General features: G+C 60.2%; 50 protein-coding genes, 2 tRNA genes and 9 pseudogenes (1 of these 61 running past the window's edge). 39 read left to right on the forward strand and 22 right to left on the reverse strand.

Going from position 1 to position 57,113, the window contains the following annotated elements; all coding sequences use genetic code 11:
• Positions 1-883: 883 nt before the first annotated feature.
• From FAZ69_RS33810 to FAZ69_RS07700, 3 genes and pseudogenes are all read right to left on the reverse strand, one after another.
• Positions 884-1,065, reverse strand: a pseudogene (locus FAZ69_RS33810) (efflux transporter outer membrane subunit); the annotation flags it as partial.
• 379 nt (positions 1,066-1,444) lie between these two features.
• A complete protein-coding gene (locus FAZ69_RS07695) occupies positions 1,445-1,813 on the reverse strand; it encodes a BON domain-containing protein (RefSeq protein ID WP_136893369.1) in 369 nt (122 codons plus the stop codon).
• Between the two features lie 33 nt (positions 1,814-1,846).
• Positions 1,847-3,271 (reverse strand): MFS transporter, encoded by a 1,425-nt coding sequence (locus FAZ69_RS07700; RefSeq protein WP_136893370.1) that lies wholly within the window; start codon positions 3,269-3,271, stop codon positions 1,847-1,849.
• Between the two features lie 409 nt (positions 3,272-3,680).
• Between FAZ69_RS07700 and FAZ69_RS07705 the strand changes: the two genes are divergently transcribed.
• The 12 genes and pseudogenes from FAZ69_RS07705 (at position 3,681) to FAZ69_RS07760 (ending at position 14,070) form a co-directional block, all read left to right on the forward strand.
• Entirely contained in the window at positions 3,681-4,643 is a 963-nt protein-coding gene (locus FAZ69_RS07705) for a PDR/VanB family oxidoreductase (RefSeq protein WP_206171177.1), read from the forward strand.
• A 140-nt stretch (positions 4,644-4,783) separates the two neighbouring features.
• Positions 4,784-5,185, forward strand: coding sequence for a RidA family protein (locus tag FAZ69_RS07710; RefSeq protein WP_136893371.1), 402 nt, complete (start codon positions 4,784-4,786; stop codon positions 5,183-5,185).
• Positions 5,182-5,850, forward strand: coding sequence for an RraA family protein (locus tag FAZ69_RS07715; RefSeq protein WP_136893372.1), 669 nt, complete (start codon positions 5,182-5,184; stop codon positions 5,848-5,850). The genes FAZ69_RS07710 and FAZ69_RS07715 overlap by 4 nt, the downstream gene beginning before the upstream one ends.
• Entirely contained in the window at positions 5,851-6,507 is a 657-nt protein-coding gene (locus FAZ69_RS07720; RefSeq protein WP_136893373.1) for an RraA family protein, read from the forward strand.
• The gene (locus FAZ69_RS07725; RefSeq protein WP_136893374.1) at positions 6,507-7,178 is read left to right on the forward strand and encodes an RraA family protein; all 672 of its coding nucleotides are present in this window, start codon (positions 6,507-6,509) and stop codon (positions 7,176-7,178) included. Before FAZ69_RS07720 ends, FAZ69_RS07725 begins: the two co-directional genes overlap by 1 nt.
• 38 nt (positions 7,179-7,216) lie before the next feature.
• Positions 7,217-8,212 (forward strand): amidohydrolase family protein, encoded by a 996-nt coding sequence (locus FAZ69_RS07730; protein ID WP_136893375.1) that lies wholly within the window; start codon positions 7,217-7,219, stop codon positions 8,210-8,212.
• Positions 8,213-8,232: 20 nt separating this feature from the next.
• Complete coding sequence (locus FAZ69_RS07735) at positions 8,233-9,222, forward strand: DODA-type extradiol aromatic ring-opening family dioxygenase (protein ID WP_136893376.1); 990 nt, start codon at positions 8,233-8,235, stop codon at positions 9,220-9,222.
• Positions 9,223-9,241: 19 nt separating this feature from the next.
• Complete coding sequence (locus FAZ69_RS07740; protein WP_136893377.1) at positions 9,242-10,522, forward strand: aromatic ring-hydroxylating oxygenase subunit alpha; 1,281 nt, start codon at positions 9,242-9,244, stop codon at positions 10,520-10,522.
• A 146-nt stretch (positions 10,523-10,668) separates the two neighbouring features.
• Positions 10,669-11,229, forward strand: a complete 561-nt coding sequence (locus FAZ69_RS07745) for a cytochrome b (protein WP_136893378.1) — start codon at positions 10,669-10,671, stop codon at positions 11,227-11,229.
• Between the two features lie 105 nt (positions 11,230-11,334).
• Positions 11,335-11,898 (forward strand): annotated as a pseudogene (locus FAZ69_RS07750) (YceI family protein).
• 66 nt (positions 11,899-11,964) lie between these two features.
• Positions 11,965-12,543, forward strand: coding sequence for a YceI family protein (locus FAZ69_RS07755; protein WP_136893379.1), 579 nt, complete (start codon positions 11,965-11,967; stop codon positions 12,541-12,543).
• Positions 12,544-12,597: 54 nt separating this feature from the next.
• The gene (locus FAZ69_RS07760) at positions 12,598-14,070 is read left to right on the forward strand and encodes a benzaldehyde dehydrogenase (RefSeq protein ID WP_136893380.1); all 1,473 of its coding nucleotides are present in this window, start codon (positions 12,598-12,600) and stop codon (positions 14,068-14,070) included.
• A 485-nt stretch (positions 14,071-14,555) separates the two neighbouring features.
• Here the strand turns inward: FAZ69_RS07760 and FAZ69_RS07765 are convergent, their stop codons facing one another.
• Positions 14,556-14,771, reverse strand: a complete 216-nt coding sequence (locus tag FAZ69_RS07765; RefSeq protein ID WP_136893381.1) for a hypothetical protein — start codon at positions 14,769-14,771, stop codon at positions 14,556-14,558.
• A gap of 468 nt (positions 14,772-15,239) precedes the next feature.
• Between FAZ69_RS07765 and FAZ69_RS07770 the strand changes: the two genes are divergently transcribed.
• Together FAZ69_RS07770 and FAZ69_RS07775 are read left to right on the forward strand one after the other, a co-directional pair.
• Positions 15,240-15,875 (forward strand): GntR family transcriptional regulator, encoded by a 636-nt coding sequence (locus FAZ69_RS07770; RefSeq protein WP_136893382.1) that lies wholly within the window; start codon positions 15,240-15,242, stop codon positions 15,873-15,875.
• A gap of 81 nt (positions 15,876-15,956) precedes the next feature.
• A pseudogene (locus FAZ69_RS07775) lies at positions 15,957-16,429 on the forward strand (transposase); the annotation flags it as partial.
• 170 nt (positions 16,430-16,599) lie between these two features.
• Here FAZ69_RS07775 and FAZ69_RS07780 read toward each other — a convergent pair.
• Complete coding sequence (locus tag FAZ69_RS07780; RefSeq protein ID WP_136893383.1) at positions 16,600-17,688, reverse strand: porin; 1,089 nt, start codon at positions 17,686-17,688, stop codon at positions 16,600-16,602.
• Between the two features lie 979 nt (positions 17,689-18,667).
• Between FAZ69_RS07780 and FAZ69_RS07785 the strand changes: the two genes are divergently transcribed.
• From FAZ69_RS07785 to FAZ69_RS07800, 4 genes are all read left to right on the forward strand, one after another.
• Positions 18,668-19,477: an SDR family oxidoreductase gene (locus FAZ69_RS07785; protein WP_136893384.1), complete on the forward strand. Its 810-nt coding sequence runs from the start codon at positions 18,668-18,670 to the stop codon at positions 19,475-19,477.
• Positions 19,478-19,486: 9 nt separating this feature from the next.
• On the forward strand, positions 19,487-19,696 hold the full coding sequence (locus FAZ69_RS34425; protein ID WP_136893385.1) for an enoyl-CoA hydratase-related protein: 210 nt from the start codon (positions 19,487-19,489) through the stop codon (positions 19,694-19,696).
• Positions 19,672-19,920 carry an enoyl-CoA hydratase/isomerase family protein gene (locus tag FAZ69_RS07795; protein ID WP_206171178.1) on the forward strand — a complete coding sequence of 83 codons (249 nt, stop codon included), beginning with the start codon at positions 19,672-19,674 and terminating at the stop codon, positions 19,918-19,920. The genes FAZ69_RS34425 and FAZ69_RS07795 overlap by 25 nt, the downstream gene beginning before the upstream one ends.
• A 98-nt stretch (positions 19,921-20,018) precedes the next feature.
• The gene (locus tag FAZ69_RS07800) at positions 20,019-21,167 is read left to right on the forward strand and encodes an acyl-CoA dehydrogenase family protein (protein WP_136893386.1); all 1,149 of its coding nucleotides are present in this window, start codon (positions 20,019-20,021) and stop codon (positions 21,165-21,167) included.
• A gap of 67 nt (positions 21,168-21,234) precedes the next feature.
• Here FAZ69_RS07800 and FAZ69_RS07805 read toward each other — a convergent pair whose 3' ends face one another.
• Positions 21,235-23,955, reverse strand: coding sequence for a winged helix-turn-helix domain-containing protein (locus tag FAZ69_RS07805; protein WP_136893387.1), 2,721 nt, complete (start codon positions 23,953-23,955; stop codon positions 21,235-21,237).
• 308 nt (positions 23,956-24,263) lie between these two features.
• On the opposite strand from FAZ69_RS07805, the gene fadB reads away from it, so the two are divergent.
• From fadB to FAZ69_RS07850, 9 genes are all read left to right on the forward strand, one after another.
• Positions 24,264-26,417 (forward strand): fatty acid oxidation complex subunit alpha FadB, encoded by a 2,154-nt coding sequence (gene fadB, locus FAZ69_RS07810; RefSeq protein ID WP_136893388.1) that lies wholly within the window; start codon positions 24,264-24,266, stop codon positions 26,415-26,417.
• A 27-nt stretch (positions 26,418-26,444) separates the two neighbouring features.
• Entirely contained in the window at positions 26,445-27,227 is a 783-nt protein-coding gene (locus FAZ69_RS07815; protein ID WP_136893389.1) for an SDR family NAD(P)-dependent oxidoreductase, read from the forward strand.
• 9 nt (positions 27,228-27,236) lie between these two features.
• On the forward strand, positions 27,237-28,034 hold the full coding sequence (locus tag FAZ69_RS07820; protein WP_136893390.1) for an enoyl-CoA hydratase-related protein: 798 nt from the start codon (positions 27,237-27,239) through the stop codon (positions 28,032-28,034).
• On the forward strand, positions 28,031-28,234 hold the full coding sequence (locus FAZ69_RS07825; RefSeq protein ID WP_136893391.1) for a hypothetical protein: 204 nt from the start codon (positions 28,031-28,033) through the stop codon (positions 28,232-28,234). The genes FAZ69_RS07820 and FAZ69_RS07825 overlap by 4 nt, the downstream gene beginning before the upstream one ends.
• A 105-nt stretch (positions 28,235-28,339) precedes the next feature.
• Positions 28,340-29,521 (forward strand): acetyl-CoA C-acetyltransferase, encoded by a 1,182-nt coding sequence (locus tag FAZ69_RS07830; protein ID WP_136893392.1) that lies wholly within the window; start codon positions 28,340-28,342, stop codon positions 29,519-29,521.
• A 229-nt stretch (positions 29,522-29,750) separates the two neighbouring features.
• Complete coding sequence (locus FAZ69_RS07835; protein ID WP_136893393.1) at positions 29,751-31,322, forward strand: long-chain-fatty-acid--CoA ligase; 1,572 nt, start codon at positions 29,751-29,753, stop codon at positions 31,320-31,322.
• A 360-nt stretch (positions 31,323-31,682) separates the two neighbouring features.
• Entirely contained in the window at positions 31,683-32,084 is a 402-nt protein-coding gene (locus FAZ69_RS07840; protein ID WP_136893394.1) for an acyl-CoA dehydrogenase family protein, read from the forward strand.
• 96 nt (positions 32,085-32,180) lie between these two features.
• Complete coding sequence (locus FAZ69_RS07845) at positions 32,181-32,972, forward strand: enoyl-CoA hydratase/isomerase family protein (protein WP_136893395.1); 792 nt, start codon at positions 32,181-32,183, stop codon at positions 32,970-32,972.
• Between the two features lie 283 nt (positions 32,973-33,255).
• Positions 33,256-34,416, forward strand: coding sequence for a methyl-accepting chemotaxis protein (locus FAZ69_RS07850; RefSeq protein WP_136893396.1), 1,161 nt, complete (start codon positions 33,256-33,258; stop codon positions 34,414-34,416).
• A gap of 313 nt (positions 34,417-34,729) precedes the next feature.
• Here the strand turns inward: FAZ69_RS07850 and FAZ69_RS07855 are convergent.
• The 4 genes and pseudogenes from FAZ69_RS07855 to FAZ69_RS07870 all read right to left on the reverse strand — a co-directional run.
• Positions 34,730-35,482: pseudogene (locus FAZ69_RS07855) on the reverse strand (IS630 family transposase); the annotation flags it as partial.
• Between the two features lie 3 nt (positions 35,483-35,485).
• Positions 35,486-36,380: pseudogene (locus tag FAZ69_RS07860) on the reverse strand (IS5 family transposase).
• A gap of 162 nt (positions 36,381-36,542) precedes the next feature.
• Positions 36,543-37,379: a DODA-type extradiol aromatic ring-opening family dioxygenase gene (locus FAZ69_RS07865; protein ID WP_136893397.1), complete on the reverse strand. Its 837-nt coding sequence runs from the start codon at positions 37,377-37,379 to the stop codon at positions 36,543-36,545.
• A 48-nt stretch (positions 37,380-37,427) separates the two neighbouring features.
• Positions 37,428-37,853 (reverse strand): DoxX family protein, encoded by a 426-nt coding sequence (locus FAZ69_RS07870; protein ID WP_136893398.1) that lies wholly within the window; start codon positions 37,851-37,853, stop codon positions 37,428-37,430.
• A gap of 138 nt (positions 37,854-37,991) precedes the next feature.
• On the opposite strand from FAZ69_RS07870, the gene FAZ69_RS07875 reads away from it, so the two are divergent.
• On the forward strand, positions 37,992-38,891 hold the full coding sequence (locus FAZ69_RS07875) for a LysR family transcriptional regulator (RefSeq protein ID WP_136893399.1): 900 nt from the start codon (positions 37,992-37,994) through the stop codon (positions 38,889-38,891).
• A 159-nt stretch (positions 38,892-39,050) separates the two neighbouring features.
• Here FAZ69_RS07875 and pqqA read toward each other — a convergent pair whose 3' ends face one another.
• From pqqA to FAZ69_RS07900, 5 genes and pseudogenes are all read right to left on the reverse strand, one after another.
• Positions 39,051-39,125 carry a pyrroloquinoline quinone precursor peptide PqqA gene (gene pqqA / locus FAZ69_RS07880; RefSeq protein ID WP_136893669.1) on the reverse strand — a complete coding sequence of 25 codons (75 nt, stop codon included), beginning with the start codon at positions 39,123-39,125 and terminating at the stop codon, positions 39,051-39,053.
• 359 nt (positions 39,126-39,484) lie between these two features.
• Positions 39,485-41,104, reverse strand: a complete 1,620-nt coding sequence (locus tag FAZ69_RS07885) for an outer membrane protein assembly factor BamB family protein (RefSeq protein ID WP_136893400.1) — start codon at positions 41,102-41,104, stop codon at positions 39,485-39,487.
• Positions 41,105-41,150: 46 nt separating this feature from the next.
• Positions 41,151-41,345, reverse strand: a pseudogene (locus tag FAZ69_RS07890) (IS5/IS1182 family transposase); the annotation flags it as partial.
• A gap of 162 nt (positions 41,346-41,507) precedes the next feature.
• Entirely contained in the window at positions 41,508-41,921 is a 414-nt protein-coding gene (locus FAZ69_RS07895; RefSeq protein WP_136893401.1) for a DoxX family protein, read from the reverse strand.
• A gap of 186 nt (positions 41,922-42,107) precedes the next feature.
• Entirely contained in the window at positions 42,108-42,473 is a 366-nt protein-coding gene (locus FAZ69_RS07900; RefSeq protein ID WP_136893402.1) for a class III extradiol ring-cleavage dioxygenase family protein, read from the reverse strand.
• Positions 42,474-42,918: 445 nt separating this feature from the next.
• Between FAZ69_RS07900 and FAZ69_RS34330 the strand changes: the two are divergent.
• From FAZ69_RS34330 to FAZ69_RS07915, 3 pseudogenes are all read left to right on the forward strand, one after another.
• Positions 42,919-43,347: pseudogene (locus tag FAZ69_RS34330) on the forward strand (SOS response-associated peptidase family protein); the annotation flags it as partial.
• A gap of 44 nt (positions 43,348-43,391) precedes the next feature.
• Positions 43,392-43,706: pseudogene (locus FAZ69_RS07910) on the forward strand (transposase); the annotation flags it as partial.
• A pseudogene (locus tag FAZ69_RS07915) lies at positions 43,687-43,944 on the forward strand (DUF6429 family protein). The pseudogenes FAZ69_RS07910 and FAZ69_RS07915, both read left to right, overlap by 20 nt.
• A gap of 17 nt (positions 43,945-43,961) precedes the next feature.
• On the opposite strand, the gene FAZ69_RS34430 reads toward FAZ69_RS07915, so the two are convergent.
• From FAZ69_RS34430 to FAZ69_RS07930, 3 genes are all read right to left on the reverse strand, one after another.
• Positions 43,962-44,360, reverse strand: a complete 399-nt coding sequence (locus tag FAZ69_RS34430) for an integrase arm-type DNA-binding domain-containing protein (RefSeq protein ID WP_136893403.1) — start codon at positions 44,358-44,360, stop codon at positions 43,962-43,964.
• A gap of 79 nt (positions 44,361-44,439) precedes the next feature.
• Positions 44,440-44,524, reverse strand: a tRNA-Leu gene (locus FAZ69_RS07925).
• A gap of 152 nt (positions 44,525-44,676) precedes the next feature.
• Positions 44,677-44,761, reverse strand: a tRNA-Leu gene (locus tag FAZ69_RS07930).
• Positions 44,762-44,901: 140 nt separating this feature from the next.
• On the opposite strand from FAZ69_RS07930, the gene rnr reads away from it, so the two are divergent.
• From rnr to FAZ69_RS07950, 4 genes are all read left to right on the forward strand, one after another.
• Positions 44,902-47,418 carry a ribonuclease R gene (gene rnr, locus FAZ69_RS07935; RefSeq protein WP_136893404.1) on the forward strand — a complete coding sequence of 839 codons (2,517 nt, stop codon included), beginning with the start codon at positions 44,902-44,904 and terminating at the stop codon, positions 47,416-47,418.
• Positions 47,419-47,562: 144 nt separating this feature from the next.
• Complete coding sequence (rlmB, locus tag FAZ69_RS07940; RefSeq protein ID WP_136893405.1) at positions 47,563-48,312, forward strand: 23S rRNA (guanosine(2251)-2'-O)-methyltransferase RlmB; 750 nt, start codon at positions 47,563-47,565, stop codon at positions 48,310-48,312.
• Between the two features lie 63 nt (positions 48,313-48,375).
• A complete protein-coding gene (gene rpiA, locus FAZ69_RS07945; RefSeq protein ID WP_136893406.1) occupies positions 48,376-49,071 on the forward strand; it encodes a ribose-5-phosphate isomerase RpiA in 696 nt (231 codons plus the stop codon).
• Between the two features lie 238 nt (positions 49,072-49,309).
• Complete coding sequence (locus tag FAZ69_RS07950; RefSeq protein WP_136893407.1) at positions 49,310-49,546, forward strand: hypothetical protein; 237 nt, start codon at positions 49,310-49,312, stop codon at positions 49,544-49,546.
• A 32-nt stretch (positions 49,547-49,578) separates the two neighbouring features.
• Here FAZ69_RS07950 and FAZ69_RS07955 read toward each other — a convergent pair whose 3' ends face one another.
• A complete protein-coding gene (locus FAZ69_RS07955; protein ID WP_136893408.1) occupies positions 49,579-50,313 on the reverse strand; it encodes a Crp/Fnr family transcriptional regulator in 735 nt (244 codons plus the stop codon).
• A 905-nt stretch (positions 50,314-51,218) separates the two neighbouring features.
• Here FAZ69_RS07955 and FAZ69_RS07960 point away from each other — a divergent pair.
• The 4 genes from FAZ69_RS07960 (at position 51,219) to lepB (ending at position 54,898) form a co-directional block, all read left to right on the forward strand.
• Entirely contained in the window at positions 51,219-51,755 is a 537-nt protein-coding gene (locus FAZ69_RS07960) for a GNAT family N-acetyltransferase (protein WP_136893409.1), read from the forward strand.
• 358 nt (positions 51,756-52,113) lie between these two features.
• Complete coding sequence (locus tag FAZ69_RS07965; RefSeq protein ID WP_136893670.1) at positions 52,114-52,830, forward strand: FadR/GntR family transcriptional regulator; 717 nt, start codon at positions 52,114-52,116, stop codon at positions 52,828-52,830.
• A 230-nt stretch (positions 52,831-53,060) separates the two neighbouring features.
• Complete coding sequence (locus FAZ69_RS07970) at positions 53,061-54,053, forward strand: Gfo/Idh/MocA family protein (RefSeq protein ID WP_136893410.1); 993 nt, start codon at positions 53,061-53,063, stop codon at positions 54,051-54,053.
• 146 nt (positions 54,054-54,199) lie between these two features.
• Positions 54,200-54,898, forward strand: coding sequence for a signal peptidase I (gene lepB / locus FAZ69_RS07975; RefSeq protein WP_136893411.1), 699 nt, complete (start codon positions 54,200-54,202; stop codon positions 54,896-54,898).
• A 61-nt stretch (positions 54,899-54,959) separates the two neighbouring features.
• On the opposite strand, the gene FAZ69_RS07980 is transcribed toward lepB, so the two are convergent.
• The 3 genes from FAZ69_RS07980 to FAZ69_RS07990 form a co-directional block, all read right to left on the reverse strand.
• Positions 54,960-55,619 (reverse strand): amino acid ABC transporter permease, encoded by a 660-nt coding sequence (locus FAZ69_RS07980; RefSeq protein WP_136893412.1) that lies wholly within the window; start codon positions 55,617-55,619, stop codon positions 54,960-54,962.
• A 134-nt stretch (positions 55,620-55,753) separates the two neighbouring features.
• Entirely contained in the window at positions 55,754-56,524 is a 771-nt protein-coding gene (locus tag FAZ69_RS07985) for a transporter substrate-binding domain-containing protein (protein ID WP_136893413.1), read from the reverse strand.
• 201 nt (positions 56,525-56,725) lie between these two features.
• Positions 56,726-57,113 carry the end of a quinone-dependent dihydroorotate dehydrogenase gene (locus FAZ69_RS07990; RefSeq protein WP_136893414.1) on the reverse strand. Its footprint extends 647 nt past the window's final position, so the window shows 388 of its 1,035 coding nt (coding positions 648-1,035); the start codon falls outside the window, past its right edge; it ends in the stop codon at positions 56,726-56,728.

Consider the following 57,113-nt stretch of genomic DNA (forward strand, 5'->3'; position numbering starts at 1 on the left):
AAGACCGGAGTGCCGTCCTCGCCTGCTACTGCGGCACCGTTAATGAAATGACTAATCTGCCTCATCGTCTCTGCTCCTTCCATACCGACCGGACCGCAGCCTCGCCCAATCGGCGAATGTTGAACACGTGGCTCGCCTCTGTGATGACAAGTTATACATTGCTATACTGTGTGTCAACTATGATGTACTATGTTATTTTAAGAGCCGAAGCGGTCCCGCTTGTCTATGGCGGAACGGCACGATTCAAGGAGGTTGGCAATTGAGGGCGAAGGAATGGGAACTGCGGCGGGCAGTCGAGGCGGCACTGGAGAAGCGACCCAAATAAGTGTGGGCAGCTGAACGGTTCGGCGTGACGTTGCGGCGAATCAACCGGCTGGTTTGGGTCTATCGGCAAGGGCGCGTGATTGGGCCGGCCTCGAAACCGCGCGAGCAACCGAGCAACCCGCGCATTGACCCCGTTGAGCGCGAAGCAGCTATTGCTTGCATGTGCGAGCGCGACACGCCGCAGTCACCGGTCATGGCAGTCCATATCGGAAACTGAGGGTCTCGATCAGGAATCGCTTGCACGAACTACTTATGGCTCGACGGCCTGCTCGCGGACAAGAAGAATTGGCTCGGCGCTAGGTTCAGCGTCGCTGAGGCATACCTCTTCACGTAGACGTACTGGGAATTGGGTGTCTCACGCGAAGGTGGAACTCGGCGGATTCGACGCCATCGCCTGTTATATGCAGCGTGTTCGCGCGCGACTTGCCGTGCACGCGGCATTGAAGGCCGAAGGCATTCCTGCCAGAGTTTCAGTTCGTGCGCGGCGTCCACCAAGCCACGGTTGCGGGCTTTGCCGCCCCGACCGGCTCACGCGGAGTCGCAACCGGCGTCGGCGGCCGACCCGTCCGCCTGCCTTCCAGTCGCCGCCAAGCGAACGATCGGGCGCGACGGCCGCAAGTGCATGCTCGCGCTTCGCCTCATTGAGCGATTCCGAATTGCGCAGATACTCGTCCTGCCCCGCAAGCACACGTCGAGGAAGTTCGACGCGCCGCCCCGATAGAGCTCGTGGGAAAGTTGCATATCAGGCTGTGTAAAAACGTCCAGCGCGGCCGATCAGTTCAGCCCAGCCTCTGTGAATTAGCTTCGGGACGAAAGGGCGTCGTCCAAAGAGCGCTTACCAAATACCCGCGCTTCGGCGCTGAATTCGCGCCCACGTTTGCGCATAGAGTTTCGCAACGATCTCAGGGGGCGTGTTGGTTTCGGACGCGATTGCCTTAATGACATCCTCAATGTCAGGCTGAGCCATGTGCTCACCTGGCGCTGAAAGAGAAGCGGGTGGCATGCATTCCGCACGCGGGCAAGACACGATACCTGCGAAAAGCCGCACAGGCGATCCGGCCAGCGGAGTGGCCGTGCGGCTTCGACCCTGGCCCAATGGGCATTGGCATACCGGCCCCGATCAATTTCCGGTCGGGCGCATGATCAGCGCGTTGCTCACCGACGTCACGCCGGCAACGCCATTGGCGACTGCGGTCGCGCGGTCGATCTGCGACTGTTCTGGAACCGTCCCCTGCAGGGTCACCGCGCCGCCTTTGGCACGCACGGTAATGTTGGAGACGTTGATGTTCTTGTCCTTTGCGAGCGCCGCACGCACCTTGCGGGAAAGCGCGCGGTTGGCGGCTTTCGCCGCCTTTTGCTGCTGCTTGGTGACAGCGGTCGCGTCGCTTGCGGCTGCGACGGGCGCGGATGCATCCTGCGCGTACGCCTGAAGCGAGGTGGCGATCAGTATTGTGCTGGCGGCCAGTTTGAGTACCTGAATTGCCTTCATGCAGTTTCTCCTGTTGTCAAAGTCTTCTTGAGTTCAACGCGCCGATGACGATGCTGACTGTGTAACTTGGCCAGTTGCCTGCTCAGACGTCGGCAGTTCAAAAATCTGAAAGCTACCTAACGTTCGTCGCATGAAGCCGGTCAGCGCGATTGTCGCTACGAGGCTGAGCGCGAGAGGTACGATGGGCGCAAGTAGGATCTGCTTGAGTGGTAAGAAATTCAGCAAGACACTTCCGGCGAGTGGACCGATAACGGAGCCTAGTCGTCCGACGCCCGCAGCCCAGCCGGCGCCCTTCGCTCGGATCGGAGTTGCATAGATAAGTCCCGAGACCACGAGAAGGCCTGTTTGGCAGCCTACGAGCGAAAAACCAAGAAGTGCACACCAGATCGCAGACGCGGACAAATTGGTCTGGGTCGATCCGATCGCAGCGATTGCGGGCATAGCCGTTAGTATCAGCGTACCTACCAGCACCGTTCCCCATCGGACCATCAACGCGCTAATCAAAACACTGCCCAGAATGCCGCCGATAGGCATGACGGAAATTAGGTAACCTGTCTGTTCGCCGGAAAATCCCAATGCGCGAAAGATTGTTGGCGCCCAGCTGAAAACGTAGTAGACGACGCCATAGTTGATAAAACAAAGGCACCACAGCATGACGGTCGCGAAGCGATATCCCGGCTGCAGAAGCGGCGTGGGCGAGATGCCTGCTTTCGTTGACTCCTCGGTGGCGACCGGAGCAATACTGGTCGGGACGTTGTCTTCTCCATATATCCTCCGGACCAGCTTCTTGATCCGGTCCTCGTTGGTGGGACGGAGTGCGAGGTACTTGATGGATTCCGGAAGCAACCACAAAAGAGCGAACCCGAGCGCGACAGCGACGCAACCGCCCCCTAGAAGCAGGCTTCGCCAACCATAGATCTGCTGAACGAGCGCACTGCACCATGCTGCGACGACGCCTCCGAAGGGAACGCCCACTAGCACGAAGCCAACAAAAAAGCTGCGCACGCGTTTCGGAGCATATTCCGCGTTGAGCGAAACGAGGTTCGGAAGAATGCCAGCCAGACCTATGCCGGTGAGAAAACGTAGAAGCGCGAGTGTCTGGAGATTGGTCGCAAAGGCGGAGGCGAAAGTGAACGCGCCGAAGACGAACGTGCCAGCAACGACGCCAGCTTTCCGACCAAAGCGATCTCCGATAAACGCGAAGATGATCGCCCCGAGAACCATACCCGCGAGCCCGGCACTGAAAAGGAATCCGAGCGCGGCTGCCGGGACCGTAAATTCCTTTACCAGGCTTGGTGCTATGAGGCCGGCGACAGAAAGATCATAGCCATCTGCCAGCGCGACGATAAACGAAATGATCGCGAGCTGAAGATGAAAGAGGTTCGCCCGCTGCTGCTCGACCAGTCCTGCCACATCGACAGTGCCCGAATAAATTTGAGGTCCAGACTGATTGTCCATGGCTGTGTGCCGTCCTTACTTGTACCGAGGCCTTTCATCATTCGGGGCTTCGCCTGACGCGGGGCGGAGGGGAGAGTCTCAGCGATCTGCTTGCGACCGTAATGAATATTTTCGTGAATTCAATAATGAATAACAATCTGGTGGATACCCTGGTCATAAATGAACGGCAAAAGATCAGGGTTCCGTTGTGCGGCTAACTACCGGCACGAACTTGGAAGCCTTGGCAGCAGGCACCGGAGTACTCCTCAGACAGCGACGGATTGCTTCTCCGAAAGTCGACCATATCGGGAATACCCTGACGTGACAAAAATTGAATGCAATCTAGAATTCAATGAATGGGGGTGTTCCTGCTGGACCTTTTCTAGGCTATGAGGGCGCTGTCACAGCGGGAGCGAGGAGATGAAATTCGATGAATGCAATGAAGTTTCGTGTGTTTGGGCGTCGTTCTGAAGCTCTCGATGTGATTTCGCTGGACTTGCGGCCGCTGGATCCCACAGTGCGACTCCAGCCACACACCGCGGGGTCCCATGTAGATATTCGTGTGTCTCCCGAGGCCCCCTGGCGGCAATATTCGGTTTGCAATGCGCCCGGCGAGACGCACCGTTACCTGGTGGGTGTCGCGCTCGCGATGAACAGCCGGGGTGGGTCGTCTGCGATCCATAGTCAGGTTCGTGTTGGGGACATCATCGAAGTCAGCGCGCCCAGAAATCACTTTGGGCTCCGCGAGGAAGCGAGCCATTCAGTGCTGATTGCTGGGGGGATCGGTGTGACGCCGATCCTCGCGATGGCACGGCGGCTCCATGCTCTCGGCCGCCGATTCACGGTCTACTACTGCGTTCGCAGTCCGGCGCGGGCTGCCTTTGCCGAGGAACTGGAAGCAGTTTGTGAGCCCGGCGAATGTAATTTCGTCTTCGATGGCCTTTTCGGTGGGGGAAGGCTCGACTTCGAGGCCCTGGTACGGAAATACGGCGCGACAAGACATTACTACTGCTGTGGGCCTGAACGGATGCTCAACGCGTTCAGTCAAGCGACAGAGCGCCTTCCTGAAAGCCTGGTGCACTCGGAACGATTTCAGGCCGCCCCGCAGCCGCAGGTTGAAAGTACCGACGGCTTTGTGGTGTCACTTGCACGTACCGGACGCGAACTACCGGTTCCGCCGGGGCGCAGCGTGCTTGAGGTTCTGGAGAACGCAGGCGTGGCGATCGCTTCGTCCTGCCGGGATGGAGTCTGCGGTACCTGTGAGGTTCGCGTTCTTGAGGGACAGCCTGACCATCGCGATTGGGTACTGAGCGAGCGAGAGCGGCAGCAATGCGACCGTATGCTCGTATGTGTCTCAAGAAGTAAGGGCGAAAGAATCGTGCTCGATATCTGAGTCGATTTGGATATTCATCTTAGTTAGCGAATAGTAATTCGCATTCCAGAATATGGGTCGCGCATCCTGCAGGATGCGGGCGTTTAGGCGCGGCATAGAAAGATTTCTGCTGCAAGCAGTATCAAATTGGAGAGGAAGTTATGAGCAAACGAAAGTCCCGGTCCATCAACATTCCGGGATTGGACCACGGAAGTGCTCCGATTCCCATGGGTGCCCGTGTGGGCAACATGATCTTCTCGTCGGGCATCATGGGGCGCCACGCCGAAACGGGCGAGATTCCTGACGACGCAGAAGGTCAGGCAAAACTGGTCTTCTCCAACCTTCGTGCCTTCCTTGAGCAAGCCGGTGCAAGCCTCGAGGACGTCGGCCATGTGACAGCTTTCATCCGAGACGATTCGGTTCGTAAGGCGTTGAACGATCAGTGGTTGGTGTATTTCCCGGATCCCGATGACCGGCCAGCCCGTCACACACTTGTTCATTCCTTGCCTGGGCCGCTCAAGATCCAGCTCGAAATCATCGCTGTTGTTGGGGAGGGGATGTGAGCAACGACATCGTTATCCGCCTGCGTCGACTGGATTGTTGCGCAGTTTCCGATGCGCTCGACAAGCTTGGTCTGCCCCCGGCGGTAGGTAGCCTAAGACCTCTCTCGTCGGCTCGACGCATCGCTGGCCGGGTGATTACGTGCCAGCTCCTCAAAGCGGAAGATGTTCCGAAACGAGAGGGCCCTGTACGTCATTTAGGCACAACTGCCGTAGAGCACGCCGGTCCGGACGACGTCATTGTCGTTGAGCAGCGAACCGGTCTTCAAGCTGGCAGCTGGGGAGGAATTCTGTCACTGGCTGCAAGCAGCCGCGGGATCGCGGGCGTCGTTGCAGACGGCCTGGTACGTGACATCGATGAAGCACGCACGCTCGATTTTCCCATCTACGCACGAGGCGGTACGGCCAGGACGGCGCGGGGGCGTGTCGCCGAGTTTGGGACAAACGTGAACATCAAAATTGACGAGGTAGAGGTTTCTCCGGGTGATTACGTCATTGCAGATAGCAGCGGCGTTGCTTTCATTCCAGCGGGTGAGGCGGAGCGTGTATTGGCCGCTGCGGAGACCATTGCAACTCGCGAAGCGCTCATGGGCAAGGACATACTGGCGGGCCGACCGGTCGGTGAGGTGATGGGAAAGCAGTACGAGCACATGTTGAAGGGGGCGTAAATGAACGATGCAAATGTTGAGCGCGCCGCGCGACTCGATACGGCCACACTGAGCGATGCGCTGGACAAGTTGGGCATCAACGGCCAATGCTATCGCATCAAGCCTCGATCGAGTTCGTTCAGGATGACTGGTCGAGCGTGGACTATCAAATATGGGCCCGCTGCAAATCCTCCCGGGACAGTCGGTGACTACATCGACGAGGTACCAGAGGGTTCGGTCCTGGTCCTCGACAACGACGGTCGCGACGACGTGACAGTCTGGGGCGATATCCTGACCGAAGTGGCACACCGCAAGAAAATCGCGGGTACGGTCATCGATGGCATCAACCGAGACGTTTCCCTGTGTCTGGAACTCGGCTACCCGGTTTATAGCCGCGAGAGCTGGATGAGAACGGGTAAAGATCGCGTTCAGGTCGAGGCAAGCAACGTTCCGGTCAACATCGGAAATGCTCGGGTCTGTCCTGGCGATCTGCTCAGGGGCGATGCTGACGGTGTCGTCGCAATCCCAAAGGAGCATGAAGAAGCTGTCCTCGCGGCAGCAGAGCAGATTCATTACGCAGAGGATGCCATTCGACATGCGGTTCGGGAAGGGAAAAGCTTGCGCGAGGCACGGGAGCAATTCCGGTATCACCAACTGCAAACCCCGGAGGCGACGTAATGGCTGCCGAGCCCCATGTGGCGCCGAACGGCCCGACTATACGCGAAAGCGAGCGCTGCTACCCCAGTGAAGTACTCAAGGCGGCGGCTTGTCTGCCAACTGCTACGTTGCACGAAGCGGGAGGGCGCATAGGTGTCATGCCCTGTGCGATCAAGCCAGTAAGCCCTGGGTTTCGGTTGTGCGGTCCGGCAGTAACGGTTCACGGACCCGGCGGAGACAACTTGTGGTTGCATCGCGCGATCTATGTGGCGAAGCCTGGCGATGTCCTAGTCGTCTATGTCAATGGTGAATATGACTATGGATACTGGGGCGAGATTATGTCGGCTGCCGCGCAGGCCCGTCATCTTGCTGGCTTGGTTGTCGACGGTTGTGTGCGGGACGGTGCCATGCTCGCAGATGCTGGCTTCCCGATTTTCGCGAGAGGACTCTGCGTGCGAGGAACCGGCAAGGACTTCGGGGCCACCGGGTTCATCAACTATCCGACGTTGTTTGACGGACTCGTTGTCCGTCCCGGTGATCTGATCGTCGGCGACGGCGACGGCGTTGTCGCGCTACCGGGGGACGTCGCAGCGGACATCGTTGAGAAGGCAAAACAACGCGAGGACAAAGAGGCAGAAATTGTGCGCCGGATTCAAGCCGGCGAACGAACGTTGGAAGTCTACAACTTCTGACGTGTCACCTAGCTGACCAAGATCATTCGGAGATACATATGATCATCGATTCTCACGCGCACGTTGTCATCCCGCAGGAGAGTTTCCGTTACATGGCCGAACTCGTCGCCAGCCGTGCCAATCCGGCGACCAAGCCGAAGCTCAGCGACGAATCGGTTCGTGAGGCCGCTCAGTTCATCATCGATATTATGGACCGCGTCGGAACGGACATTCAGTTCCTGTCGCCGCGTCCCTATATGCAGATGCACTCCTTGAAGCCCGCAAAGGTGTCGGAGCTTTGGACGTCACACATGAACGATCTTGTATTCCGTACGACCGAGATCTTCCCGACGCGCTTTCGTGCGATTGCAGGTCTGCCTCAGTATCGTGACGAGTCGCCGGTCAACTGCATTCGTGAACTCGAATTTCGCGTCAAGGAGCAGGGTTTCATTGGCTGTCTGCTGAATCCGGATCCGACCGAGGGCGATGGTCCACCGCCGCCGGGCTTGGGAGACAAGTTTTGGTATCCCCTTTATGAGAAGCTCTGCGAGCTGGACATCCCGGCTCTGATCCACTCCGCAGGCAGCTGCCAGCCGCGCGAGTCGTACACGCTCAAGTTCATCAACGAAGAGAGCATCTCGATCATTTCGCTCATGGACTCGCGCGTCTTCGAGGACTTCCCGACGCTGAAGTTGATCGTGCCGCACGGAGGTGGTGCGATTCCCTATCATATGGGCCGCTTCCGCGCTTGGTCTGTCCGCAGCGGCGGCGAATACTTCGACGATCGCCTGCGTCGACTGCATTTCGACACGACCACTTACGACAAGGAGGCACTCGAGCTCCTCTTCAAGGTGGTCGGTCCGGATCGGGTCCTGTTCGCGACGGAGAAGCCTGGTACGGGCAGCGCCGTCGATCCAAACACGGGGCGCGATTTCGATGATCTCAAGCCGGTCATCGAAGAAATGACCCGGCTGAGCGAAGAAGACCGTCGGAACGTCTTTGAGTGCAACTGCACGCGCCTCTATTCCCGGTTCAAGTATCAATCGGGCGAGTAATCCACGACGGCGGAAAAATCATGGCTGAGATTGTAATGGGAATCGGCCTGTCCCATACCCCGTTGCTCACGCTTGAAAGTCAAAATTGGCTGCATCGGGCAAGTGCCGACTACGAAAATCCAAAACTCAATACATCCGACGGGCGCTGGATTAGCTACGCGCAGCTTCTTTCCGAAGTGGGACCCCGATATGCGTCGGTGGTGACTGTTGAGGAGCTCGTGAGGAAGGGCAGGATCTGCGAAAGCGCACTGGACAAGCTGGCCGATTCCCTTGCCAATTGCTCTCCGGACGTAGTCGTAATCGTCGGGGATGACCAGGCTGAGCTATTCGGCCCTGAGAACCAGCCCGCAATCGCGCTCTATCACGGGGCTCGGATGACGATGCTCGACAAATTCGGGGACGAAGGGTCGCCTGAATGGGTGCGCGAAATGGGGCGGGGATATCTGATGGACCGGCGGCATTCGATACCAGCATCGCCCGAGCTTGCCGGTTGGATGATTGGTTCGATGGTGGATGACGGGATCGACGTTGCCGCAGTCGGTGAACTCAAGGACCCGGCCGCAGGCTTTGGTCATGCTTACGGCTTTGTTGTCAAACGCCTGTTTCGTGGCCGAGAAATTCCTGTCGTGCCGGTTCTACTCAATACCTATTTTCCACCTAACGTGCCAACGGCGGCCCGTTGTCTGAAGATAGGGGCGGCGATCGGAGCGGCGGTGAAATCGTTTCCTAGCGATATACGGGTAGCAATCATCGCCTCAGGTGGTCTCAGTCATTTCGTTGTCGATGAGGAACTGGACTTGCGCGTTCTGCAGGCTCTGAAAGATAAGGATTGCGACGCGTTGCGTGCACTTCCGCGCGGCGCATTGAATTCAGGCTCGTCCGAGATTCTCAACTGGCTGACGGTAGCCGGCGCAGTGGAAACTCTAACACCGCATTGGACTGAGTATCAGCCGCTATACCGAACACCCGCGGGAACGGGGGTGGGCGCAGCGTTCATGGAATGGCGCTAGAGGAAACGAGGGGATAGCAATGTTGACGGAAGAGAAGAACAGAATGTTGACCCGGGTGGGACCGGGTGCCCCCATGGGGGAGCTGTTGCGTCGGTACTGGATGCCGATTGCGGGCGAGTCGGAATTCGACAGGGTGTCGATCAAACCTGTCCGATTGCTTGGGGAAGACCTTGTACTGTACAAAGACCTCACCGGCAATTTCGGTTTGGTCGACCGGCGATGTCCCCATCGGCGAGCAGATCTCGCATACGGAATGGTCGAAGAAAGCGGCATTCGCTGCAGTTATCACGGCTGGTGTATGGACCATACCGGCAGCTGCGTCGAGCAGCCGTTTGAGGACGCAGCCTTCCCCGAGCGCGAATTGAAGGGACGCATTCGCACAAAGGCCTACCCGGTCCAGAAGAAGGCCGGAATGCTGTGGGCATATCTTGGCCCGCAGCCAGCACCGCTGTTGCCGGACTGGGAGCCGTTCTCGTGGCGCAATGGCTTCACGCAAGTCGTCATTTCGACAGTTCCCTGCAACTGGTTTCAATGCCAGGAGAATTCAATTGACCCCGTTCATTTCGAATGGATGCACGAGAACTGGGGGCAGCGGCTTCGTGGGGGGAACTCTGAATATGGACCGGCCCACCTCAAGTTGGATTTTGAAGAGTTCGAATACGGGTTCGTATACAAGCGCATCAAGGAAAATACGACCGAGGACGATCCGCTTTGGACCGTTGGGCGCGTTTGCCTGTGGCCGAACGGCTTCTTCCTTGGGGAGCACTTCGAGTGGCGTGTACCGATCGACGATGAGAATACGCTTTCGGTAACCTGGAAGTTTACCAGGGTGCCGCGGGAGCGCGAGCCATATGAGCAGACATCGATACCGACATGGATCGGCCCGACGCATGACGCCAATGGGGAGTGGATCAACACGCACGTGATGAACCAGGACTTTCTTGCGTGGGTCGGACAGGGCGTTATCGCTGATCGCACAGAAGAAAACCTTGCTGGAAGCGATCGCGGGATTGCGATGATCCGCCGACGCTTTTTCGAAGAAATGGAGGCGATTGCAGCCGGGGCTGATGCAAAAGGAACAATTCGTGATCCGGAAAGGAATCGGGAAGTCGCTCTACCGATTGCAGATCGCGAAAGCGTTATGCGTGGTTACACCACGGATGAAATTCTGGCGGATCCGCGCAAACGCATGATGTTCACGCAGTACGTTTTCCAAGCGGGCCAACCGGACTCGGTTCGCGATGCGTTTTCGAAGGCCATGGGCATTGAGGCAACGGATTTCCGCGGCCTCAACCAGTGATGGAAAGGGTACTTGTTGCCTGTCTTTTCCAATAGGAAAACGCGTTTGGTCGCTACGCCGTTAGCAGCTTGCTGAAATACCTCCCTCCGAGTTATCGGTTGTGGCGACCGAAACGTTGATAGGAGAAATTTCCACTACTGAAACTTATGGTAACCAGCAATCGTCCTGCAAAGCCCATTCGCTACGGTGGTGTAGCAGTCAGCCTGCATTGGATGGTCGGGCTTCTGATGATCTGCGGCTTCTATTTGGGCTGGATCATGACGGACATCCCGGGTTTCACGCCAACCAAGCTGAAGTATTTCTCGTGGCACAAGTGGATCGGTGTCACCGTGTTCGCACTGGCCGTGATTCGTTTGCTCTGGCGTTTCACGCACCGCGCGCCGCCGCTTCCCGATATGACGTCCGCCCTCCAGAGGGCCGCGGCGCACGCGGTGCACGGACTGCTGTATCTGCTGATGCTGGCGATTTCGGTGTCCGGCTACCTTTACAGTTCAGCGGCCGGCATCCAGGTGGTATTCCTCGGCCTCGTGCCGCTGCCGACGATCATCGCGCCGGACACGACACTGAAGCTGTTGCTGCGTACCACGCACGTCTGGCTCAACTACACGCTGCTGCTGCTGTTCGCGCTGCACATGCTGGCGTCGATCAAGCACCACTTCATCGAGCGGGATGGAATACTCGGCCGCATGACCCCGTTTCTCAAGTGAACGGACCCGATGCATCGCGTACCGGTCGTCGAAATCTCTTCACCTTAAAAATGCTAATGGCATCAGTCTTAAGGATGCCGTATAGATGCCAGACACACTGACATGATGAAAAGCGCCTCAATTCTCCGGATACTCGCCGGACTCGTAGCCGCGTCACTTGCCGTCGCAGTGCCCGCCTTCGCGCAAGTCGATACCGCGAAGAGCAGGATCGTCGCCACTTCAAAGCAGATGAATGTTCCTGTCGACGGCAACTTCAGGAAGTTCAGTGCGCAACTCATGTTCGATCTGGCGAAGCCGCCGGCCGGCAGCGCAAACCTGACGATCGACACGTCCAGCTACGACCTCGGCGACGAAGCGTACAACCAGCAGGTGCGCGGCAAGGATTGGTTCGACGCCGCAACTTACCCGAAGGCGACCTTCGCGTTGACCGCGATCGCACCATCGGGCGGCAACCAGTACAAGGTCACCGGCAAGCTGACGATCAAGAGCGCCACTTAGACGGTGACCGTGCCCGTCACGATCACGCAGCAAGGCAATACCCAGGTATTCGACGGCTCGCTGCCGATCAAGCGGAGCCAGTTCAACGTCGGCACTGGCGAATGGAAAGACACATCGGTCATCGCGGACGATGTCGTGCTCAAGTTTCACCTTGTCGACGTCAGACGCTGACGCCAGGCAAATCTCATCAATCGGGTCAACCAGCGCGACGAGTGGCGCGCAATTCAGGAGAATGGCATGAAGAAGAATCTGTTGATGGCGGCAGGAGCGCTCGTTGCAGGCATGTCGATGAACGCGATGGCCACGGATGTCTACCAGCTCGATCCGATGCATACGTATCCGAGCTTCGAGGCCGACCACTTCGGCGGCATTTCGATCTGGCGCGGCAAGTTCAACAAGAGCAGCGGCACCGTGACGATCGATCGCGCGGCGAAGACGGGCACGGTCGACGTGACCATCGATCCGACGTCGATCAACACGGGCAGCGACCAGCTCAACACCGACTTGAAGTCGAAGCTCTTCTTCGACGTTGGGCAGTTCCCGACCGCCACCTACAAGGGTACGTCGATCCGCTTCCAGGGCGACACACCGGTGGAAGTGATCGGCGCGCTGACGATTCACGGCGTGACGAAGCCGATGAACCTCAAGATCGAATCGTTCAAGTGCTTCACGAACCCGATGCTCAAGCGCGAAGAGTGCGGCACGGAATCGACCGCGACGTTCGACCGCGCGGACTTCGGCATGGACTACGGCAAGACTTACGACTTCAGCATGAAGACGACGCTGCACATCCAGGCGGAAGGCATCAAGCAATAACGGGCTATCGGCCCAACCTGTCCTGTCCTTCACATAAGACACACCGGAGTCAGCATGAGCGTCAATACTTCCACCCACATCCTCGATAGCGACATCTGGCACGGCCGGCTCTTTACCGGCACGTGGCGTGACGGCGCGACCACGACCGATGTCATCGAGCCTGCGACAGGCAAATACCTCGCGCGCATCGGCATGGCCGATGCCGAGTTCGTCGCTGCTTCGTCGATGGCGGCTTTCGACGCGCAGCAGGCTTGGGCCGCGCTGCACTACGACGAACGCGCCGCCGTACTGCGCCGGGCCGCTCGGATCGCCGAAGAAGCGTTCGACGAGATCGCCGATTGGATCGTGCGAGAAAGCGGCTCGACGCGCGGCAAGGCTGCGTTCGAAGCGCAAGCGACCGTGAAGGCGCTGCTTGAAGCGAGCGCGCTTCCATCGCGCGCGGCGGGCGAGGTGCTGCCTTCCGTGCCGGGCCGCCTCTCGCTCGCGCGCCGCCGTCCGCTGGGCGTGGTCGGCGTGATCTCGCCATTCAATTTTCCGCTGTATCTGGCCATGCGCGCGGTTGCGCCCGCCCTGGCGCTCGGCAATGCGGTCGTGCTCAAGCCGGACCCGCGCACTGCGGTTTGCGGTGGCTTCGCGATCGCGCGGCTGTTCGAGCTGGCCGGCCTGCCGGCGGGCGTGCTGCAGGTACTGCCTGGCGACGGCGCGGCGGGCGCCGCGCTGACGAGCGATCCGCATATCGCGATGATCCAGTTCACGGGCTCCACCGCCGCCGGCCGCAAGGTGGGCGAGGCCGCCGGCCGCCATCTGAAGAAGGTATCGCTTGAACTGGGCGGCAAGAATTCGCTGATCGTCCTCGACGATGCGGACCTCGATCTCGCGGTCGCCAACACGGCGTGGGGTGCATACATGCACCAGGGCCAAATCTGCATGGCGTCGGGCCGCGTGCTCGTGCAACGCAAGATCTACGACAGCTTCCTGAAAAAGCTCGTCGCGAAGGCGCAGAGCCTGACAGTCGGCAATCCGGTCACCGGCAACGTCACGCTCGGCCCCCTCATCAACGCCGCGCAGCGAGATCACGTCGTCGGTTTGCTGGCCTCCGCTCAAAAAGCGGGCGCACGCATCGAGACGGGCGGAGGCTTCCTCGACCTGTTCTTCGAACCGACGGTGCTGAGCGGCGTGACCGCACAAAACCCGGTGTTCAACGAAGAGATCTTCGGGCCAGTCGCCGTCGTCGTGCCTTTCGACACGGATGAAGAAGCCATCGCGCTGGCGAACGACACGGAGTACGGACTCTCGATGGCCGTCATCACGCCGGACATTGGCCGCGCGCTGCGCATAGGCGAACGTCTGCGCACGGGGCTTCTGCACATCAACGATCAGACCATCAACGACGATGTGATCAATCCGTTTGGCGGCGTGGGTGCCTCGGGCAACGGCACGAGCATCGGCGGCTCAGCCAATTGGGAAGAGTTCACGCAGTGGCAATGGCTCACCGTGAAGGGCGAAGCTCCGCTTTACCCGATCTGACGACGCGAAGAAAGGCGGCGCGTCTCGCGGCCCCGCGCTGCGAGACGCGCCGGCATTTTTTGCATCGACAAACCACGCATCCTCACTTCCTTTGCCACGCTCTTCTGCAGGATGTCGGCAAAACCGCTCAGGCTGGAGGCGTAGCAATCGTCATATGCAACGATGCCAGCGTGACGCGTGTCTTGTTTCGCATAATTTATGTCGATTTAGACATTGCACAGCGAGTCATCGCGCAGGGAAACTGCACATGAACGGGACATGATTTGGACTTCGAACGACGTCGATGACGCTGTGAATTCCTAAAACCATCGACAGCCGTCGAAAAGAGGCTAGAATTCCCTCTATCCCGAAAACCGAGCCTGGGTGGCGAGCCAACGAAAGGAACTTGCTTGCCGACATGGGGTATTTCAGCAAGTTGTTAGGCGTAGCGACTCCTTCTTTTCGGACGCATACTAGGGGGTGCTGACAAGGCCGAGAGGCTGATCTCAGGGATCGAGCGTGGAGACATCGTGGGTCACCCACAAAAGAATGCCGGATACGGAAAAGATATATAGGAACCTAGAATATTTCGCTGGCGGGCGCAAGGCGGCCACCCGAAACTGCTCCCGAGAAGTGCGTTGCACGTGGATGTCTTCACTGCATCCAATATTGAACTCTTCACTGGAAAATTCCCTGGCGAAGCGCGTGAAGCGTTGCTCCACCGCGGAATCCGACGCCTGTAAGCGAGCGTCATCGCTCGAGACGCGCTGTGCAAATCTATCCCCACTTTCTCACACGGGTTGTTGAGCATTGCACGAGCCATGCGGGCCTCAGCGACCGAGCCCTTCGCGTCCAGATAACGAGGGCATATCAACCGTTCATGGCGAAACAGGCTTGGGTCGAATCTCTGCTCGCCAAGCGGGAACCCGGTACGCAGCACTCCGGACACCTCCGGTTGATCGGCGAGATATGGGCGTCCCTAGGCGCCGAACATCGATATGTAGCGCCTGCAGCTACGCGTCGGTGTGCCCAATTCACCGTCCAAAGTCGACGCTCATCAATAGCTATCGTTCTCACGCCACGTTGGCGCGACTGGCGACGTATAATGACGTGAATTCAATCTTGATTACTTTTTTGCACCCATCCATCCGGTCGACCCAGCGGTCAACCTTCTTGCTGAGACTACGAACGTGAGCGAATTAACGGTAAGGGAACCTAAAGCCGGCAACGCCACCCAGAAAGCGTTACAGGTTCTGCGCTTCCAGATCATTTCTGGAGCCTTGATGCCGGGCGAACAGATTCGGCAACAGGAAATGGCTGAGCAGCTGGGAGTCAGTCGCGTGCCCCTTCGGGAGGCACTGGGCATCCTGGCGGACTTTGGATTGCTGGAGCACAGACCGAACTCAGGATTTTTCGTGGTCAAGCGTGCGCGCAACGAGGTACAGCAAATTGTACGAATGCTTTGCCTGCTGGAAAACGAGTTGATGGACTCGTTGACCACGATGCCCTCCGAGACTCTCGAAGCACTTGCAAAATTGCACAAGGAAATGGCAGCGGCAGTTGCAGATGAAGACTGTACGCCGTTTTTGCTGAAGAACCGCCAGTTTCACTTCCACATTTTTGACCGCTCCCCGCACAAAATTATTTTTGGGGAGGTCCAACGGCTATGGCTCCTGGCAGACCCTTTTATCGCTTTGAAACTTTCAACGATTGATGAGCGGCAACGTGCCGTTCGTGAACACGGAGAACTGCTGGCTGCACTCAAAAAAGGGGATATGGAAGACGCGGGAAAAATCATGAATGGCCATCGCGGGACCCTCCCGTAATGCACATGGGGGGTGACCTGTCCTGGAATTTTCGGACCAACTGAAACTTGAGAGAATGGCTTCCAACGGAGAATGGAAGTCATGAAGAAGCGCCGGCTCACCGACGAGCGGATTGTCACGATCCTGTGTGAGGCAGACAAGGCGCCAGTCGCCGAGGTCGCAAAGAAGCACGGGATCAGCGAGCAGACGATCTACAACTGGCAGCCGCATTTCGGCGGTCTGGAGACTGCCGATGTGAAGCGGCTCAAACAGCTCGAGCAGGAGAATGCGCGGCTGAAGAAAATGCTGGCGGAGCGGGATCTCGAGCTGGACGTGATGAAAGAAATCAACGCAAAAAAGTGATGAGCGTGCCCTCCCGACGCCAGCAGGTTGCCTGCGCGAAAACACGGGGCCAGTCGGAGTGACGTGAGTGCGCGCTGATGTCGGTCGCACGGTCAGCGTTGCATTACGGATCGAAGCTTGCTGAGCGGGAAGCACCTGTGCCCGCGGCAATGAGCATTCTGTCGGCGCAATATCCGCGTTACGGCTACCGTCGAATCCAGATCTTTCTCGATTCTCCAAGATTGAAATGGCCCGAAGAAATCAGGCAGGTCAGGGGCGCACGGCTTGGTACATTCGGTCTGACTATAGACCGCATCTGTCATATCACAGCTACCATTGCTGCCTTAGATGCGTCGATTGACGGGTGCCGACAATTGATGCCTGCAACCCGGTCAAAAAATCCTTAGAAGGCGTGGCGAATCCCCACTACAGCGGACCAGATTTTCTGGTTGGATGACACACCCCCGGCAAAGAGCGAAGCAAGACCGTTAGATCCGAAGGCTTTCTGGTAGACGAATTCCTGATAGAGCCCGGTGCGCTTCGAAAGCGAATAAACATTGGTCAGGCTAAATGTAAGCCATCTGCCAGAGTCGAGAGTCTCGTGGGTGACGCCAAAACTCAGCGTGTCGGTTGGGGCGATGTTCCAACTCGTGTTGGCGTCAACCGTATTCGCTGTTGCAGCAGAGCTGCCGATCTCAAGACGCGTCCGAGTGTACGCAGCCCGCACAATCCAGCTCTGAAACGCGTAGGATGCGCCGATGCCGAAATTTTTCAGATTGTTTGCGATGACGAATTGCGTCGTGGCCAGGGGCACACCCAAAAGAGTTTTCAATCCGATGAACGATACGGCTTCAATAAGACGATTGTTCTCGTCGGAGTATGCAGCACCAACACTTAGGGATCCGACCTGGTACTGGATCCCAAAAGAATACTTCCTGTCCGTGCCGAAATTTCCGGGCACGCCCCCAAACGCGAATTCGCCACCGATCTTCAAGCCAGCCATCGACGGGCTCCAGTATTTCACTGCATTGTCAAACTGGTAAGTATTGGCGAGTTCGTCCAGATTGCCTTGATGCATCGAGTATATGCTGTTCGCGCCAGCTGGAGTCGCATAGAACGGCAATACGTCATACGCCATGGATGGCTGATGCCCAAGCGTCAACGTGCCCCATCGCTGGTCTTCCAGCCCGACGTACGCTTTTCTATTGAATTGTGTCCCGGGCACCAGCAATTTTCCCGTCATTACTTGGTACTCCGACTGAAGGTCAAAAATCGCTGCCGTCCCCCCTCCGAGATCTTCCATTCCGCGGAATCCAAAAAAACTCGGCACAGAGTGTTCACTTACCGCTGTGTAGAGACCATGTCCTTTCACGTTACTGATGTATCCCACTCCACCATCTACAATCCCGTAGAGAGTCACGCTACTCTGGGCATTCGCTGACGTCGCCGAAATTGCGAGAAGCGTCGCCAATCCAAATCTGTTCGCCTTCATATGTCTCCGCCTTGCTCCGTTAACAACAATATCGTTGTACTAATTTAGTATTTGAATACGAATTGCAACGACTGAATTTATAATTTGATGCTAGCGCGCTTTTCTGCTCGAGATAGAACGCCTCTCTACTTGTCCTTGAATTCGATCTCACGTCCTGTACGTCGTGGCGTTCTCGACGATTAATAGATCTGACTAAAGAAACAGAACCGTCAAGCAAGCGCCCTGTGTTTTGGTAACTATATTGCATTCAATCGTGCATTCCATTGGGGCCAACCCTATTGGCGAACGCGCGTGTTGCTCGGAACTAGGGTGGACGGCAGCGTCGTCCCGTCTCTTCTTCCAGCCTCGAACCCAGCGCGGCCAACGACTCTCGATGCACCGCCGTCGGCAAGAGGTGCCTCCGCTGTGCTTGTCGAGCTTGTGGCTTATTCGCCGCAGCGACTGGCAGCACTGTGAGAAAGAATCGTGCTCGAACGCTGGTCAAGACTTGAGAAGAGGAATGCCAAGTTTGCTCGTTCCTGGAAGCTTCGTCGGAGAAGGGTACGTTGGACGCGTTCGAGTGGCGGTGGCTGGTCCTGTTGACTGGTGATAGTCAACTCGACAAAGTCGGCACAGGCAACTTCGGGCGCAAGGCAGTCCAAAATCGTCTCTTCGGACGAGCCTTCCGTCGCGTTCTCGCCGCAGAATACAAAAAGCCATTGGGTACCCTGCGCTTGTAGAGGGGCGTGCTGGTTGGATTCGATGGGAAGGGAAGTGATTAAATTGGATTTGCTTCACAGGTGCCGCCCTCGAATCGCCCGCCGTTAATGCGCAAACGCTCGCATGTCGGTACCTTGTTGTGTGCGTTCAGCAGGGAACGAGTTCCGAACCATCGTCGAAGGCCCTACGGAGCGGACGAATTTGCACGATGGCGACTTTATCGCCCACTCGAACCACCGCGCCACGAAGCGTATGTAATCCCCTTCAAGGGAGACTGTGAATGGACGTCTTTACAGAGAACGCTTTGGCAGGCAAAGTTGTCTTCGTTGCCGGAGCCTCGAGCGGCATCAATCTGGAAATCGCCAGACACTTCGCCATACATGGCGCAAAGGTCAGCATCGTCAGCCGCGACGAAACCAGAATCGCTTCGGCTGCCGCCAGTATCGCTGCTGCGGGCTACACGGCGATCGGTTTTGCTGCCGATGTGCGCGAGTTCGCGGCCGTGGACGCTGCGTTGCAGCAGACACATGCACAGTTTGGTCCGATCGACATCGTCATCTCTGGCGCCGCAGGGAATTTCATCGCGCCGGCTTCGGAATTGTCGTCTAACGGGTTCAAGACTGTGGTCGATATCGATCTAAACGGTACCTTCCACGTGCTGCGGGCATCGTATCGATACCTCAACAGGCCGGGCGCTTCGCTGATATCGATTACCGCGCCGCAAGGCACCAATCCCATGATGTACCAGGCTCACGCTTGCGCGGCTAAGGCGGGCATCAACATGCTGACCAAGTGCCTCGCGATGGAATGGGGGCCAGAAGGCATCCGTGTCAACGCGATCTCACCCGGACCAATTGCCGATACCGAGGGCATGCGGCGGCTTGCAGCGACGCCGGAATCGGAAGCCCGATTTAAGGCGCGCCTGGCACTACGCGACTACGGTACGACGAAAGATATCGCGGATACGGCCTTGTTCCTTGCCTCCGACAACGCGCGCTACGTCACCGGCGCGATCGTCGAATGCGACGGGGGCTGCAAGCTGGGGGACGCCTCGCGCATGGAAGCGGCAGAGTACGCGATCGGGTCGTAGGGGGCGGTCATGCGAGAACCTCTCGTGCTCGTTGATACGAGCCAGGCCGGCGTTGCCGTCCTTACCCTCAACCGGCCGCAGGCGATGAGCGCGCTGTCGAAGGCTTTGTGTCATGCGCTTTGCGAAGCGGTGCATTGCATAGAGGCCGATCCCAATATACGCGTCCTCGTGGTCACGGGCGGGGGCCGCGCGGCGTGTCGATCGCGTCGGAACTCATGATGACAGGGCGCTTCATCCATGCGGGCAGGGCGTTGCGCGTTGGCCTTGTTTGGGAGGTCGTGGCGGACGCACAGCTCGAGCACGCTGCTGCATCCTATGTCGAAGACTTGCTTGCGGCGGCGCCGCTTTGCCGGCGGCTCACCAAGGAATGTTTGAACCATAGCGTCAATGCACCTGGCCTCGAAGCTGCAGTGGCAATGGAAGACCGTAACCAGGTGCTGTGAGTGCAGACGCAGGATCTCAAAGAAGGCGTCACGGCATTTATCGAAAAGCGATCGCCGCGCTATAGCAACTGCTGAACTCATTTGGAGAAGTTGACGATATGGCAATTCAGTTCCATCGCTCGTGGATGAACGAAGAGCTCTCGATGTATCGCGAGACCGTTATCCGCTTCATCGAGAACGAGATGCTTCCAGGTGACGAGGCCGCGCGCAAGCGAGGCCATGTGGGGCATGCACTGTGGCGCAAGGCGGGCGAACTCGGCCTTTTGTGCTCGGATATTCCAGAAGAGTATGGAGGCGGCGGAGGCGATTTCCGCCATGAATCCGTGTTCTACGAGGAAATGGCACGACGTAGCTTGACCGGTATGAGCGCCTCGGTCCATAGCATCGTCGCCCACTATCTGCTCAATCATGGGACCGAGGAACAGAAGCGCCGCTACCTGCCGCGCATGGCGCGGGGGGGAATCGTCGGGGCCATCGCGATGACGGAGCCGGGGGCTGGTTCGGACTTGCAGGGGGTGCGCACGCGCGCGGAGCGCCGCGGCAACCAGTATGTCATCAACGGCTCCAAGACCTTCATCACCAACGGCTACCTTGCGGGTCTGGTGCTGGTTGTCGCGAAGACGGATCCGGCGGAGAGGGCAAAGGGCACGTCCATCCTGATCGTCGAGACCGAGGGCCGGTCCGGCTATCAGGTCGGCCGGGTGCTGGACAAGATCGGGCTCAAGGCGCAGGACACGTCCGAGATGTTCTTCGATAACGTGACGGTCGATGCAGACTGTCTGCTGGGCGGCGAGGAGGGCAAAGGCTTCTATCAGCTCATGGGCGATCTGCCCTATGAGCGCACGATCATCGGCGTCACCGCCGTAGCGGCAATGGAAGGCGCGTACGAAGCAACCGTGCAGTACACGCGCGAGCGTGAGGCCTTCGGCCAGCCGATCGCCCAGTTCCAGAACACGAAGTTCAAGCTAGCGGAAATCGCCGCGCAGGTGACGGCGGCGCGGGCCTATGTGGACCGGTGCATTGAAGATCTGGTGGCTGGCCGCCTGGATACCGTCGGCGCCTCGATGGTCAAGATGTGGGCGAGCGACCTGCAGAACAAGGTCGTCAACGAATGCCTGCAACTGTTTGGCGGCTATGGCTATACGAACGAATACCTGATCGGGCGAATGTACGTGGACGCGCGAATTCAGAGTATCTATGGCGGCACGAACGAGATCATGAAGGAGGTGATTTCCCGGGCGCTTTGATTCGGGCGGCGCACGGTCGTCCGGCTGCCCGCCGACTGCCGCTTGGGCCGCTCGGGCCTCCCGGCCGTTATCGAATCACGCCCAGCCGCCGCGCGAGCGCGACGGCCTGTGTCCGGCTCTGCGCATGCAGCTTGCCGTTGATGTTGCGTAGATGCGTACGCACCGTGCTTTGTGAGACAAAGAGCTTTTCCGCGAGGGCGCTGTTCGAATAGCCTTCGGCCAGCAGACTCAGGATGCGAATCTCCTTGGTCGTCAGCGGCTCCACGAGCCCCGGCGCCGCGATGCCTGGCAGGTCCGGTTCCGCCATCGCGGCGGGGCCGAAGGCCAGCAACAGCTTTTGCAGATAGACGGTGAAGATCGGATCGTTGCCGCCGCCCTCGGCGCGCAGTGCGTCGTCCACTTGCCGCACCAGCAGACCAGCGCGCTCCGATTCGTCCACGAACAGGCGTACGAACCCCTCGCTGCTCGCACTCCTGAGCGCTTCACGCATTGCCGCGAGCGCGGCGCCGGCTTCTCCCTTCTGACGCAAGGCGATACTTTGCAGCACGCGCAGCTTGAGCGCCCGCCGGTGACGGCGAGTCTGCGTTGCTTCGTCGATCGCTACCTCGAGGGCAAGCAGCGCCCGGCTGCCATTGCCCCCTGCGATTTGCCAGCGCAATTCACCCAGCGCGTGGTATTCGAGGTCATGGGCGGGCAGCCGCAGGCGCGACACTTCCTGCCACACCTCGGGCGTGGCTGCGCGGTCGAGCTCTTCGCGCGCCGCCGGCAAATTGCCCTGGAGGGTCAGCAGGCGTGCGCGTTCCAACTTGGCGCTGCCGACCACTCGCGGCAGCTGCCGATAGTGGCCGAGGTATTCAAGCTCGGTGAGGCAATGGAAGGCCAGATCAACGTCGCCGCGCTGGAATGCGATGCGCGAGAGCATCGCGTACCCGAGGATCATGTGATCGGCGAGGCCCATGTCTCTCGCGAGCGGCACGTACACGTGCAGCAGGCGTTCTGCCTGGTCGAGATCGTTCATCTCATAGAGGCTAGAGGCGTAGAGCACACCGGCGTAAGCGTTGCCGCCGGAATGGCGCCACGACACGCTGTGCGTGGCGCTGACCGCCATGCGAAAGCGAGCCGTCGCCTGCTGCAACCGCCCTTCCTCCAGATCGATGAGTCCCTCTACGGATTCCGAATACATCTTGTTGAAGAGGTTCGAATCGCCGCCCAGACGGTGCCGAGCGGCGTCGAGCAGCCGGTGCGCCTCCTGGTAATCGCCCTTTATGGCGCAAATGTAGGCCATTTCATTGGACAGCACGCTGGCGCTGAAGGCTTCGGAAACGGGCAGCCGTGCCAGTGCCGCGCGGCCTTCCGAATACGCCGACTCGTTCTGGTCCATGATCGCCAGCATCATCGGGCGCAAGGCCAGTACGTGTGCGAGGATTTTCGGATCCGTGGAGGTCGAGCAGTCAGAGCGTTCGAGCAGTGCCATTGCATCGCGCGCGCCGTGAGTGAAGCACAGCGCCCACGCGTGGATGACCTGCAACAGCTCGGAGTCGCGCGTGTGCGGCTCGGGCAGGGCCGCGAACCAGCGTGTCAGCAGACGCATGCGGCCGTCTTCGAGCAGGCTCTCCGCGTGTTGCGCCAGCAGTTCCGCGGCGTGCCCAAAGTTTGCGCCTTCTATTGCATGGTCGATGGCCGGCACAGGGCGCCCCTGCGCTTCGTACCATTGGGAGGCGGCACGATGCAGGCGCAACAGTTCGGCCGGCATTTCGCGGGCCAGATGCGCGCGCAGGAAGCCAGCGAACAGGCTGTGGTAACGGTACGTTCCCTCCTGACCCTCGATCGGTGTCAGGAAGAGGTTCGCTTCCTTCAACTGCCGAAGGACTGCGGCACTATGGGTGCCTGGCAATAGCGTGTCGCAAAGCGAAGCATTGAGGTGGCGCAGGATGCTGGTCTTGAGCAGAAATTCTCGGACAGGTGGCGGTTGATGCGCGAGCACGTCTTCGGCCAGGTAGTCTGCGACGGCTTCATTGGAACCGGAGAAACGCGCGATGAAGGCCGAGCAGTCATCGCGCCGCTCGATTGCCACGGACGCCAGCCAGAGCGCCGCGACCCACCCTTCGGTCTTGCGCTGCAACTGCGAAAGATCCTCATCCCGCAAGGGGACCTTGCGCAGCCGGTTGAAGAACTCGGTGGTCTCGGAGAGCGAAAAGCGCAATTGCGTGGCATCGATTTCGAGCAACTGCCCACGCGCACGAAGGCGCCCGAGGCCGAGGTCCGGCAGGCCGCGAGAACCGATGACCAATTGGCCGTTGCGCGGCAGATTGTCGAGTATTTCGCGCACCAGTCGAAGCACGGTCGGTTCCTGCACGGCTTCGAAATCGTCGAGAAAGAGCGCAAAGGGGGCAGCGTGCGTGGCGAGGCACGCCATGATCTCCAGCGCCACGTCGCCGGGGGCGCGGTTGCGGTCGGTTGCGATTTGCGCGGGCGGGTTCCCGAATTCTTGGGTCATTCCATCAACTGCCGCGGTCAGGCACGCGAGGAAACGCGATGCATCATTGTCGGCGTTATCCAGTGTCATCCATGCTGTGTCGACATGGCTGCGCACGAAAAGATCGCGGCATTGCACCATGGCCGTCGTTTTGCCGAAACCTGCGGGTGCGCGCACGAGGATCAGCTTCGCCGACGCCGAGGTTCGCACGAGTTGACAGATCGCATCGCGCTGAACTTGCGCCGCCGTCGTTGCGGGCGGATTCAGCTTGGTGGACGGAAATGGCCGCACGAGATTTGAGGACACGATCATTGACTACAGCCTCGAAGCAACGTGAGCGGGAAATTCAGGTGTACCGCTCTGGCGGTAAGCATGCGCAGATTCTAGCGTAGAAGCTTAGTGCTGAGGCCGACAGTCCGATGAAAAGGCGCAGTTTCGAGTATCACGCGAGAAGGGCGCGAGGGGGAAACTTGACGCCGCGCGATCCCGCTCTCCTGCAATTTTCGTCCGATCGGACGATCCTGCCGCCGCAGTGCCTTTCTACACTGCCGGAAAACGATCAGTGGCGAGGGTGAATTCGCCGCTGCCGGCGAGCGCTGTGAAAGTGAGAGAGGCTAAACGTGTACCAGGGTCAAACGCTTTGGGTAGTGGAGCTCGGGGAAGGCATTGCCGAGTTGTGCTTTGATCGCGCTGAGGCGGCGATCAACAAGATGGATCGGCGCATGACGCACGAATTTGGCGAGGCCGTTGCAATGCTCGCGTCGAAGCAGGACTTGCGTGGAGTACTGATGACCAGCGCCAAGGATGTCTTCATCGTCGGTGCCGACATCAATGAATTTGACGCCGTATTCAAGCTGCCGGGGGCGGAAATCGCGGCCTCGAACAACGCCTCCAACGTGCCGCTCAACGCATTCGAAGATCTCGATGTTCCTACGGTGGCCGCGATCAACGGTTATGCGTTGGGCGGCGGACTGGAGATCGCGCTGACGTCGGCCTACCGAGTGATGTCTGACGCGGCCCAGGTCGGCGTGCCCGAAGTCAAGCTCGGCCTCTTTCCTGGCGCTGGCGGGACGGTCCGCCTGCCGCGCGTCGCGGGGTTGAGTGTCGCCGTCGACTGGATAGCCACGGGCCGTCCGCATACGGCCACGCAAGCGCTCGAAATGGGTGTGGTCGATGCCGTCGCCGATCCAGGCGAGTTGCGGGAAGTGGCGTTGGCGCTGCTGCGCAAGGCGATCAATGGTGACGTGGACTGGCGCGCGCACCGCGATCGCAAGCGAAATCCAGTGCAGGGTGTCGCCGCGCAACTGGACGAGTTTTTCGCGTTGGCAACGGCCAAAGTACGGGCGGGCAGCGCAAAGCATCAGCCGGCTGCACTGCTTGCCGTCGAAATGATGGAGCGGGCCGCGTGGGAGGACAGAGGCGGAGCGCGGGCGCTGGAATGCGAAGCATTCGTTCGAGTTGCCCAAACCCAGGCGGCCGATTCTCTGGTCCAGGTGTTTCACAATGATCAACTGCTGAAAAAGCTGTACAAGCGTCACGCGCAGAATGGCCGGCCGGTGAAGGAGGCGGCGGTGCTGGGCGCGGGCATCATGGGCGGCGGCATCGCCTATACGAGCGCCTTGCGTGGCACCCCTGTCATCATGAAGGACATCGCACCCGCGCAGCTCGAGCTTGGCACGAACGAGGCGGCTCGGCAGCTCGAGAGGCAGGTGAAGGCGGGCAAGCTCACTCAGGAAAAGGCCACTCGGGTGTTGGCCTGCATTCGCCCGCAACTCGACTACAACGGGTTCGAGAACGTCGACATCGTCGTCGAAGCGGTGGTCGAGAACATCAGGGTCAAACACAAGGTGTTATCGGAGCTGGAAGGGCTCGTACGTGAAGATGCAATCATCGCGTCGAACACCTCGAGCCTGCGCATCGACGAAATCGGCACCCCCTTACGTCGGCCGGAGAATTTCGTCGGCATGCATTTCTTCAATCCGGTGCCGGTCATGGCGCTGGTCGAGGTGATTCAGGGCAAGCACACCAGCGAAGCGGCCGTGTCTACTGCCGTGAACTACGCTGTCGCAATGGGCAAGACGCCTGTCGTGGTCAAGGACTGTCCGGGCTTTCTCGTCAATCGTGTCCTCACGCCTTACATGCGGGCTTTCCTCGGTCTCATCGCCGATGGTGCCGACTTCGAGCAGGTCGATCGCGCAATGGAAAGCTTCGGCTGGCCGATGGGGCCGGCTTATCTCGAAGACGTGATCGGGATGGACACCGGCAGCCACGTCAACGATGTGATCTCCGCGGGATATCCTGAGCGCATGCCTGCGCTGAAGCATGACGCGCTGCGCGTGATGGCGGAGAACGGGCGATATGGACAAAAGATCGGACTCGGCTTTTACCGCTATGAAACGGATCCGAACGGCAAGCTCAAAAAGTCGGCGGCGCACGACACCCGGGCGTTACTGTCGGCGATACAGCCCAGTGGCAAGAGAGACTTCTCCGACGAGGAAATCGTCGAGCGGATGATGCTGCCGCTCATCGTCGAGGCAGCGCATGCGCTTGAGGGCGGTGTGGTCGCCACGCCCGCCGAGCTGGACATGGCGCTGCTCCTCGGAATCGGATTCCCGCAGTATCTTGGCGGTCCACTCAAATACGCCGACTGGCTCGGGCTCGACCATATCGTGCGTCTGAGCGAAAAGTACGCGCATCTGGGCAGAGCTTGGCAGGCAACCCCGCGCATGTGCGAAATGGCGGCGGCAGGAGCACGCTACTACCCTGGCAAGTGACTCGCTATTACTGAGTAAAGGATAAATATGAAACTCGACAACACCATTTCTGCCGTGATCACCGGTGGTGCTTCCGGACTTGGCGAAGCGACAGCTCGCCGGCTGGCGGCGCGGGGCGTCAAGGTTGCCATATTCGACTTCAATGCGGAAAAGGGTGAGGCGTTGGCCGAAGAGCTGCGCGGCGTATTCTGCAAGGTCGACATCACTTCTGAAGAGCAGGTGGATGCCGCTTTTGCACGGGCCCGTTCAGCGATCGGCCAGGAGAGGGTGCTGGTGAACTGTGCCGGTACCGGCAATGCGATCAAGACCGCCAGCCGTGACAAGACCACTGGCGAGATCAAGCACTACGCCACGCATGCCTTCGATCGCATCATCCAGATCAATCTGGTTGGGAATTTCCGCTGCATGGCGAAGTCGGCCGCAGGCATGCTTTCGCTGGACCCGTTGCCCAGCGGCGAGCGCGGTGCCATTGTCAACACGGCATCGGTCGCCGCCGAGGATGGGCAGATCGGACAGGCTGCCTATTCGGCGTCCAAGGCCGGTATCGTCGGCATGACACTTCCGGTGGCGCGCGATTTGATGAACGAGGGCGTTCGCGTGAATACGATTATGCCGGGCATCTTCAATACAACTCTGCTTGAAGGCTTGCCGGAGAACGTGAGGACTGCTCTCTCGGCGTCAGTGCCGTTCCCGAAGCGTCTCGGTGAGCCCGACGAGTATGCAGCGCTCGCGGAATTCATGATCTTGACCGAGTACTTCAATGGCGAGAGCGTGCGTCTCGACGGCGCAATTCGTATGGCTCCGCGCTAGGAGATCGCTATGCGCTATGAAGCCATCCTGCTGGAACAGGACGATACGACTGCAATCCTCACCCTCAACCAGCCGGCGAGTCGCAACGGATTGACGGCGCATCTGCAGGACGAGGTGCTCGATGCACTCGATCACCTCTCGCAGCAGGGCGACGCGCGAGCGCTGATTGTCACCGGAGCCGGCAACTCGTTTTGCTCCGGCGCCGATCTGGCACACCTGGATACGGGAAGCGGTGGTTCGCTTGGTCAATCCGTCGCGCAGATCATGGAGGACCTGTCAAATCCGCTGATCCTCGCATTGCAGAACATGCCGATTCCTGTCGTTGCGGCGGTCAACGGCGCAGCGGCGGGTGCTGGTGTGGGCATCGCGCTGGCGGCGGATATCGTCATCGCGGGGCGTTCAGCCTTTTTCCTCTCCAACTTCCTGCCGCGTCTCGGCATCGTGCCGGACATGGGCACCACCTGGTTTCTGCCGCAACGTGTGGGTCGTGCGCGCGCCATGGGTCTCATGCTGCTCGGCGATCGCCTGCCGGCCGAAAAGGCTGCGGAATGGGGGCTGATCTGGTCATGTGTCGATGACCGCATGCTCATGAATGAAGCGCGCGGGATGGCGGCCCGTCTCGCTAGTGCGCCTTCTCATGCGGTGTCCGAAGCGCGTCGGGCACTCGATAAGGCAGGCAGCCAGGACCTCGCCGCGCAGCTCGAATATGAAAAGGAGCGGCAAGGAGAACTTCTCGATCTGCCGTCCTTTCGCGAGGGCGTCCAGGCCTTTCTCGAGAAGCGAGAGCCGGTGTTCCAGCGGACATGACCCGTTACGAGGACAGCCGTGAGCAATCTGACGTGCGGCGAAATGCGCGTGGAACGTATCGGCGGCGGGCAATCCAATCCGACATTTTTGTCAGCTTCAACTGCCGGGAAATGGTGTTGCGTACCCTCGGTGTCCTCCACGACATTGGCTTCGACCGGCTTGCCATCGACGATCTGAAGCAAAAAGGCGTGCTTGGCTGAAGCCGTGCCGCAAATCGTCCTTTAGGACGAGCCGGAAAGCGTGCGAAAGGTCAAGAATGCCAATTCAATCTCAATGTTTGCCAATCTTTTTGATAAGGAAGCAACATGGCTGAAGCCTATATCGTCGCTGCTGTGCGCACGGCCGGAGGCCGTCGCGGGGGAAAACTCGCTGGTTGGCACCCGGTCGACCTTGCCGCACAAGTGCTCGATACGCTAATCGATCTCAGCGGCGTGGATCCCGCCATGGTGGATGATGTCATCATGGGCTGCGTGAGCCAGGTGGGCGAGCAATCGACCAATGTGGCGCGCAATGCGGTGCTTGCGTCCCGGCTACCGGAGTCCGTTCCGGGCACTTCCGTCGATCGACAGTGCGGTTCTTCGCAGCAGGCCTTGCACTTCGCGGCGCAGGCGGTGATGTCGGGCACCATGGATTGCGTGATCGCCGCCGGGGTGGAGAGCATGACGCGCGTGCCGATGTTCACGCCCAGTGCGTTGCCGCAGAAGAACGGCATGGGCTTTTACATGAGTCCGCAGATCCGCACCCGCTATCCGGACATCGGCGAGTTCAGCCAGTTCACGGGTGCCGAGATGATGGCGAAAAAATACGGCCTGTCGAAGGATGCGCTGGACCAGTATGCATTGGACAGCCATCGGCGCGCGACGATCGCCACTCGCGAGGGGCTGTTTAAAGACGAAATCCTGCCGGTCGAAGTGCGACTCGCCGACGGTACGAAGAGCGGCGAAATGCACGTGTCCGATGAAGGGGTTCGCTTCGATGCGACGATCGAAGGCATCCAGAGCGTCAAGCCGCTGCAGGAGGGCGGCATCATTACTGCGGCCAACGCCAGCCAGATCTGTGACGGCGCGACCGGTGTCATGGTGGTCAACGAAAAAGCGCTGAAATCGATGGGAATCGCGCCGATGGCGCGCATCCATCACCTGTCAATGATCGGCCATGATCCGGTGATCATGCTGGAGGCGCCTATTCCGGCTACCCAGCTGGCGCTCAAGAGGGCCGGACTGACGATCGACGACATCGACCTCTTCGAAGTCAACGAAGCGTTCGCGTCGGTACCGCTGGCCTGGTTGCAGGCAACCGGTGCCGATCCGTCTCGCTTGAACGTTCATGGCGGCGCCATAGCGCTGGGCCATCCACTCGGCGCGTCGGGTACCAAGCTGATGACGACGCTGCTTTATGCGCTTAAGCGTCGAAGCAAGCGTTTCGGGTTACAGACGATGTGTGAAGGCGGCGGAATGGCAAATGTTGCCATCATCGAACGGCTGTAGGGACATCCGCCTTTCAAACAAGCGGGCTGACAGGATACGTCACGCAACATGCAGCTCGACCTTGTCGAATGGGACCTCCGCGGCGCCGTCGCACCCGTGCAGATCTAGGTTAGCTGCATGCACGCAACGTAAGCGGTGACTAAATAGTCGAGTGCGAAACAGTAGTTGCGGCGGGCTTGATCCGCCGCCAAGCTATTGGTTTGCGACTGACAGAAGAAACGGAGACAACATGGGCCAACCAAGCTTCAGTGCCGCTATTGCGTGTCTTGCTCGGGCGATGCCGGATCAGATCGCTTTTCGTACGCCGCTGCGTAGTCTGAGTTTTAGGGAAGTCGATCTAGAGACAAACAGAATCGCCAACGCGCTGACTAGTCTCGGCATACAGAAGGGGAACCGTGTTGCCTGTTTGACCCGACAGATGGCCGAGTGCTCGCTCCTCGTCATAGCAGCGCAGAAGATCGGCGCGGTATGCATGCCAGTAAACTGGCGTCTAGCGTCACTGGAAGTCGAATACGTTGTGAACCACGGTGAAGCACGATTCATGATGGCCGACGCTGAGTTTCTCGATACGGTTGAGTCAATCACGACACCAATGGTGGTAAAGATGGTATCGACACTTCCTGTTGACGGACGGGAATCGTTGGGTCAGTGGAGCAGTGCCTTTCCCGACCTTGCTTCGGCGTATGAGGCAGACCCGCAAGATGCTGCGCTGCAGATCTACTCATCTGGTACCACAGGGCGGCCAAAGGGCGTGGAGCTGTCGCATCGGAACCTGATCGGCATGTGCGAAACAATAGGCGACGCGTACGGATATGCGGAGGGCCCTAGCGTAACGCTGAACGTCTCGCCTACGTTTCATATTGGGGGCTTGGGACTATCCCTCCTCGCACTGTATGCGGGTGGAGCCACGGTCACCTTACCGGATTTCAATCCGCAGCAAGTCGCCGCTGCCTTCTCTGAGCATGGCATCACTCACAGCTTCCTCGTACCCGCGATGATCCATATCCTGCTACAAGTGCCAGGTGTGGAGGAAAACGATTTCTCCTCTCTCAGGGTGATTGGCTACGGCGCCGCGCCGATCACCGAGAAAGTTCTGACGGATGCGCTTCGCGTATTCCGCTGCAAGTTCGTCCAGAACTACGGATTGACCGAAACCGCTGGCACCGTTGTTGCACTGATGCCAGAAGACCACGATCCTGGTGGTCCGCGCGCCCACTTGCTGCGCGCAGCCGGCAAGCCCTGCGATGGCACCCGGCTACGCATCGTGGATACTGGGAGCGGTAAAGATTTGCCTGAAGGACAGATCGGCGAAATCTGGATTCATTCGCCGCAGAATATGATCGGATACTGGCGCGACGAGAAGGCGACGCGTGACGCGTTTCCGGAAGGGAAGGATGGCGAAACCGGTTGGCTCCGAACCGGCGATGCTGGATTGTTGCGCGATGGGTATTTGTCCATCGAGGATCGGATCAAGGACATGATCATTTCAGGTGGAGAGAACATCTACCCGATCGAAGTAGAAAACGTTCTGATGAATCACCCTGCAATACTCGACTGCGCAGTAATCGGCGTACCGGATGAAATTTGGGGCGAGACTGTCAAAGCCTGTATCGTGCCGCGGCCAGGAAGCGGAATCGATGAGAAGGACGTTATCGAATTCTGCCGTGCCCGCCTTGCGCATTACAAGTGCCCGCGCTCCGTTGACGTGGTGCACACTCTCCCGCGAAACCCGACCGGCAAACTGTTGAAAAATGTACTTCGAGAGCCTTATTGGGCGGGCAAGACGCGCGCCGTGAATTGACGAATGCTTTGGTCTCGGCGCGATCTTGGCAATTTCGATTGCGGCTGTTATGAAAGAGCATTGACAGGGCTGTCAACGACGACGTGGAAGTAATTCGCAGAGGTTCGTATCAACGGCGCGATTATCAGATCGACCGTAGGATTCGTCACGCAACGGCCCTCCCGCGAGACTTTTTGATCACAGAGAGCATCGGCGATGTTGATGGAAAGACGTGTACGAAGAGTGACCCGACGGATAGACACCCCATCGACGCCGGAAGTCAGTCTTCGCAAGAAAAGGGGGGCAACTTCCTGTCGTGAACGCTCAATCCTGAGATTCGACTAAATAATTGGTTTGGTGATGTATTTTCAGGAAATCGTCATGGATTTTTGGTTTTCAACAGATGCCATTGCCATGCAGGATACGTTGAAGCGATTCATGAACCGACATGTGCTGCCGGCAAATCGTGGGTGGCATCGTCTGGCTGAAGGCGGCATCTATCCGCTCGACGTGATCGAGTCGCTCAAGAATTTGGCCAAGGAAGCTGGCCTTTGGAACATGTTTCTGCCCTTGCTGGGTGACGGCGAACCCGGGACGCGTATGAGCAACCTCGACTACGTGGCGATAGCTGAGATTATGGGCCGGGTCCCCTGGACGTCGGAGGCCTTCAACTGCAATGCGCCGGACACCGGCAACATGGAGCTGCTGCACATGTTCGCAACATCCGAACAGAGGGAGTGCTGGCTCAAGTCGCGCAATGCATTTTGTCGACGGGTCGGATGAAGTCCATTTGCGAGTGGTGGCCCGCAGCGAGCTCGGCGACGCCCAGGCAAACCGAGGGGCCACGTTGGCCTATTATTTGTTCCCGGAGGAGGTTGCATGAGCATCCATGACGTCGATGCCCCACTGCGTTACTGGCGCGACGGCGCAATCGCACACATCCGGTTCAATCGCCCAGCGGCCTTGAATGCGATCGACGTTTTGACCGCAGAGGGCTTTCTCGCCGCTTGTCAGGCGGCCGCCGACGACGAGGACGTACGAGTTGTGGTGATCAGCGGCGAGGGCCGCGCGTTCATCGCAGGTGGGGACCTAGCGGCAATAAAAGAGAGCCCGGTTGCTACCGCACGGGCATTGATTGGTCCGATGCACAACGGTATCGCCTTGCTGGCCGCGATGGATGCGCCCGTCCTGGCCAGCCTGCACGGTGCCGTAGCAGGCGGTGGCCTCGGAGTTGCGCTTGCAGCAGACCTTGCTATCGCTGCGGAAGACACTCGCTTCAGTTTTGCCTACGTCAACATTGGTACGAGCTCCGATTGTTCGACATCCTGGGCACTCCCCCGGCTTGTCGGCATGCGCAAGGCCATGGGAATGGCGCTGCTGGGGGAAACCCTTGATGCGGCGGAGGCATTGAGGATTGGACTGGTCAACCGTGTGGTGTCAGCCGACGCGTTGTCGGATGAGACCGGCAAGCTTGCTCGAATCCTCGCAGAAGGTCCGACGCTCGCGCTGGGCAGTCTGAAACGATTGGTTCGTGATGCATTCAGTCGCGACCTGCACGGGCAACTGGATGCGGAAGCGGTTGCATTTGCCGCGTGTGCCGGCACCGCTGACTTCGCCGAGGGAGTGGCCGCGTTCTTCGAGAGGCGCCCGGCACGGTACCGAGGTAGATGAGGATCGGAGCGACACGGATAGGAAAGCAAGGTAGGCCGACGAATCAGGAACGCTCAGCCAACACGCCTATGGCCTCCTAGTGGACCGGTTTTCGGACGTTATTGAAAGATCCGGACAATTCGGTTGTTTCTAAAGCCGGTTGATATACGACTCGCGTATGCGGACGCCTTGTACTCGGTGCCGAAAGCCGCACAGTAATCGCTTCCGCGACGCATCTGCAAAGGTGGACGATGGCGGCCAATTTTGATGGCGCAGGCGCGTCGTCAGTCACGAGGGATACGAAGTGCAGAAATTCATCTTCACGATCAGACTCAAGTTGTTGCTTGCGTTCGGCACCTTGGCAACGCTGATGTTCATCGTCGGACTCGCGGCGGTTATCGCGCTATGCCGCCTCGACGCGAACGCGGTTTCCTCATACCGCTCGTCCCTGACGAGTCTGATTGCGGTGGCCTCAATGGGATGTGCCGTCGCGATCTATTGTGGTCTCCATTTGCACCGTGTCGTATGCGGTGGGATGAACCGCGTCGTAAGGATTTTTGAGGAGATTGCGACAACTCTCGACTTGTCAAAGCGGTCTTCGAGTCCGCGCATGGACGAGTTCGGTCGCGCAGCCGTCGCGTTCGACAAGCTGATGCGTCGTGTAGAAGAGACCATGTGCGCGGTGCATTTATCGACTGATTCCGTCATCACCTCCACGCAAGAAATTGCAGCTGGGAACCTTGATCTTTCTACACGTACAGAAGAACAAGCTGCCTCGCTGGAGGAGACCGCGTCCAGCATGACGCAATTGACTGAGACGGTGAAGCAGAACGCCGACAATGCGCGTCAGGCAAATGCACTGGCCACGAACGCCACGGAAATCGCGAGTACAGGCGGCGATGTCGTTCAAGCCATGGTTGCCACCATTGAGCGAATCAACGGCAGCTCCAACAAGATCTCCGAAATCACGGGCGTGATTGAAGGGATTGCGTTCCAAACAAACATTCTTGCGCTCAATGCCGCGGTAGAAGCGGCTCGAGCTGGCGAACAAGGAAGGGGCTTCGCGGTTGTGGCCAGTGAGGTTCGCAGCCTGGCTCAGCGATCTGCATCTGCGGCTAAGGAAATCAAGGACCTCATTGCCTCATCCGTAGCAACGATTCAGAATGGCTCGCAACAGGCCATCGAAGCTAGCGCTGCAATGGGTGAGATCAAAAGTGCTATCAAGCGTGTCTCCGAAATCGTCGGTGAAATCGCTGGTGCGTCGGACGAGCAAAGTCGTGGCATAGAACAGGTCAACCAGGCCGTCCATCAGATGGACCAGGTGACGCAGCAGAATGCGGCGCTGGTCGAGCAGGCGGCAGCGGTGGCTCAGTCGCTCGAGAACCAGGCAGCCAAACTAAAGATGGCTGTTTCGTCATTCAAGCTTGCTGATACAACGGGTTTCGCGGTAGCAATCGACATGTAGCCCTCCCAGCGCCCTCATAGGCAAATGCTGGACACCGACTTGGGAACGCCTATTAGCGTTCAAGTTTTCTGGAATCGACGGTTGTTGGTGGACAGTCATCGCAAGATGGCTCGAGTGGAAAAACCTGGATGACTACTTGGTCGACCGAGCCCCGAAGCCATGGTGGCCGGAAAAGGTGGTTTGAAGCGTACCGGTCGATTGGCGACCTAAGCCTGTGGGTTCGTCGTTCGCCGACCGGCGTCAGAAGAGCGTCCTGTTGCTCGACGGAACATCCCCGGCGTCAGGCTTGGTCTTCGGCGGCTTTGGCGCCGGTATTCATTATCAGATGCACCTCCAGGTAAGACGGCACGCTGGCTTCGATGGTGCGCAGAAAGCGCACAAATTCGCTGCTGCGATGGCGCCGATGTACCTCGCCGATGACTTCACCAGTAGCGATGTCCAGCGCCGCGAACAGGGTGGTCGTACCGTGGCGCATGTAATCGTGGGTACGCCGCTCAGGGATGCCGGGCGCCAACGGCAACATGGGTTGCGTGCGATCGAGCGCCTGAATCTGGCTCTTCTCGTCCGCGCACAGCACCATGGCCTTGAGCGGCGGGTCCAGGTAAAGCCCGACGATATCTCGCACCCTGTCGACGAACATCGGATCGCCGGAGAGCTTGAACGTTTCCCGCCGATGCGGTTGCAAGCCAAAAGCACGCCAGATTCGTGTGACCGCCGTCTGCGACAATTTCATTTCGCGAGCGATCGTGCGCGTGCTCCAGTGATTCGCTCCGACAGGCACGGACTCGAGCGTCTTAGCGATGACCGCATCGACGCGTGCGTCATCAATCGTCCTCGGTGCACCGGGCCGTGGTGCATCGAGCAAGCCGCCCACGCGATGAATCACGAACCGCGCCCGCCACTTCGAAACCGTTTGCTGTGTGACCCGCTGTTTCGCCGCAACTGTTTTGTTGTTCATGCCATCGGCACAGGTCAACACGATGCGCGCCCGCAATGCCAAGGCCTGCGCGGTTTTGCGTCGCATCGTCAGCGCTTGCAGGTCTTCGCGCTCCGAATCGCTCAGCAGGAGTTATGACGGACTACCCCCATGAATCGACCGCAGCCGGTTTCGCGCGATCGCCAGATTCGCCAAGGCGAACAGACTGAACAGTTGCGCCGTGTTCTTGAGCAGCCCCTTGTAGCGTACCTTGCGATGACGGAACAGGTTCTTGACGACATGAAACGGATGCTCGACCCACGCGCGGATTTGCGCCTTGGTTCGCTCGAGCGAGATCACCAGATCCTTCAGCGCACCGTCCTGCGTCGCCGAACGCTTCTTGCTCGTGACCGTGCAACAACAGCGCGTGCGCTTGCGAAACATCCGGCATGTTGGCGGACGTGCCGACCACGCTGTGAACCAGCCTCGAATCGGCATCGACGCAGATGTGCGCCTTCATGCCGAAGTGCCACTCGTTGCCTTTCTTCGTTTGATGCATGTCCGGATCGCGACGCTTCTCGGCGTTCTTGGTCGACGGCGGCGCTTCGATGATCGTCGCATCGACCAGCGTGCCTTCCTTCATCATCAGCCCGCGTTCGCACAGCGAGATGCCAATCTCGCCGAACAGCTTGCGTGCAGGTCATGTTCGAGAAGCAGGCGCCGGAATTTCAGCAGCGTGGTCGCATCCGGCACGTTCTCGACGGCCAAATCAATCCCGGCAAACGCCTGCATCGCGATGCTGTCGTACGGCGCATCCTCCCCCTTCGTCGGACAGGCTGTACCACTGCTGCAGGAAGTAGATTCGAAGCATCCGCTCCAGACCGATCGGCGGGCAGCCGCGAGCTCCCTTCGGGTAGTATGGCTCGATTGCCGTCAGCAATCGCGACCACGGCACGAGCTTCTCCATCTCGTCCAGGAAACGCTGACGCCGGGTTACGCGCTTCTTGCCCACGCTTTCCGCTTCCGCAAAGCTCATTTGCCGTTTCATCGTCGTGGGTTCGTTCCATGAACTATCTTCTACAACGTCCTTGGCCGCGTCGGTGATGACCACCGAGCCAGATAAATCAGCATTTCCCTAAAGCACGCGCGCCCGACCGGCAGTCGTCCTGACTGTGCTCTGCGTCGTCAACTGAGAGTTCGCGCTTACGATTCAAATACTCAGTTTTGTTAAATGTTCAGGAGGTGTGGCGGCATTACCAAATCTGAAGCTTGCGGCCGCCACGCCGCCAAGAATATCGCGCTCCCGGTAGACGCATGTCGCCGGCTCTTCCTCAGCGGCCCCAAGCGCGACCATCAAAGGTATCAGGTGCTCTTCCCGTGGATGCGCGTCACGAGCCGCCGGCGCAGAAATCCAGTCCACCAGGCGCGCCACCCGTTCGACGCCCCTGAAGCCATTAAGACTCTCGTACAACCAGCGGTCGAAGCTTTCCGATGGCACCTTGGCCAGGTGGCCCAGGCGGCGCAGGTTGTGGTAACTCATTCCGCTTGCCAGTATCAGGACCCCTTCATCACGAAGGGGTGCCAGCGCCCGCCCAAGGGCGACATGCTGAGCCGCATCCAGGTTGCTTTTCAGCGACAATTGCACCACGGGCAAATCTGCATCGGGATACATCACCATCAATGGCACGTAGGCACCATGATCAAGCCCACGTTTTGTATCGAGCTGCGCCGAGATATCAGCGGATTCGAGAAGGTCGCGTACATGATTAGCCAGTTCGGGCAATCCCCTTGCCGGGTAGGAAAGTTGGTATGCCGACGCTGGAAATCCGAAGAAATCGTAAATAGGTTTCAACTGGGTGGCCACCGTCAGGCTGAAATCAGGCTCCTCCCAATGGGCAGATATTACAAGTATCGCGCGGGGCCGGACACCGAGTTGGCGCGGAATATCCTGCAATGACTGCTCCAGCCGCGCCATCGCGCCTTGAAGGTGCGGCATAACTGGCCACGGGCCTGGGCCGTGAGAGATGAAGTATGTCGGCAAGCCCATCGGTGGTTCCTTCGGGACAGCACGTTGACTGGATGGGATGTCAGGTTTTCAAGCGGCAGGCAGGATAGGTGCTCGCTTACCGCGCCCCCAGAACACGAAGATACACAACGGAAGCAAAACGAAATTCAGCGGCAGTACTGATACCTCGCCGCGCGATAAGTGAAACGCAATCGCGGACAACTGCAACGCAATGCATCCAAACGCGGCCTGGACTGTCAAGCTCGGCTTGATTCTCGTGAGAGATGGCAAGAAGATGCCCAGCCCGCCAGCTAGATCGATCAGGCCAAGCATTCTCACCAGGACCGGCGGAAGCTGGCCTGCCCAAGGAAGCATCCCGCTGAGTTGCGACATGGGCGCAAGACATTTCACAACTCCGGCAGCACAAAACACCAGGGCCACCACAATCTGGGCTCCCCACAGGCTACGACGCAGAAGCTTTCCGGGACGTACTGAGGGTGCAATAGTCGCAGCCATCGTTTCTCTCCTATGAAATTTTGCAATCCTATCCGCTGGCGAGAACAACCAGCTCAATGAACCCTTCCAAGGTTAACGTTTCCAATACTGGAAATCGATGTCACCATTGGAACCGGATAGTTGCCGGAATAGGAAATCATGGGCGAACTGGATCTGAGCGGATTGCGAGTGTTTCGGGAGATCGTCGAGTCAGGTAGCTTTGCTGCTGCAGCCGAGCGCCTAAACATCGCCCCTCCGATGGTGAGCAAGCAACTCGCACGGCTGGAGCGCAAACTCGGAGCACGCCTGCTACATCGAAGCAGCCGGAGGATGAGCCTCACGGAAGCCGGTAGCGCGTTCTACGAGCAGTGTCGGCAGGCTCTCGACATCCTGGATGCGGCCGCGTCAGCGGTCGGACACGCTTCAAACCTACCCCGCGGTGAACTCAAGGTGAGTGCGCCTTCATGGTGCGCTACAGGACACTTTGCGGATTTACTGGCAGATTACCGTCTGGCCTATCCAGAGGTCCGATTCGATCTGAATTTTGACAACCGTATGGTGGACCTGATTGCAGAGGGTTTCGACGTCGCCTTGCGAGTCACTGCCGAACCGGCCGAAGCCCTTGTTGCAAGGCGGTTATGTCAGGTCAGCTTCCAACTGGTAGTAGCTCCAAGCTACCTTCACCATGTCGTGGACGCTGCGGGATCCGCACAACGTCGCGTGCTCGCCGCTGTGCTGCCAAATTACCTGAAACCCGGGCCGCTGAAGGCGCAGGCATTTTCTGCCGGCTCAGCTATCGGCCTTGATCCGGTAATGAAGTCAAGCGATACGACTTTCACATACCAAGCGGCACTGGCAGGCGTGGGCGCTGCCTATCTACCGGACTGGCTAATCGAACAAGATCTCGCCAGCGGCCGCCTGGTCCGCGTTGAAGGACACTCTGCAGGGCATGCCGCCACGCTCTTTGCCGTCTTCGCCAGCAGTCATCAGATGCCCCCCAAGGTGCGAACATTCGTCGACTTTCTTTATGACAGGCTGCACGAGAATCGTGCTGCCTGAAATCCCCCGCTCACTTACCCGCAACCGTGGTGAACCCGCTGCGGACCATCGAGCTGGCGGCGGTTCTCCTGACATTCAACTACATCTTGGACATTGACTGCACGGATCGGTAAGGGCCGTCGGACAGCGCAGAGACGTCGCTGCCCGACAACCTCATGCTCAACGACTGGCGATGTACATCGTGATTTCGAAACCGAAACGTAGATCCGTGTAAGCGGGTTTAGTCCAGTTCATGACTGCTCCTTCTTCAAGGAAAAACACTTTAAAAAATCCGATAACCGATTAAATCAGATACAAGTCGGCCTCGAATCAAACCACCAACTCCGTACTACTGCCGTTGATTTCCGGATAGATCCGAGGTAGCTCAAAACATCGCCAACCACCTCCAGATTGCAAACAACCGTGCAGACCACTTTCATTCTCCGCAGGGCTCGTTCCGGAAGCGGACTCGCACCGTTGGTATTGTGACAATGTGGGCACGTAGGGCGTGATTCGATCTGTGCTGTTTCAGCGGTACATCGAATATCGACGTAGCCTTACCCGTAAAGCCATGCTGAGATTCGCAGCGTGAGCGTCGCTCGAATCACACCCACTTAAGTGCCGTCTACGGAGAAAGCATAGAACGTGAAGCTTTGCGTCCCGAGCCCAGAACGGCTGTAACCGTTGCCCCAATACACCGTCCCATTGCTGTCTATGGCCGGACCAGCGTTCGACGAACCTTGTCCCACGTAATCCCAGAGCACCGCACCCGTGGCGCCGTTCAGCGCATACATGTGTCCGCTCATTGAACCCGCGAACACCACGCCGTTGGACACGGACACGGCACCGTAGTCAGTCGCACTACCGGAAGGATCGGCCAATTGCCAGAGAATTTTCCCCGTTGCGGGATCAATTGCGGCGAACGAACCTGTCGTTACCGTTGCGCCATTCACCGTGTACGCGACCTTGCTTCCGTCCGAGCTGGCAACATAGATGCGAGTGCCATCGGCGGCTGTACCCCATAAGATTCCTCCCAAATCCGACCCAGGGCCTATGGTGGTGCTCGACACAATGGCGCCGGTCTGTCTATCGAGCAACCAGTAGATTCCGCTTTTCTGGCCGGCACCAACGAGCAGGCGCTTGGTGCCATCGGGGTTGTTGACCTTGATAAGATTCGGCCCGGAGCCAATGTCAAAATCCTCGCCAGGTGGCGGCGGGCAGTTCGTCGACGGACTGGCATTTGCCATGCAGGCAAAGGTCCAGGAGTCGTAGCCTTGCACTCCGGTACTCCACTTGATGCGGCCGGTGGCCATGTCGAGTGCGACCACGGAATCGACATGGTCATCCGGACTCAAGCATGTTGCCGCACTCCCTCCGGCCGCCTCACAGGCTCGGACGGACGCAGGAACCGTGTAGTTGTTGCCCGTCGTGATGAATACGGTGTTAGTCGCCTCGTCGATGGCCGGGGTGCTGCTCCACACCGCAGCCCCGCTGTAGCCACCGGGAGCGCCGCCGTTGTTCGGTATCATGGGAGTGGTCCATTTGATCTGGCCGGTCTTCGCATCAACGGCTGAGAATGAACCCTGGAACGTGCAGCAAGCGTAGTTCGGATTTCCGGCCACGGCCTCCTCCGAAGAAGAAGCGCCTACATAGACCACTCCTTTGTACACAACCGGCGACTGCGTGATGATAGCTAACGTGGCGGGATTAATCGCGTTACTCCTCCAGATCAGGTTGCCCGTATGTGCATTCAGTGCGAGCAGGTGGCCACCGTTCTGGTCCCCGATGTAAACCACGCCATCGACGACGGCAGGGCTGGTGCGAGAAACCGCGCCTTGCGGTTCACCGGCGAAGCTGTCGATCCGATGCTCCCAGATGAGTTTTCCTGTCGAGGCGTCCAGCTTGGTCAAGTATCCTCCCCAATCTGGGATATAGACTGCTCCATCGACCACTGCGGGTGTGGCCGACACGTCACCATGAACGGCTCTTGACCATTTCAACTTCAGTCTGCTTGCATTGTGTATACCTAACTTTGTCTGTCGGTCTTGCGAGCGCGTATTGTGCAAGTTCTGCCCCCCCATGGCCCATTGACCGGCCGCTGAGGACGGAGAGGGTTGAGCGGACTGAGCCCAGGCGCTGGCGACGCTGCCAAGCGCCAACCCCACGACGACCACGATCTTGCCAAGGATGCTGGGCCACCCTATATCCCTACGACCCGTTGATGAGCTATCCATACTCTGGTTTTCTCCTGTTCACCGATTAATGCATGCTATGGTTTGCTTATATTTTCCCCAATGGCCAGAACGCGCACGCAAGCGATGCGAACACGAGGTAACGGTCGGCGAGCTTGCCGTACCGAGTGGGGACACGACGAAAATGTTTGATTCGGTTCGTGAAGCGTTTGACAAGATTGCGTGTGCGGTACAGCGTGCGGCTATAGCGACACTTCGTCTAGTGATTCGAGCGCGACGGAATCGACAGCATCGTTTCGAGAAATCAGCGGTTATCGGCAGCCGTTCCGCTACGGTTGCCTTCTTTGCCCGGCAGGATCGGTTCAGCTTTTGTCCATAGCTCGTCGTTCAGTAGCGTTCGGATCATCCTGCCTCGCTTGCGCAAAAAGCAAGATGTAGAGCGACCCTAGCTAGTTTTCAGAGAAGCGGCACGGGAAGCTGCCCCCCCGTCTAGGCTGAACGCGCCGGCACCAAAATAGGTGATCTGCAGGAGACCGCCGGCCATCATCACGTTCTTCAGAAAGTTAATCATCTGGTTCTTGTCGGCGAAGTTGTGGTGGAAGAACACCGCCGTAGCCACACAGAACACCGCCATCACCAGCGACGTGAAGCGGACACGGTAGCCTGACAGTAGCAGCAGGCCACCGCCCAGCTCGATGAGCACCGAGACAATGAACGCGAGCGATGGCACTGGCAAACCAACGGCCGCGATATAGCCGACGGTCGCGGAGTAAGCTCCCAGCTTGCCCAAACCGCTCATGACAAACGGCGCTCCGAGCATGATTCGGCCCAACAGCGGAAGAAATTTGTAGCTATCCATGATGACCTCCTGAAATGAAAATTACGTTAGTGGACTGCGAAAGGAGAACATAGCCGGTGTCCACCATCACCAGCTCAGAGTCTTCGAGGGCAGATATCTGAGAGACCGCTACTTTCGCGATCGCAACGCCCTCTAGCGTCCCCAACAGTTTTCATCGCCGTTCCACACAATCAGTTATCCTAATATTTAATGTGCATAATTGAGCTCAGAGCTGACCGCGAGATGGTTCTTCGCGCGCAGCCATCCGAGATCAACGCTACCCAATCGCGACTTGGCCGAATTCCAACTCCCCGCGATCGGCATCCAATACTGTCGCAAGAACTCGACAGCTCCAGCGGTGGTCACCCAGTTCAGAATCTCCGACGAGCCCGAGTTCAGCGCGCCGCGTGGAATAGCGCGCAATGCCGCATGATCGTGGGTTTGCAGTGTATGAAGAACCCGAAGGTCCAGTTCCTCGTCGACGATGAAGTGACTTAATCCCCCGGAAGCAACGACGGCGACTCGAACGTCCTCCGGAAAACTTTTCACCGCCGCCCCCAATTGCGACGCCAATATCCAGGCACCGAGATGCCATCGGAACATTCGGCGGGAAGTACGTATTGAGCAATACATGCATCCGGTCACCTTTCTGACGCTCTTTCTCGCTAAGAACCCAGTCACGATGATCTGGCGTGCCCCCGGCACGCGAACCTCGCATTGGCCGCAAGCTCCTTCTCGACAGAAGACGAGATGTCCACACCAGCGTGCTCAAGAATCTCCAGAGCCCTCTCATTGCATTCTAGATTGAATTCAATGATTGTCACGCTAGGGTATTCCCCATGCCCTGGTCCGCTGACAAGGCCGCGAGCTCCAAAACACCCGACAAATCCGTCTGACACCACCGTCGCACAGGGACTCAGCATGCTCGATTAAATTCAATCGTTAGTGTTATCACAAATAGAAGTCATTATTGAATTCAATAAGGCATGTCACATGCTAAGATGCTGACGTGACGGCAGTGAAAAAGGAAGCCCGCGCGACCCAAGACAACTTCAAGGATTCGTGGCACAGGTGTCGATTCGCCCTCATTCCGGCCGACGTCGTGTTCGAGCCGCGCTATCCACCGCTGCCGGACCTCGAACTGCCGAATCGAGAGGAGGTGATCCGAGGCGTCCTGAAGCAAAAGTCCGAGTGGTGGCGCATCCGCGTCGCCTCGGGCGAGTCGTTCGCAATCGCAGGCTTGTGGCGTCCGTGGCCGGAGGTCGATGGAGGCGAATCCTACGGATTCGCGATGATCACGGTCAACGCTGACGAGCATTCGTTGCTGCGCCAGTTTCATAAACACCTGACCCCAGACGGCGCGCCGAATGAGAAACGCGGCGTCGTGATCCTCCGCCCCGACCAGTACGATGACTTTCTCAGTTGTCGAGATCCGGAAGTCGCGCGCACTTTCCTGTCGTTGCTGCCGCCCGACGCGTATGCCATCGCGCCAACTATGGCACGCACAAAACGCCCTCGATCGAAGCCTGGTTCACTCGTCATCTTCGCTTCCATGTCCACTTCACACCCACCTCGGCGTCGTGGCTTAACCAGGTGGAACGATGGTTTGCCGCGCTCACTGAAAAATACCTTCGACGCGGTACGCATCGGTCGACACGTCAACTCGAAGACGCGATCCGTCATTACCTGGATGTCTATAACGCGAACCCCAAACCGTTTGTCCGGAGCAAGTCGGCGGATGAGATCCTGTCCAGCCTCGAACGGTTTTGTGTGCGGGTCCGGAAGGCTGCGGCAGGAGCATCATGAATATCAAACCGATGCAATTGATGAAGTCGCCCTAGCCCTTCTCTACGTGACCCTGCATGACCGATACCGTGCATGGAAGGGCTTCGACTGAGATGTGCTGAACCGACTCCATGAGCGAGGCTTCATCGAAGACCCTGTCAACAAGACGAAGTCCGTGATCTTTACGGAAGAAGGGCTGCGCGAGTCCGAGCGACTTTTTAATCAGCACTTTGTCATTCCGGAAAGAACCGGGAATTGATTCAACGAACTTCTAACTCACGACACTAGGTGGAATGCGCCTTCGGCAGCACGTTTGCGTGCAGCGGTTTCGGCTCTGCGGTGCTCGACCGGATTCGTACCCTCGCGGATGAGCTGCGCGCGATCGCGGCAGATTTGCGTGCCTCGGCGAGCGCAACCTCGGGGTAGGGGGCCGAGGCTGAGAAAGTTCTCCTTGCCGGTGCTTGGGCGGCGAGAGCGGAGCAGCCACGTCTTGCTCCCGTCCGGCCAGACGCGCAGAGCAAGCCCGTTCCCATCGGCGAGCAGGTGGGGGCGCTCGCGCGGTTTTGCGACACGAAACACCACTTCGGACTTGGGGGCGACGCGTTTGGGCATGGGCTGGCACCTCGATTCCGCGTATCCGCAAAAATCGCCGATGCCCCCGGATGTGGTGGCCATCCGCGGAAACAAAAAACCCCGTAAGATCTTGATCTTACGGGGTTTCTCGGACTACTTCGGCTTACGCCGGAATAACTGTTGGTGCCCAGGAGAGGACTCGAACCTCCACGGAGTTACCCGCTAGTACCTGAAACTAGTGCGTCTACCAATTCCGCCACCTGGGCTTGCTTCAAGCTAGACCGCTATTGTAGCGAGACGGCGAAAAGTGTCAATTGGAATGTGAATGATCTGCGAGGAGATGGGCCTGGCTCGCACAGAATCGTCTCGCGAAGGCTAGAAACGAAAAAGGCCAGCATAATGCTGGCCTTTTTAAATCTGGTGCCCAAGAGAGGACTCGAACCTCCACGGAGTTACCCGCTAGTACCTGAAACTAGTGCGTCTACCAATTCCGCCACCTGGGCAGGTGTGTGCTGCAACAGAGACGGCAATTATAGCGACCCCAGAAAAACTGTCAAGCATTTTGACTTGCGGCGACGGACCGCCGCCGCAGTGCCTCACCGCGCTCGCGCCGGGTCTGGTGGGCCGCTCGGCGGGTGTTAGAATGCCCCGCACGCCCGCGCGTCAACATCAGCGACCGAGACGAGTACAAATCATCGACAAGCCCTTGAGCAAATATCCCTATCCGATCCCGAGCCGGGAAGAAATTCTCGGCGTGCTGCGCACGAGCGAAGCGCCGCTAGCCGCCAACGACATTGCCGAGACGCTGTCGATCAAACGCCAGGAGCGCGAGGGCTTTTTCAAGCGTCTTGCGGCCATGGAACGCGATGGCCAGATCCGCCTCGACAAGCGCGGCTACTATCAATTGACCCATCCGTCGAACTTCGTGGCCGGCCGCGTGCAGGGCCATCGCGACGGTTTCGGCTTCATCATCCGCGACGATGGCCAGGACGATTTGTTCCTGCCCAACACCGAGATGCAGAAGGTCATGCACAACGATCGCGTGCTCGCGCGCATCGTCGGCTATGACCGCCGGGGACGTCCGGAAGGACACATCGTCGAGGTCACCGACCGCGCCAACAAGCGGGTGATCGGCCGGCTCCTGAACGAGAACGGTGCACTGATCGTCGCGCCCGAAGACAAGCGCATCGGCCACGACATCCTGATCACGCAGAACACGAAGAAGGCGAAGGTCGGGCAAGTGGTCGTCGTCGACCTGACCGACTTCCCGAGCCGCCATTCGCAGCCGCTCGGGCGCGTCGCCGAAGTGCTCGGCGACATCGACGACCCCGGCATGGAAATCGAAATCGCCGTGCGCAAGTACGGCGTGCCGCACGAGTTCAGCGACGCCGCGCTCGAGCAGGCCGCCAAGCTGCCCGACGAGGTGCGCGCGGCGGACATCCGTCATCGCATCGACTTGCGCGATGTGCCGCTCGTCACGATCGACGGCGAGGACGCCCGCGATTTCGACGACGCCGTCTATTGCGAGCCGGTCAAGGTCGGCCGCGGCGAGGGCTTTCGCCTGATCGTCGCGATCGCCGACGTCTCGCATTACGTGCATCCGGAGAGCGGTCTCGACGTCGATGCGCTCGAGCGCAGCACCTCGGTCTATTTCCCGCGCCGCGTAATTCCGATGCTGCCCGAGAAGCTCTCGAACGGGCTGTGCTCGCTCAATCCGCAGGTCGACCGCTGCGTGCTCGTCTGCGACATGGTGATCACCGCGCGCGGCGAGATCAAGGCATATCAGTTCTATCCGGGTGTGATGCATTCGGCGGCGCGTCTCACGTACACCGAAGTCGCCGCGGTGCTCGCGAACACCAAGGGGCCCGAGGCGGCGCGCCGCGCGGCGCTCCTGCCGCAGCTGCAAAACCTCTACGGTGTGTTCAAGGCGCTTTTCGCCGCGCGTCAGAAGCGCGGCGCGATCGATTTCGACACGACCGAGACCTACATCGTCTGCAACGCGCAGGGCAAGATCGAGCAGATCGTGCCGCGTCAGCGCAACGACGCGCACAAGCTCATCGAGGAGTGCATGCTGGCCGCGAACGTCTGCGCGGCCGACTTCATGAAGCGCAACAAGCACCCGGGGCTCTACCGCGTGCACGCGGGTCCGACGGCCGAGAAGCTCGAGAACCTGCGCACCTTCCTGCGCGGCGTCGGCCTCACGCTCGGCGGCGGCGATTCCCCGCATGCGAGCGACTACGCTGCGCTGATGGCGCAGGTCCGCGACCGGCCCGATGCGCAGATGCTCCAGACGATGCTGCTGCGCTCGATGCAGCAGGCCGTCTACAGTCCGGACAACATCGGCCACTTCGGTCTCGCCTACGACGCCTACGCGCACTTCACGAGCCCGATCCGCCGCTATCCCGACCTGCTCACGCACCGCGCGATCTACGCGGTCCTCGCGGGCCGCAAGTACCAGCCGGAGACGCCGCATGGCGTCGCGCTGAACACGTCGATCTCGCCGCGCGCCCGCGCGATGCAGCAGGCCGACGACGAGGCGCGCGGCCGCTCGCGCTCGAACGTGGCGATCTGGGAAGAGCTCGGGCTGCATTGCTCGGCGAACGAGCGGCGCGCCGACGAAGCGTCGCGCGACGTCGAAGCCTGGCTCAAGTGCTACTTCATGCGCGACAAGCTTGGCGAGGAGTACGGCGGGATGGTGAGCGGCGTGACGTCGTTCGGCATCTTCGTGCAACTCGACGCGCTTTTCATCGAAGGCCTCGTGCACGTCACCGAGCTCGGGTCCGACTACTTCCAATACGACGAGGTCAAGAACGAGTTGCGCGGCGAGCGCACCGGCATCCGCTACCGGCTTTCCGACCGCGTGCGCGTGCAGGTGAGCCGCGTCGACCTCGACGCGCGCAAGATCGACTTCCGGCTCGTGCGCGATACACCGGTCAAGGCGCCGTCGAGCCGCCCCGTGATCGTCGACAAGTCGATGCTCGACGGCGAAGCGGGGCCGCGCGTGCGGCCGATCGCGGCCGCCGACGGCACGCGCCGCAAGAAGCCGGCATCGGCGAAATCGGCGGCGGTGAAGGAAGCGCAGGCCGCGCGCGGTTCGCCATCGAAGAAGCGCGCCGCGTCGAAGCCGGCGTCGAAGAGCCGCTCGCGCAAGAAGTATTGATGTGACGCGCGCGGCGTGCCGCGCCGCGCGTGCCAATTCCTAGCGCGCCGCATGGCCCTGCCGTGCGGCGCCTTTTCATTGTGTTTCGCGCGATGCGCGCGGCCGCGCCGCAGGCGCATTTTTCAAGCAAAGGTTGTCTCAGCCATGGCACGTCTGAAGGTTCTATACGGTTTTCACGCAGTCACCGCGCGCTTGCGCCACGACGCGTCCACGGTCGAGGAAGTGTTGTACGACGCGACGCGGCGCGACCGCCGGATGCAGGACTTCCTGCAGACCGCGAAGGAAGCGGGCGTGCGCCTGATCGCAGCCGACGAGACGCGCCTGTGGGGCCTCGCGCGGACCGAGCGCCACCAGGGCGTGGTCGCGCGTGCGAGCGACCTGCCGCTCGCACAGAACCTCGCGGAGCTGCTCGACGGCATCAACGGCCCGGCGCTGTTGCTCGTGCTCGACGGCGTGACCGATCCGCACAACCTGGGCGCGTGCCTGCGCGTGGCCGACGCCGCCGGCGCGCACGCGGTGATCGCGCCGCGCGACCGCGCGGTCGGCCTGAACTCGACGGCGGCGAAGGTCGCGAGCGGCGCGGCCGATACGGTGCCGTACATCACGGTCACGAACCTGGCGCGCGCGCTGCGCGAATTGAAGGACGCCGGCGTGTGGGTGGTGGGGACGGCGGGCGAGGCTACGGCGAGTCTGTACGAGGCCAAGCTCGACGGCCCGGTGGCGCTCGTGATGGGCGCGGAAGGCGAGGGCATGCGCCGTCTCACGCGCGATACGTGCGACGAGGTCATGCACATTCCGATGGCGGGGACGGTGGAGAGCCTGAACGTGTCGGTGGCGAGCGGGGTGTGCTTGTTCGAAGCCGTGCGGCAGAGAAAGGCCGTCAAGAACCCGTGATCGAAAGCGCCTTACGACTCCGGTAAACTCCCGCTTTTCGCAAGCTCCTCTCGATCCCCAGCCATGACTCAAGACGAACTCAAGCAACTGGTCGGCCAAGCCGCCGCCGACTACGTCAACGCCCATGTCCCCGAAGGCGCCGTGATCGGCGTCGGCACGGGCTCGACGGCAAACTGCTTCATCGACGCGCTCGCCGCCGTCAAGGCGCGCTATCGCGGCGCGGTGTCGAGCTCGGTCGCGACGACCGCGCGCCTCGAAAAGCACGGCATCAAGGTGTTCGACCTCAACGAGATCGAGTCGCTGCCCGTCTACGTTGACGGCGCCGACGAGATCGACCCGAGCGGCGCGATGATCAAGGGCGGCGGCGGCGCGCTCACGCGCGAGAAGATCGTGGCGTCGGTGTCGGACGTGTTCGTCTGCATCGCGGACGCGACGAAGCGCGTCGACGTGCTCGGCCACTTCCCGCTGCCGATCGAAGTGGTGCCGATGGCGCGCACCGCGATCGGCCGGCGCGTGACGGCCGAAGGCGGCGTGCCGGTGCTGCGCGTGAAGCCCGACGGCTCGCCCTACATCACCGACAACGGCAACGAGATCATTGACGTCAAGGGCCTGCAAATCGCCGATCCGTGCGCGTTCGAAGCGCTCGTCAATGCATGGCCCGGCGTCGTGACGGTGGGCCTCTTCGCGAGCCGCGGCGCAGACCTGTGCCTGCTTGGCGCCGACACGGGTGTTCAGACCATCGAATACGCGAAGCGCTGAGCGTCGTCATTGGCCGGTAGCCGCGAGCCAGAAAAAAATGCTGGTTTTTGACGCGCTCGCGCGGCCCTCGGTAATTTTGCGATAATCGCCGCAACAGCCGCGCCGCGGCTAGAAGCACGATGCGCCTGGCCTGGCTTGGCCTGGCCCGGTTTCGAGCCAGGCGCATTCTCCGTCGACGGGCGATTCAATCACGCTCGAGAGCGAATCCGCGCAGCAAGACAAGAATCAAGGACACATCATGCAAGCCGAACTTCGGCATGCGCTCGATACCGCCTACGAGCGGATGAAGCGCGCCGAGCCCGCTCCGGAGGCGTTCGCGAGCAACTACGCACTGTGCCTCGGCATCATCATCGGCGGCCAGGCGTGCGACGGCATGAGCGATGAGGAAGCCGGCCAGGAGCGCGCGCATCTTGCGATGCTCGCTGCGCTCTACGAAATCGGCGAGCGCGTGAGGAGCGATCTCGGCGCGCAATGAGTCACACGTCCGCAGCGCGCCGCGAGCGATGCTCAGTTGACCGTATCGGTCTGATGCAGGGCAGGCAGCAGCCGGTCGAATTCTCGCTTGACGAGGCCGTAGCATTCGCACGCACGCACTTCGAGGCCCTTGCGGTCGAGCACCTTGATATGCCCGCGGCTGTGATGAATGAGCCCCAGGTCGTGCAGCTTGCCGGCCGCTTCGGTGATGCCTTCGCGGCGTACGCCGAGCATGTCGGCGATGAGCTGCTGCGTCACGGCGAGCTCGTTGGTGGCCGCGCGATCGACCTCGAGCAAGAGCCACCGGCAGAGCTGCTTCGACAGCGAGTGATGGCGGTTGCACGCGGCGGTCTGCGCGACCTGCGTGAGCAGCGCCTGCATGTAGAGCAGCATCAGGCGGCGCAGGAAGTCCGAGCGCGCGAATTCCTGTCTCAGGCGTTGCGCGCTCATCCGGTAAGCGAAGCCGGCGCATTGCACCTGCACGCGGCTCGGCATCGTTTCACCTCCGGTGAGCACCTGCACGCCGGTCATGCCTTCGCGGCCGACGGCGGCGAGCTCGACCGAGCCGCCGTCTTCCATCATCGCGAGGATCGAGATGATGGCGGTCGTCGGAAAGTAGACGTGGTGAATCTTGTGTCCGCAGTCGCACAGCAGCTGCTCGGTGCGCAGATGAACCAGTTCGAGATGGGGCGTCAGGGCTTGCCATTCGGTGGAGGGCAACGCGCCGAGCAGATGGTTGCCGTGCAGATCGGATTGTAGGGTCAACATGATCGGTCCTCGATGGAAGCTGCGTCGTACGCAGCTTCTTGTTGCTGGTCCGTTCGCGGCATTGCCGGAACGCATGCAAGCGTTTCGACAGGATTGCCGCGCTTCTTTTGGCCTCGCGCTCTCTCGCGGTGGCGCCCGTCTGTGCGGTTGCGCTCTGTCGCGCCATCCTCAGCGAGGATCGTGCCAAACCCCTGGGAGGCCCGTTTTGCAGGGGCGTCCCAGTTATTGCGGCGCGTCCCGGGGGGCGAGCGGTCCGTTTTTGTTTCAAATCTGCAAAATGCCGCGGCGCACCGGCATGCCTTGCGGCCCGCTTCTGTTTGAAACCCTGGCGTCCCGATGGCACGGGGCTTCAGCGGCATGCGCCAAGCAACCAGCCAACGACGCCAGCCGGCCGAATCTGCCGCGCCGGGGGCGGATAGGGGCTTGGGCCCGCATGCCGAAATTGATTCAGATGTGTTGCATCGGAGCCCGACTTTGCTGCGCTGCACGCATTGGTCTGCGCAATCGCAACGCTTGATGGGGTAAGGGCGCGCGCGAAAATGGTTACAAAGTCGAACCATGCATTGGGGCGCCGACAACGCTGAAACAGGGAGCGGAACGGGAGCCGAAAACGCCACGCGCTTTGTAATAAGTCGCGCATGCCGCGAATGGCTCATTGTTGAGACAAAACGAATGCGCACACGAAAGGCAATTGGCGCTACTGCTGGCTGCACAGGCTCCGCGGGTCCCGGTGGCGGTTGGTAAGCAGTGGCAACTAATCGGGGGAAGAGGTCGGAATCACCTGATACCCCTGGATTCGTAGGCTGAAATCGGAAAATTGGGTGCGATTGCGCACGGAAAGCGCTTCTCTCGCGACGTACCGTGCAGCATGGCAATTCGTCTTACCTTCCTGATGGCAGCCGGCGATGAACTGGACAACGCTCGAATTCGATCAACTGAGCGCGCGCGAACTGTATCTGATCCTGCGCGCGCGCAGCGCGGTGTTCGTCGTCGAAGCGTCGCGCGTGCATCTCGATGCGGACGGCTATGACGAGACGGCGCTGCACGTGTTCGCATATGAAGACATGACGCGCCCAATGCCGATCGTCGCCTATGCGCGAATTCGTCCCGGCGAGGCCGAATATCAGGAAGTCGTGATCGACAAGATTCTGACGAGCCCGTCGCGTCGCGGCGACGGGACCGCCGACGCGCTCGTTGCGCACGTGATGCATGTGGTCGACGCGCGTTGGCCGGGGCACAGGGTGAAAGCGTTCGCGCCGGCAGGGCAGCGTGTGCTTTATGAAAGGTTCGGTTTCCGCCGGGAGCAGGAGACCGGCGGCGCCGCGTGCGGCATGCGATCCGTCGCATTCGTGCGCGGCGGTCCGTGCGGCGTGGCGGAGCCGGCCGAATGGCGGCGGGCCCGCGGGCAACGCTACGCCGCGGGGCCGTTAGGTATGCGCTGAGGCTCGCTTTCGTGCGGGCCTGAGGCGGCAGGCAGTAAGTCAGGGGGAGTTGGGGGTACGCGCTCGAGGCGCGGGCGAAAGCCGCGCATCGATAGACCGCAGCGCGCGGTCGCGTACGTTTGGGCGTCGCTCATTTTCTACAATGTCCTATGGTACTCACCGGTTTGAAGATACGGGCTGGCGCGGAGCGCCGTTGCTGCGCAAGCACGTTCCGCGGCGCTTTCGTCAGACGGAAAAACCCTGTAAGGAATTTCCCATCTGGCATATTCATATTGGCCGCAGCACCGTATCGGAAAGACAACAGGGCACACGAGGGCGCGAAATGAATCAGGCGTCGGACGGCGCATCGGGGGGTGTCATGGAGCAGGGCAAGGACCGCTCACTGGTCAGCAAAGTGATGGACGGGCTCGTCACGGGCATCGTCGAAGAAAAATATGGGGCGATTCTGCCGCCGCAGGACGTGCTGTCGAAGGAGTTCGACGTTAGCCGCACGGTGATGCGCGAGGCGCTGTCGATGCTGCTCGCGCGCCACATGCTCGACGTGCGGCCGAAGGTCGGCACGCGCATCCGCTCGATGCGCGACTGGCGCATGATCGACGAGGACGTCGTCAACTGGCGCTTTCGCGCCAAGCCGGATCCGCTCTTCATGCGCGACGTGATCGAGTTCCGCATGCTGATCGAGCCGCGCGCGGCGGCGCAGGCGGCCTCGCGAGCGAGCGTGTCGGAAGTGGCGGGCATCCGCGAGGCGTTCGACGTGTTCAAGACGATCGCCCCCGGCGAGCCGGGCTACGAAGCGGCCGACGAGTTGCTGCATACGCGCATCGTGCACGCGAGCGGCAACCAGTTCTTCCAGCAGATGGCGGCGATCATCCGCGGCGCGCTGACGACGGTGAACCCGATGATCAACCAGAAGCCCGGCGTCTGGGAAATCTCGGTGCGCACGCATGCGCGCGTCGTCGAGGCGATCGAGCGGCGCGACCCGAAAGAGGCCGAAACGGCGGCGCTCGCGCTGATCGACTTCACCGCGGACGAGATTGGCCGCGAGTTCTCGATCGAAGTGCCCGGCCGCAAGTAGCCGGCTGGACGTCTCCGGCGCCTGCGAGTGCGGGGCGCCGCCCGGGCGTGCTCTGCGCTTGGGTTTTGCCATTCCCGCGTTGTTCCGTTCTAGTCGATGCGAGCGCAAACGTTTGCGGCTGCGCTTGAGTCCGCGTGCCGTTGCCGAGCCGCTTATCATTACGGCGATTCCAGCGCGCGCGTTGCCGCCGCGCAACTTCAGACACCGCCACTTCGACACGCCTTTCATCGATGAACCACAACGCTACGAATAGCGAAGCCCCCGTTCGCTGGGGCATCGTCGGCGCGGGCAATATCGCGCGCCGCTTCGGCCAGGGCCTCGCGCACGTGCCCGGCGCGCGGATGACACAAGTTTGGTCGCGCCGGGCGCCCGCAGCGGTTGCCTACGCCCGCCAATTCGGCGCGAACGCCTGCGCGAGCCTCGAAGCGCTGCTCGCGAGCGACATCGACGCCGTCTACATCGCCACGCTGCACGACAGCCACGCCCACTACGCGCTGGCCGCGCTCGCCGCGGGCAAGCACGTGCTCTGCGAAAAGCCCGCGGCGATCAACGCGCGGCAGCTCGAGCGCGTGCTCGCCGCGGCGAGCGACGCACAACGCCTCTTCATGGAGGCGATGAAGCCGCCGTTCTATCCGCTCTATCGCAAGCTGCGCGAGCACCTCGCGAGCGATCCGGTCGGCGAGGTCGGGCTCGTGCGCGCGGGCTGCGCGACGGCGAGCGCGCGGGCGGACCATCCGGTGTTTTCCTTCGATCACACGGGGGGCGCGCTGCTCGATATCGGCATCTACGAGGCCTTTCTCGCCGTCGACTGGCTCGGCGCGCCGCTCGACGTGCAGACGATCGGCCGCCTCGGCCCGACGGGCGTCGATACCTTCGCGAGCCTCAATTGCCGGCACGAGCGCGGCATCGCGCAGCTTTTCTGCGGACTCGATCTGCAAGGCAGGGGCGATGCGTTGCTGGCCGGGCCGCTCGGCTGCGTGACGATCCACGAAAACTGGTGGAACCCGGCGCGCGCGACGATCCGCTATGTCGACGGCCGCATCGCCGAGCTCGACGAGCCGTTCGAAGGCGGCGGTCTCAACTATGAAACGGCGCACTTTTGCGAGCTGATCCGCGCGGGCGCGCTCGAGAGTCCGGTGATGACGCACGCGAAATCGCTGCAGATGATCTCGATGATGGACTCGGCGCGCGCGACGCTCGGGCTCAGGTACGCGGGCGAATAAAGGCTCACCGAAAAACGCTTTGGACCGCTGCGCTCACACGGGCGGCGGGCTGCCTGCGCGCCGGGCCCGGTGCTAAGATGACCGCCGCTCGCCCGCGTCCGGCGGGCAAGCCAAGCTTTCGAATCTCTTCCATAGGAGCCGCAGCGATGCGCATCGTGGGCAAACTCTGGCGCGACAACAAGAACCTGATCGCGTTTCTCTTCCTGATGGTGTTGTTTCGCAGCGCGATCGCCGATTGGAACGTCGTGCCGACCGGCTCGATGCTGCCGACGATCCGCGAGGGCGACCGCATCCTGGTCGACAAGATGGCCTACGACCTGCGCATCCCGTTCACGCACGTGGCGCTCGCGCATCTCGGCGATCCGCAGCGCGGCGACATCGTGACGATCGATTCGTCGGCCGCGCACGAGCTGCTCGTGAAGCGCGTGATCGGCGTGCCAGGCGACCGGATCGCGCTGCGCGAGAACGCGCTCTATGTGAACGGCGTGCGTGCCGACTACCTGCCGTTCGCTGTAGCGCCGATGAGCGATGCGCCGGACTCGCCCGGCGAGTACCTGACGGAACGCTTTGACGGCGTCGCGCACACGGTGCGTCTGTCGCCGATGTCTCCGAGCCCGCGTAGCTCGTTCGGCCCTATCGTCGTGCCGCCCGGCGAGTACCTGATGCTCGGCGACAATCGCGACAACAGCGCCGATTCGCGCTACTTCGGCTTCTTCCCGCGTAGCGAGGTGATGGGGCGCGCACGCCGCGTCGCGTATTCGCTCGACGCGGCCCACGCCTACCTGCCGCGTCTCGATCGCTTCGGTGCGCTGCTCGACGCGCCCGCACCGCTGGCGTCGCGCTGACCGATAGGTGAATGTGCGGACGGGCGCCCGCACGCATCAACACGAAGCGCGCCCGTCGCGCTCAATGCCGCGACGGCAGCGCGAGCCGCTTCTCATACCAGCGCTGCCCCCACTCCAGCACCTGGCATAGCACCCAATAGACGGCCGCCGCCGCGAGATAGAGCGGCAACGGCTGATAGGTCGACGCGATGATCTCCTGCGCGCTGCGCAAGAGCTCGGTCACCGTGATGACGGACACGAGCGACGTATCCTTGATCAGGCTGATGAGGCTGTTCGACAGGCTCGGCACGGCGATGCGCAGCGCCTGCGGGCCGATCACGAAGCGCAGCGTCTGGCGGCGCGAGAGGCCGAGGCTGTACGCCGCGAGCCATTGGCCGCGATGGATGCCGTTGATCGCGCCGCGCATGCTTTCCGACAGATAGGCCGCGACGTTCGCCGACAGCGCGAGCACGCCGGCCGGCGTCGGATCGAGCTCGATCCCGAGGCTCGGCAGGCCGTAGTAGATGACGAAGATCTGCACGAGGAGCGGCGTGCCGCGCATGAGGCTCACGTAGGCGCGCGCAATCCAGTTGAGCGGCTTGCTGTGGCTGATGCCCATCAATGCCAGCACGACGGCCGCGACGAGCCCGAAGACCATCGACAGCACCGCGAACTTGACGGTCAGGACGGCACCCTGCGCGAGCACCGGCATCGACTGGACGAGCAGGGAGGTGGTGGACATGTTCTTGGAAGGCCTTACGTACCGGGGAAACGAATCGAGCGCCCATCATACGCAAAATGCGAAGGGCGGCATCGTCGCGATGCCGCCCTTCGCATTGCTGCTTTGTAACGCGTATGAGTCCGGCTCTGCTCTGCTTACTTCGCGATCGGCTTCGTCACGTCGATGCCGAACCATTTGTCGGAGATCTTCGAGAACGTGCCGTCCGCTTCGAGCTGGGTCATGGCGTCGTCGATCGCCTTGGCGAACTTCGGATTGCCCTTCTTGAACGGAATCGCCGACGGGTTGCCCCCTTCGAGCGTCGCACCCGTGCGCAGCGGCAGCTGCGAGTTCTTGATCAGGTAGGCGAGCATCAGGCGGTCGTTGAGCGCGGCGTCTAGGCGGCCGGCCGCGAGGTCGCGCAGATACTCGGGCGCGCCCGGGTAGGTCTTGACGTCGATGCCGGGCACCGACTTCGCCATGTCCATGTAGTTCGTGCCGAGACCCACGCCGAGCTTGAGGCCCTTCAGGTCATCGAGCGACTTGAACTGGCGCGAGTCGTCCTTGCGCTGGATCAGTTGAGCGGCCGAGTACGTATAGGCCGGCGAGAAGTCGAGCGTCTGCTTGCGCGCATCGGTGACGCCGACCTGGTTCACGATCACGTCGAACTTGCCCGCCTGCAGGCCTGCGATGATGCCGCTCCACTCGGTCGTCACGAACTCGGGCTTCACGCCGAGCTTCGTGGCGACGGCCTTGGCGATGTCCACGTCGTAGCCGACCAGCTCGCCGTTCGCCGCCTTCGAGTTGAACGGCGGGAACGTGCCTTCGAGGCCGACGCGCAGCGTGCCGCGCGCCTTGACCTGATCGAGCAGGTCTTCCGCGTGCGCGGTGACTGCGGTGAACGTCGCGCCGATCAGGCCGGCAACCAAGAGCTTCCCAAGGAAACGCCGGGCCGCCCCAAGTTTCCTTGGCCCCCTCGGGGGGGGCTGACGCGAAGCGGCAGGCGTGGGGGCTGTTTTCAGCAACGCAAATTTCATCGTGTACCTGTCCTTGCCCGGTGGGGCGTTGTTATCGGCGCAATGATAGCCAAAATGCAATCGCCAGATAAATATCGTTTGTTTATTTCTATATTACGCGGAGCGAGTACGGGCGGCGGCCGCGCATTCGGCGATCAGCGCCGGACCGCGGTAGATGAAGCCCGTGTAGAGCTGCATCAGCGACGCTCCGGCGGCGAGTTTCGCACGCGCATCCTCGCCCGAAAAGATGCCGCCAACCCCAATGATCGGCACCGTCTGGCCGACTTCGGCGTGCAGCTTGCGGATCACTTCCGTCGAGGCGTCGAACACGGGCTTGCCCGACAGGCCGCCGGCCTCGTCGGCGTGAGGCAGGCCGGCGACGGCGGTGCGCGAGAGCGTCGTGTTGGTCGCGATCACGCCTTCGATCTGGTGGCGCAGCAGCGTATCGGCGATCGCCTTGATCTGCTCGTCGTCGAGGTCGGGCGCGATCTTCAGCGCGAGC

Origin of the sequence: Trinickia terrae, assembly GCF_005144415.1 — a bacterium.
GTDB classification, from domain to species: Bacteria; Pseudomonadota; Gammaproteobacteria; order Burkholderiales; family Burkholderiaceae; genus Trinickia_A; species Trinickia_A terrae.

What these genes read in the sequence shown, in the direction of transcription:
- FAZ69_RS34425 (WP_136893385.1), top strand. Translation starts at nt 19,487, where the DNA reads ATGCGAGAACCTCTCGTGCTCGTTGATACGAGCCAGGCCGGCGTTGCC.
- FAZ69_RS07820 (WP_136893390.1), top strand. Translation starts at nt 27,237, where the DNA reads ATGCGCTATGAAGCCATCCTGCTGGAACAGGACGATACGACTGCAATC.
- FAZ69_RS07885 (WP_136893400.1), bottom strand. Translation starts at nt 41,104, where the DNA reads ATGGATAGCTCATCAACGGGTCGTAGGGATATAGGGTGGCCCAGCATC.
- FAZ69_RS34430 (WP_136893403.1), bottom strand. Translation starts at nt 44,360, where the DNA reads ATGGCCACCACATCCGGGGGCATCGGCGATTTTTGCGGATACGCGGAA.
- FAZ69_RS07760 (WP_136893380.1), top strand. Translation starts at nt 12,598, where the DNA reads ATGAGCGTCAATACTTCCACCCACATCCTCGATAGCGACATCTGGCAC.
- FAZ69_RS07740 (WP_136893377.1), top strand. Translation starts at nt 9,242, where the DNA reads ATGTTGACGGAAGAGAAGAACAGAATGTTGACCCGGGTGGGACCGGGT.
- FAZ69_RS07700 (WP_136893370.1), bottom strand. Translation starts at nt 3,271, where the DNA reads ATGGACAATCAGTCTGGACCTCAAATTTATTCGGGCACTGTCGATGTG.
- rnr (WP_136893404.1), top strand. Translation starts at nt 44,902, where the DNA reads ATGCCCCGCACGCCCGCGCGTCAACATCAGCGACCGAGACGAGTACAA.
- FAZ69_RS07970 (WP_136893410.1), top strand. Translation starts at nt 53,061, where the DNA reads ATGAACCACAACGCTACGAATAGCGAAGCCCCCGTTCGCTGGGGCATC.
- FAZ69_RS07745 (WP_136893378.1), top strand. Translation starts at nt 10,669, where the DNA reads ATGGTAACCAGCAATCGTCCTGCAAAGCCCATTCGCTACGGTGGTGTA.
- FAZ69_RS07870 (WP_136893398.1), bottom strand. Translation starts at nt 37,853, where the DNA reads ATGGCTGCGACTATTGCACCCTCAGTACGTCCCGGAAAGCTTCTGCGT.
- FAZ69_RS07785 (WP_136893384.1), top strand. Translation starts at nt 18,668, where the DNA reads ATGGACGTCTTTACAGAGAACGCTTTGGCAGGCAAAGTTGTCTTCGTT.
- FAZ69_RS07875 (WP_136893399.1), top strand. Translation starts at nt 37,992, where the DNA reads ATGGGCGAACTGGATCTGAGCGGATTGCGAGTGTTTCGGGAGATCGTC.
- FAZ69_RS07835 (WP_136893393.1), top strand. Translation starts at nt 29,751, where the DNA reads ATGGGCCAACCAAGCTTCAGTGCCGCTATTGCGTGTCTTGCTCGGGCG.
- lepB (WP_136893411.1), top strand. Translation starts at nt 54,200, where the DNA reads ATGCGCATCGTGGGCAAACTCTGGCGCGACAACAAGAACCTGATCGCG.
- FAZ69_RS07895 (WP_136893401.1), bottom strand. Translation starts at nt 41,921, where the DNA reads ATGGATAGCTACAAATTTCTTCCGCTGTTGGGCCGAATCATGCTCGGA.
- FAZ69_RS07815 (WP_136893389.1), top strand. Translation starts at nt 26,445, where the DNA reads ATGAAACTCGACAACACCATTTCTGCCGTGATCACCGGTGGTGCTTCC.
- FAZ69_RS07800 (WP_136893386.1), top strand. Translation starts at nt 20,019, where the DNA reads ATGGCAATTCAGTTCCATCGCTCGTGGATGAACGAAGAGCTCTCGATG.
- FAZ69_RS07865 (WP_136893397.1), bottom strand. Translation starts at nt 37,379, where the DNA reads ATGGGCTTGCCGACATACTTCATCTCTCACGGCCCAGGCCCGTGGCCA.
- FAZ69_RS07965 (WP_136893670.1), top strand. Translation starts at nt 52,114, where the DNA reads ATGGAGCAGGGCAAGGACCGCTCACTGGTCAGCAAAGTGATGGACGGG.
- rlmB (WP_136893405.1), top strand. Translation starts at nt 47,563, where the DNA reads ATGGCACGTCTGAAGGTTCTATACGGTTTTCACGCAGTCACCGCGCGC.
- FAZ69_RS07980 (WP_136893412.1), bottom strand. Translation starts at nt 55,619, where the DNA reads ATGTCCACCACCTCCCTGCTCGTCCAGTCGATGCCGGTGCTCGCGCAG.
- FAZ69_RS07845 (WP_136893395.1), top strand. Translation starts at nt 32,181, where the DNA reads ATGAGCATCCATGACGTCGATGCCCCACTGCGTTACTGGCGCGACGGC.
- FAZ69_RS07695 (WP_136893369.1), bottom strand. Translation starts at nt 1,813, where the DNA reads ATGAAGGCAATTCAGGTACTCAAACTGGCCGCCAGCACAATACTGATC.
- FAZ69_RS07725 (WP_136893374.1), top strand. Translation starts at nt 6,507, where the DNA reads ATGGCTGCCGAGCCCCATGTGGCGCCGAACGGCCCGACTATACGCGAA.
- FAZ69_RS07705 (WP_206171177.1), top strand. Translation starts at nt 3,681, where the DNA reads ATGAATGCAATGAAGTTTCGTGTGTTTGGGCGTCGTTCTGAAGCTCTC.
- FAZ69_RS07755 (WP_136893379.1), top strand. Translation starts at nt 11,965, where the DNA reads ATGAAGAAGAATCTGTTGATGGCGGCAGGAGCGCTCGTTGCAGGCATG.
- FAZ69_RS07950 (WP_136893407.1), top strand. Translation starts at nt 49,310, where the DNA reads ATGCAAGCCGAACTTCGGCATGCGCTCGATACCGCCTACGAGCGGATG.
- FAZ69_RS07840 (WP_136893394.1), top strand. Translation starts at nt 31,683, where the DNA reads ATGGATTTTTGGTTTTCAACAGATGCCATTGCCATGCAGGATACGTTG.
- FAZ69_RS07720 (WP_136893373.1), top strand. Translation starts at nt 5,851, where the DNA reads ATGAACGATGCAAATGTTGAGCGCGCCGCGCGACTCGATACGGCCACA.
- FAZ69_RS07780 (WP_136893383.1), bottom strand. Translation starts at nt 17,688, where the DNA reads ATGAAGGCGAACAGATTTGGATTGGCGACGCTTCTCGCAATTTCGGCG.
- FAZ69_RS07710 (WP_136893371.1), top strand. Translation starts at nt 4,784, where the DNA reads ATGAGCAAACGAAAGTCCCGGTCCATCAACATTCCGGGATTGGACCAC.
- FAZ69_RS07735 (WP_136893376.1), top strand. Translation starts at nt 8,233, where the DNA reads ATGGCTGAGATTGTAATGGGAATCGGCCTGTCCCATACCCCGTTGCTC.
- FAZ69_RS07830 (WP_136893392.1), top strand. Translation starts at nt 28,340, where the DNA reads ATGGCTGAAGCCTATATCGTCGCTGCTGTGCGCACGGCCGGAGGCCGT.
- FAZ69_RS07825 (WP_136893391.1), top strand. Translation starts at nt 28,031, where the DNA reads ATGACCCGTTACGAGGACAGCCGTGAGCAATCTGACGTGCGGCGAAAT.
- FAZ69_RS07730 (WP_136893375.1), top strand. Translation starts at nt 7,217, where the DNA reads ATGATCATCGATTCTCACGCGCACGTTGTCATCCCGCAGGAGAGTTTC.
- FAZ69_RS07960 (WP_136893409.1), top strand. Translation starts at nt 51,219, where the DNA reads ATGAACTGGACAACGCTCGAATTCGATCAACTGAGCGCGCGCGAACTG.
- FAZ69_RS07955 (WP_136893408.1), bottom strand. Translation starts at nt 50,313, where the DNA reads ATGTTGACCCTACAATCCGATCTGCACGGCAACCATCTGCTCGGCGCG.
- rpiA (WP_136893406.1), top strand. Translation starts at nt 48,376, where the DNA reads ATGACTCAAGACGAACTCAAGCAACTGGTCGGCCAAGCCGCCGCCGAC.
- FAZ69_RS07805 (WP_136893387.1), bottom strand. Translation starts at nt 23,955, where the DNA reads ATGATCGTGTCCTCAAATCTCGTGCGGCCATTTCCGTCCACCAAGCTG.